Consider the following 57671-nt stretch of genomic DNA (forward strand, 5'->3'; position numbering starts at 1 on the left):
GTGCTCGGCCGCGAGTTCGCCGCTCTCGATGCGCGCGAGCAGGCCGATGGCGCGGATCGTGTGCTCGTCCACCGTGTAGTGGTGGTACATGTCGTATTGCATCCGCGCGACGACGCGGCCGAAATCGGGAACGAAGCGGCCGAACACGCCCGCCTCGTTCATCCAGCGCAGCACCGTGTCGGGCGCGCGGCGGCTGGTGAGCACGTCCATGAACAGCGCGTTGGCGCGCGGGTCGCGCCGCACGGCGGCGTCGATCAGCTTCGCGTCGCGCCCGGCCTGCCGCATCGCCTGCGGATGGATTTCAAGCTCGTGCTTCTCGGCGAGCGCGAACATCTCGATGAGCCGCACCGGGTCCTTCGCGAAGAAATCGTCGCCCGGCACGCCGAGGCGACCGCGCTGCACGGTGAAGCCGTTCAGCTTCCGGGGCGCGCGGCGCACGCTCGGCAGGCGGATGCGGCTTTCCGCGTAGGTCTCCTCGAGGTGCGAGAGGAACAGGCCGGTGAGGTCGCCGACCTGCCGCGCGATCAGGAAATAGTGGCGCATGAAGCGCTCGACCGCCGACATGCCCGCGCGGTCGTGGTAGTTGAGCCGCGCCGCGAGCTCGCGCTGCATGTCGAAGGTCAGCCGCTCCTCGGCGCGCTTCGCGATGTCGTGCAGGTTGATGCGCACCGCCCACAGGAAGTTCTCGGCCTTGTTGAACTGGCGGTACTCGCGGGGCGTCAGCAGCCCCTTGTCGACGAGTTCGGCCGCGCGCTCCACGCGGAACACGTACTTGCCGATCCAGAACAGGGTGTGCAGGTCGCGAAGCCCGCCCTTGCCCTCCTTGATGTTGGGCTCGACGACGTAGCGGCTGTCCCCCATGCGCGTGTGCCGCGCCTCGCGCTCGGCGAGCTTGGCCTGCGTGAAGTCGCGCTCGGTGCCGGAGACGACCTCCTTCAGGAACCGCGCGTTCGCCTCGTCGTAGAGCGCCTCGTCGCCCCACACGTAGCGCGCCTCCAGCATGGCGGTGCGGATCGTCACGTCCTCGCGCGACAGGCGCACGACATCGGCGATGGAGCGCGTTGCGTGGCCGACCTTCAGCCCGAGGTCCCACAGCGTGTAGAGCATCGTCTCGACGACCTGCTCGATCCAGCCGGTGGATTTCTGCGCGGTGAGGAACAGGATGTCGACGTCCGAGAACGGCGCCATCTCGGCGCGGCCGTAGCCGCCCACGGCGCACACGGCGATGCGCTCGGCGGCGCTCGGGTTGCTCGCCGGGTAGAGGCGCTGCGTCGCGAAATCGAAGACCAGCCGCACCAGTTGATCGGTGAGGAAGGCGTGGCCGTTCGCGAGTTCGAGTCCCTTGTAGGGCGCGGCTTCAAGCCGACGCTTCAGCTCGGCGCGCGCGCCCGCGAGCGCGACGCGCAGCACGCCGACGGCGGCGGCGCGGTCGGCGGGAATCGAGGCCAGCACCTCGGCGACCTCGCGGCGGTCGATGATCGCGCGGCGGTCGGTGACGCGGTGGAAACGGTCGGTCATGCTCACGATATCGCCCCTCAGCCGCCGTCTGCCAAGCGCTTGAGGTCGTAGAGCGCATCGAGCGCGGCGCGCGGGCTCATCTCGTCCGGCCGCAGCGCCGCGAGCGCATCGCGCAGCGCGTCGCGCGCCGGTGTCGCCGGCGCGGCGGCGCTGAACAGCGGCAGGTCGCCGAGCCCCGCGGCGATGCCGCCGGTCTTCGCCTTGCCCTGCTCCAGCCGGGCGAGCACCTCGGACGCGCGGTGCGTGACGAGTTCCGGCAGCCCGGCAAGGCGCGCGACGGCGAGGCCGTAGCTGCGGTCGGCCGCGCCTGCGATCACCTCGTGCAGGAACACGAGCTCGCCCTTCCATTCGCGCACCTTCACCGTGGCGAGATGCACGGCGGCGAGCCGGTCGGCGAGCACGGTCAGCTCGTGGTAGTGCGTCGCGAACAGGCAGCGGCTGGCGAGGCTGTCGTGCACCGACTCCACCACCGCCCACGCGATGGCGAGGCCGTCGTAGGTGGAGGTGCCGCGCCCGACCTCGTCGAGGATGACGAGCGAGCGCGCCGTCGCCTGCCGCAGGATCGCCGCGGTCTCGACCATCTCGACCATGAAGGTCGAACGCCCCTCGGCGAGATTGTCCGACGCGCCGACGCGGCTGAACAGCCGGTCGACGACGCCGATATGCGCCGACTGCGCGGGCACGAAACTGCCCGTCTGCGCGAGCACGGCGAGCAGCGCGTTCTGGCGCAGGAAGGTCGATTTGCCCGCCATGTTGGGGCCGGTGAGCAGCCACAGCCGCCGGTCCGGCCCGAGGTCGCAGTCGTTGGCGACGAACGCCTCGCGCTTCGCCCCGAGTGCCGCCTCGACGACCGGATGCCGCCCGCCGCGAATCTCGAAGGCGGTGCTCGCGTCCACCTCGGGCCGCACCCAGCCGCCGCGCGCGGCAAGCTCGGCGAGCGCCGCCGCGACGTCGATGCGCGCGAGCGCCGCGGCGGTTTCCCCGGCGGCCTCCGCTTCCCCGAGCACCGTTTCGCGCAGCGCCACGAAATGCGCGGCCTCTGCGGCGAGCGCCTTCGTCGACGCCTCGGCGATGCGCGCGGCGAGATCGGCTAGGTCGACGCTGTTGAAGCGCACAACGCCCGCGAGCGTCTGCCGGTGCGTGAAGCCGCTGTCCGCCGCCATCAGCGGGTCGGCATGGCGCGCCGAGACCTCGACGTGATAGCCGAGCACGTTGTTGTGGCGGATCTTGAGCGCGGCGATCCCGGTCGCCTCGCGGTAGCGCGCCTCCAGCGCCGCGATGTGGCGGCGGCCGTCCTGCGCGAGCCCGCGCAGCTCGTCGAGCGCGGGGTCGAAGCCCTCCGCGATGAAGCCGCCGTCGGACACGGAGAAGCCCGGCTCGGGCACGAGCGCGGCGGCAAGGCCCTCGACGAGCGCGCCGTGCGGCCCGATGCGTTCAAGACAGTCCGCCAGCATCGCCGGCACGCCGAGTTCGTTTTCCGAAAGCAGCCGCTTGAGGTCGAGCGCGCCCGACAGCGCATCGCGCAGCAGGCCGAGGTCGCGCGGGCTGCCGCGCCCGGCAGCGAGGCGGCCGAGCGCGCGCTCGATGTCGGCGATGCGCTTCAAGGCGGCGCGGACGCGCTCGCGCAGCGTGGGCGCGCCGACGAACCAGCCGACGAGATCGAGACGGCTCGCGATGGTTTCGGGATCGGTGAGCGGCGCGGCGAGGTCGGCGGCAAGGCGGCGCGCACCCGCGCCGGTGACGGTGAGGTCGATGCAATCAAGCAGCGAGCCCTTGCGGCTGCCCGCCATGGTCTCGGCGAGTTCGAGGCTGGCGCGCGTCGCCGCGTCGATCAGCATGGCGCTTTCGGGGAGGTGCCGCGCCGGCGGGCGCAGGCGCACGGCGGCATCTTTCTGCGTCGCCTCGACGAACGCGAGCAGCGCCCCCGCCGCCGCAAGCTCAGCGCGCGTGAAGGCGCCGAAGCCGCCCAGCGTGCCGACGTCGAAGCGGCGGCAGAGCTTGCGCTCGCCCGCCGTGCTGTCGAAGTCGCCGCGCGGGCGCACGGCAACGAGATGCCCGGAGGGCGCCTCCCTGCCGTCCGCGATCAGAAGCTCTGCCGGGCGCAGCCGCGCCAGCTCCGCGCCGACGAGCGCGGCATCGACCGGCGCGGTCATGAACTCGCCCGAGGAGAGATCGCACCACGCGAGGCCCATGCGTCCCTCCGCCTCGCCGACCGCGGCGAGCCGGTTGGCGCTGCGCGCGTCGAGCAGGCTTTCCTCGGTGAGCGTGCCGGGCGTGACGACGCGGATCACGGCGCGGCGCACCACCGATTTCGCGCCGCGCTTCTTCGCCTCCGCCGGGTCCTCGACCTGCTCGGCGATGGCGACGCGGAAGCCCTTCGAAATCAGCCGCGCGAGGTACGTCTCGTGGCTGTGCGCGGGGACGCCGCACATCGGGATGTCCTCGCCCATGTGCTGGCCGCGCTTGGTGAGCGCGATGTCGAGCGCGCCGGCCGCCGCGACAGCGTCCTGAAAGAACATCTCGTAGAAATCGCCCATGCGGAAGAACAGCAGGCTGTCCCCGGCCTCTGCCTTCAGCGCGAGATATTGCTCCATCATGGGCGAGGGGGAATCCGCTTTTACAGATTTCACGGATTGAGGACTGGCGTCGGCGCACATGCGGACGCTAATAGCGATCTCAGGCGCCTTGGTGGAGAAAACATTTGTCAAAAGGCAGTTCGGTCAAGTTCAGCGATCAGGAAGCCCTGCAATTCCATTCGCAGGGCCGCCCGGGCAAGATCGAGATCATCGCATCGAAGCCGATGGCGACGCAGCGCGACCTCAGCCTCGCCTACTCCCCGGGCGTCGCCGTGCCGGTGGAGGCGATCGCCGCCGATCCCGTGCTCGCCTACGACTACACCGCCAAGGGCAACCTCGTCGCCGTCATCTCCAACGGCACCGCCATCCTCGGCCTCGGCAACCTCGGCGCGCTCGCCGCGAAGCCGGTGATGGAGGGCAAGGCCGTGCTGTTCAAGCGCTTCGCCGACGTCGACGCCATCGACATCGAGCTGGCGAGCGAGGACGTCGACCAGCTCGTGAACGCCATCTCGCTGATGGAGCCGAGCTTCGGCGGCATCAACCTCGAGGACATCGCCTCGCCCGACTGCTTCATCATCGAGAGCCGCCTGCGCGAGATGATGAACATCCCGGTGTTCCACGACGACCAGCACGGCACCGCGATCATCTCGTCGGCGGGCCTCATCAACGCGCTCAGGATCACCGGCAAGTCGATCAAGGACGTGAAGATGGTGGTGAACGGCGCGGGCGCCGCCGCCATCGCCTGCGCCGAGCTCATCATCGCGATGGGGATGCCCCGCACCAACGTGCGCATGTGCGACCGCGAGGGCGTGATCCACAAGGACCGCACCAACCTCAACCAGTGGAAGTCCGCCTACGCCATCGAAACCGAGGAGCGCACGCTGCTCGACGCCATGCAGGGCGCCGACGTATTCCTCGGCCTCTCCGCCGCGGGCGCGGTGACGCCGGAGATGGTGAAGGCGATGGCGCCCAACCCGATCATCTTCGCGATGGCGAACCCGACCCCGGAGATCCTGCCGGAGGACGCGCACGCCGTCCGCTCCGACGCGATCATCGCGACGGGCCGCTCGGACTATCCGAACCAGGTCAACAACGTCCTCGGCTTCCCCTACATCTTCCGCGGCGCGCTCGACGTGCGCGCGACGACGATCAACGAGGAGATGAAGATCGCCGCCGCCGAGGCGCTCGCCGACCTCGCGCGCGAGACCGTGCCCGACGAGGTCGCCATCGCCTACGGCAAGCAGCCGGTGTTCGGCCCCGAGTACATCATCCCGGCGCCGTTCGACCCGCGCCTCATCGAGGCGATCCCGCTCGCCGTCGCGCGCGCCGCGATGAAGACCGGCGTCGCGCAGCGCCCGATCATCGACGAGGAGGCCTACCGCACCGAGCTGCGCGCGCGGCTCAACCCGACGACCGCCGTGCTTTCGAACAGCTACGACGCCGCGAAAGCCAACCCCAAGCGCATCGTCTTCGCCGAGGGCGAGGAGGAGATCGTGCTGCGCGCGGCGATGACGATCAAGAGCGCCGGCTACGGCATCCCCGTGCTCGTCGGCCGCGACGACCGCGTGACGGAGGGGCTGAGGCGGCTCGGCGTCGAGGACGCCGCCAGCTTCGAGATCCACAACAGCCGCATCAGCCCGCTGGTGCCCGGCATGGCCGAGCATCTCTACCGGCGCCTCCAGCGCAAGGGCGTGCTCTACCGCGACGCGCAGCGCATGGTGAACCAGGACCGCAACGTCTTCGGCGCGCTGCTCGTCGCGCTCGGCCACGGCGACGTGCTCGTCACCGGCGTCACCCGCCATTTCAGCCAGACGCTGAGCCAGGTGCAGCAGGTGATCGACCCGGCGCCGCGCCACATCCCCTTCGGCATCCATCTCGTCGTCGGCCGCTCCGACAGCTTCCTCATCGCCGACACGACGGTGAACGAGCGCCCGACCGCCGAGCAGCTCGCCGACATCGCCGAGCAGACCGCGAGCGTCGCCCGCCGCATGGGAAAGACGCCGCGCGTCGCCTTCCTCTCCTATTCGAACTTCGGCAACCCGCCGGGCGAGATCACCGGCGTGCTGCGCGACGCCGTCGCCGTGCTCGACGACCGCCGCGTCGGCTTCGAGTACGAGGGCGAGATGTCCGCCGACGTCGCGCTCAACCGCGACATGGCGAAGCTCTATCCGTTCAGCCGCCTCACCGGCCCCGCCAACGTGCTGATCATGCCCGGCCTCCATTCGGCGAACATCTCCGCCAAGCTGCTGAAGGAGCTTGGCGGCGGCCGCGTGTTCGGGCCGCTGCTGATGGGCATGTCGAAGCCGGTGCAGATCGTGCCGATGACCTCGACGACGAGCGACCTCGTGACGATGTCGGTGCTCGCCGCCAGCGGCGTCGTCGACTAGACCGCGATCGGTTCAGGCCTCTACGGCCTGAACCGTGAATCGCTGTCTAAGCTGTAAAATTGGGATTGAATGCTTTTGACACGGCCGGGGGAGGGTCTAGTCTGAAACGATGTTGAGGCCGCCGCTTCTGTTCATCCACGGCATGTGGTCGACGCCGCACGTGTGGGACTGGTTCGCCGATCGCTACCGCGCCGCCGGTCACGCCGTCCATGTGCCCGCGCTGCCCTACCACGACGTCGATCCCGCCGAGCCGCCGTCGCCGATTCTCGCCAGCATCGGCGTGCAGGACTATGCGGACGCCGTCGCCGCGGTGGTGCGCACGCTGCCCGAAAGCCCGGTGATCGTCGGCCACTCGATGGGCGGCATGCTCGCCCAGAAGGTGGCGGAGGCGACCGGCGCGCGCGGGCTCATGCTGCTCTCCCCGGCGCCGACCGCGGAAACCCAGAGCATTTCGCTCGCGCCGCTGCGCACCGTGTTCGGAATCGCGGTGAAGCGCCAGTGGTGGAAGCAGCCGACGAAGATCGACGCCGAGCACGCCCGCTGGGGCATCTTCAACGAGGTGCCCTACGACATCGCCAATGCGGAGATCGCGAAGCTGGTGTGGGACTCGGGCCGCGTGCTGTTCCAGATCTCCATGCCCTGGGCCGACAAGACGCGTGCGGCGCGGGTGGACTACGGCAAGCTTTCGATGCCCGCGCTGGTCGTCGTCGGCGACCGCGACCGCATCACCCCCATCTCCGTCGCCCGCGCGACGGCCCGCGCGCTCACCGGCCACACCGACTACCGCGAGATCGTGGGCGCCGGGCACTGGCTGTTCCACGATCCCATCCGCGAAAGGGTCGCGGCGGAGATGGACGCCTTCCTGAAGACGCTCGGGTAGAAACGGCGCACGCTTTCGGTACGTACACTGCGCGCGCCATACCTCCTTCGTCATACCGGCGCAGGCCGGTATCCATACGACCGTGGTTATGGATACCGGCCTGCGCCGGTATGACGGGAGAGAAGACGGCAGGATTTCACGGCATCGCCGCGATCAATACGGCGTGCCGTCCTTGCGCGTGAACGACCCGCCGTTGCGCGGCAGGTGCATGTCGATGTCGGGATAGGTGCACGTGTCGTCGGCGAAGTCGCTGCCGACGACGAGCAGCACGGCGTCCGCGTCCGACCGGTTCACGAAGTGGTGCGCGTCGCCGTCGCCCTTGGGGAAGGCCGCGCAGTCGCCGGGGCGCATCACGGTCTCGCCCGCGTTCGTCACCAGCACCGCCTCGCCCGAGAGCACGATGGCGAACTCGTCCTCCCGGCTGTGCCAGTGGCGCTGGCTCGACCACGCGCCGGGTTCGAGGCGGCAGAGATTGACGCCGAAATCGGTGAGCCCGCCCGGCCCCGCAAGGCGCCGGTAATGACGGCCCGCGACGGCAGCGTCGTAGGGCGCGGGATAACCGGTGCGGCACACTTCGGGGACGGCATCGAGATCGAGTTTCGGCATGGCGCTTCCTTAAGCCGGCGGCGGCATTATAAGCACCTCTCATGTCCGCCGCCATCGACCCGCTCGCGCTCGCCCGCGCGCTCATCCACTGCCCCAGCATCACCCCGCGCGACGAGGGCGCGCAGGCCGTGCTCGCCGAGGCGCTGGAGGCGATCGGCTTCAAGGTCTGGCGGCACGTGTGGGGCGAGGCGCCCGACGGCCCGGTGCACAACCTCTTCGCGCGCATCGGCGGCGGTGGCCCGCATTTCGCCTTCGCCGGGCACACCGACGTGGTGCCGGTCGGCAATCGCGACGGCTGGTCCGTGGAGCCATTCGCCGCCGAGGTGCGCGACGGCCAGCTCGTCGGGCGCGGCGCGGCGGACATGAAGGGCGCCATCGCCGCGTTCGTCGCGGCGGCCGCCGAAAACCGCCCCGCGACGGGCTCGATCAGCCTCGTCATCACCGGCGACGAGGAGGGCCCGGCCGTGTTCGGCACCAAGCCCCTGCTCGACTGGATGGAGGCGACCGGCAACGTCCCCGACCATTGCCTCGTCGGCGAGCCGACCAGCCGCCACCGCCTCGGCGACATGGTGAAGATCGGGCGGCGCGGTTCGGTGAACGTGTGGATTCGCGTGACCGGCGCGCAGGGCCACGTCGCCTATCCGCACATGGCGGACAACCCGGTCCGCCACCTCGTCAACATCCTCCACGCGCTGCAGGCGCGCGAACTCGATACCGGCAACGCGTGGTTCGACCCGTCGAACCTCGAGATCACCGACATCGCCGTCGGCAACCCGGCGGTGAACATGATCCCCGCGCAGGCGGAAGCGCGGCTCAACATCCGCTTCAACGACGCGCACACGGGCGCGGGCCTCGTGCAGTGGATCGAGAAGGTCGCCGCGCGCGAAACCGCGGGCGCGGGCGTCGAGGCGAAGATCTCGGGCGAGGCGTTCCTCACCGAGCCCGGCGATTTCAGCGCCCTCCTCGCCGACGCGATCCGCGCCGAGACGGGCGTCGAGACGGAATTCTCGACGAGCGGCGGCACGTCGGACGCCCGCTTCATCCGCCGCCTGTGCCCGGTCGTCGAGTTCGGCCTGCCCGGCCAGTCGATGCACAAGACCGACGAGCACGTCGCGGTGGACGACCTCCACGCGCTCACCCGCATCTACGGGCGCATTTTGCGGGATTACTTCGCGTAAAGACTAAAGCCCCTCCCTGAAGAGGGAGGGGAGGATGGCTCCCTACCCGCTGTTCCTCAGCCCCGCCGCGATCCCGTTGATCGTCAGGTGAATACCCTCGCGCACGCGCGCGTCCGTCTCGCCCCGGCGGTAGCGGCGGATCAGTTCCACCTGCAGCGCGTTCAGCGGCTCGATATAGGGCAGCCGCATCCGGATGCGGCGCGCGAGCACGGGATCGTCGCCGAGCACGTCGGCCGCGCCGGTGATCTCCAGCAGCGAGTCGCGCGTGCGGTGCCAGCCCGCGCTGATCGCGCCGAACACGTTCGCACGCAGCGCCTCGTCCTCCACGAGATCGCTGTAGAGCGCGGCGATGGCGATGTCGGACTTCGCGAGCACCATCGCCATGTTCGAAAGCGTCGCCGCGAAGAACGGCCACTCGGCGTTCATCGCGCGCAGCAGGCCCTTGTCCTCGAACCCGGCAAGCGCCGAGCCCACGCCGTACCAGCCGGGCAGCATGACGCGCGCCTGCGACCAGCTGAACACCCACGGGATCGCGCGCAGGTCCTCGATGCGGTCGGACTTGGTGCGCGAGGACGGCCGCGAGCCGATCTTGAGTTCGGCGATCTCGCCGACCGGCGTCGCGGCGCGGAAATAGCTGTTGAAGCCCGGCGTCTCGTAGACGAGGCCGCGATACGCCGCGCGCGCCGCCGCGCTCAGCGTCTCCATCGCGGTGCGGAAACGCGTGAGGTCGGCGGGATCGGTCTCCGGCGGGGCCAGCGTCGCCAGCAACGTCGCCGACGTCATGGTCTCGAGGCTGAGCGCGGCGAGCGCGGGCGTGCCGTACTTGGAGGCGATCACCTCGCCCTGTTCGGTGATGCGGATGCGCGCGCCGACCGTGCCCGGCGGCTGCGCGCGGATGCCCGCGAACGCCGATCCGCCGCCGCGCCCCACCGTGCCGCCGCGCCCGTGGAACAGTTGCAGCCGCACGACCGCCTCGGCGAACACGTCGGCGAGCGCCTGCGACGCCTCGAACAGCGCCCAGCTCGACGTCAGGTAGCCGCCGTCCTTGTTGCTGTCCGAATAGCCGATCATCACTTCCTGCACGCCGCCGCGCGCATCGACGAGCGCGCGCGCTTCCGGCATCGAGAGAAACGCGCGCATCACGGCGGGCGCGGCTTCGAGGTCCTCGATCGTCTCGAACAGCGGCGACACCATGACGTCACACGCCGGAACCGCGCCGGGGCGGTAGAGGCCGACCTCCTTCAGCAGCAGGTACACCTCGAACAGGTCGGCGACGCATGTGGAATGCGAGATCACGTAGTTGCGGACCGATGCCGGGCCGTAGCGCGCGTGCGCCTCGGCGGCGGCGCGCAGGATGGCGAGTTCGCTCCGCGCGGTTTCCGAATAATCGGCGAACGGGCTCGCGAGCAGGCGCCGGTGCCCGAGTTCGCGGCGCAGCAGCGCGGTGCGCGCGTCGGCATCGAGCGCTTCATAGTCGGCGCATACGCCCGCCTCGCGCAGCAGCTCCGAAACGACCGCGCGGTGCACGCCGCTGTTCTGCCGCATGTCGAGCGACGCGAGGTGGAAGCCGAACAGGCACACCGCGCGGATCAGGTCGTCGAGACGGCTGCCGACGAGCCGCGCGCCGCCGTGTGCGACGAGGCTGGCGCGCACCACCTCCAGATCGGCGATCAGCGCCTCCGGCGCCGCATAGCTCTCCGCGATCAGCGTCGAGGCGCGCGGCGGGCGGGCGCCGGTGAGGTCCGCGTGGGTTTCCGCGAGCCGCGCGTAGACGCCCGAAAGCGCGCGGCGGTAGGGCTCGTCCTGCCGGTGCGGGGACTCGTCGCCGCTTTCGTCGGCGAGCGCCGCGAGTTCCGGCGTGATGCCCGCGATCGAGGCGCTGATCGAAAGCTCGGCGCCGAGCCGGTGCACCTCGTCGAGATAGTATTGCAGCGCCGCGCGCGCCTGCCCGGCGAGCGCGATGCGCAGCGTCTCCGCGGTCACGAACGGGTTGCCGTCGCGGTCGCCGCCGATCCAGCTTCCCGGCTTCAGGAAGCTGCCGACCTCGGCGCCGAGCAGCGCCTCCGCGCGGCGGTGCAGCGCGGGCAGCACCGGCAGCAGGCTTTCGCGCATGACGCTCAGCGCGTTCGCGATCTCGTCGACGACGAGCAGGCGGACGGCACGCAGGGGCCGCGTCTGCCAGAGCAGCGCGATCTGGCGGTAAAGCTCCGCGTCCACCGCCGCAGGATCGGCCGCGGAGGGCCGGTTCGCGACGAGTTCGGCGATGGCGCTTTCCCGGTCGATCACGCTCTTGCGCCGCACCTCGGTCGGGTGCGCGGTGAGCACGGGCGAGATCAGCGCGCCCATCAAGGTCGCCGCGACCTCTCCGGGCGCGATGCCGCGCTGCGCGAGTTCGGCGAGCGCGCCTTCGAGGCGTTCGGGGCGGGTTTCCGATCCCTCCGGTATGATCGCCGTCTGCCGGTCCTCGGCGATGTTCGCGAGCAGCGAGAAGTTGAGGAAGCCGCGGATGAAGCGCACCGCGTCGTCGAGGCTGAGGCCCGCGAGCAGCCGCGCCAGCTCCGCGCGCCGCTCCGGCGCGTCGTCGCGGGGCACCGCGACGGAGGCCTGCCTGAGCGCCTCGATCGTGTCGAACGCCGCCTTGCCGTCGAAGTCGCGGATAACGTCGCCGAGCAGGCGGCCGAGGTGGCGCACCTCGTCCCGGTCGGAAAGCACGGCGGTGGGGTGGCGGAGAGGAACGGCGCTCATGCCGCAACGCTATTCCCGTCGATGCTGCACCGCAACAGGAGATCGCGTGCAAAGCCTTGGGGACCGGCCGTCATTTCGCTCAGGGCGAGGCGAAAACGGTGGATTTCGAGAACTGTATGGCGCTTTCGTTATAACTTTGCGTGAGGGCGTCCCATTGGGGCCATCGTCCCCGACGAAGTCGAGGATGCCCATGAGTTCGCCGTGGAGAGTGGCATGAACCTCTCCGCGCTTGTCGCCCGGCATGAGGACGATTTTGCCAACGAGCGCACGGATGTCGGCAGCGGCTTCGGTGCGCGTCTCTGGATCTTCGAGCGTTTCAACCAGGCCTGCGACCTTGCGCCGATAGGCATCGGCGATGCCGGGGTGGATATCGGGGATGCTCGCCGGGGCTTCTGACAGCCGCGCCGTGATCTCGGCCTTCTGCCTTTCAAGCTCCACCATGCGCGCCTTCATGGCGGGCTGGTACATGCCGTCCTCGATCGCCGCCATGATCCCGGCGATGGCCCGCTCGACCTTGCCGAGCGCCTGCCGGTCGGCCTCGGCCTGTGCACGGTGTTCGCGATTCGCGTCGTTGATCTGCGCGGCATAGGCGCGGACCGCCGCCCCGACCTTCTCGGGCGAGACAAGCCTGTCCCGGATACCGGCCAGCGCCCGCGCTTCCAGAGCTGCCCGGCGGATCGTACGGGGATTGCCGCAGGTGCCGTGGCGGTGACGGTTGATGCAGCCGTAGCGGCCCTTGACCACGATCCCGTAGACGCCGCCGCACACCCCGCACTCCAGCAGCCCCGAGAGCAGATAGACCGGACGGCGCAGTTCACCCAGCTTGCGGGCTCGCGCTGCACGCATGCCCGCCGTAACCGCCTCGAACCGTTTCGCCAGAACCGCTTTCTGCGCCTGCACCGCCTGCCAGAGCGCGTCGTCGACGATGCGAAGGTGCGGCACCTCGACCTGCACCCACTCCGATTCGGGATTGGGACGTGAGACCTTCCGACCCGTGACCGGGTCCTTGAGGTAGCGCTTGTGGTTCCACGAGAGCACGCCCGCATACAGCGCGTTGTTGAGGATGCCGGTGCCGCACGCGGCATGGCCGCGGATCGTCGTGTCCCGCCACGTCCGGCCACCCGGACCGGGGATGCCCTCCGCATTAAGGTCGCGAGCAATCGCGCGCGGGCTGGTGCCGCAGGCAAATGCCCGGAAGATGCGGCGTACGACCTCGGCCTCGACCGGATCAACAGTCCGCTCGCCGCGCACGAGCTCGCCGTCCGCCGTCAGACGCCGTAAGATCTTGTAGCCATAGGCGGCGCGGCTTGCCGCTAGCCCCTTCTCGATGCGCCCGCGCAGGCCGCGATGCGTCTTCTTCGCGAGGTCTTTCAGGAACAGCGCGTTCATCGTGCCCTTGAGCCCGACATGAAGCTCGCTGATCTCGCCCTCAGAGAGGGTAACCAGCGTCACGCCTGCGAACTGGAGGTGCTTGTAGAGCGTTGCGACATCGGCCTGGTCGCGCGACACACGGTCGAGTGCTTCTGCGAGCACGACATCGAACGCCCCACGCTCGGCATCCCGCAGCAGCGCGCGGATGCCCGGGCGCAGCGTGATGCTGGCGCCCGAGATCGCGGCATCCTCATAGGTCTGCACCGCGGCCCAACCTTCGCGCTCTGCGCGCTCGCGGCAGATGCGAAGCTGGTCCTCGATGGAAGCGGCGCTCTGCTGGTCCGACGAGTAGCGGGCATAGAGGGCGACACGAATCACGATAACGATCTCCCCACGCCGTCCCGGGCACCGGCCGGCAATGCTGTGGGCGCAGAACCTGTCCAGGCGACACGGACGCGACGATGACCGGCGTTTGTGCTATTCCTGCGCGCGTCGTGCACGGATATGCTCGCGGGCGATCTGGCGTCCGACCGCCTCGGCGATACGGATAAGAGCAGCGTCGACCTCATGGGCTTCGATGACAAGCCGGGCGTCATCATTCGTAGGGCACGCCTCATGAATGCGGCACACACCATCCCGCCGCAGCGCCATGCTGCCGTGGGGGCTGGTGCGGGATGTGCGCCTGGCGTCCATCCCCAAGTGTCTATGCGCGCTGGAAATCCGCAACCAGAGGGGTCGTGTGAACCCGGTACGTCCGATAGACCGGGCCGGAACGAACCTATCGGGCTGCGAGCCCTGTCTTGTGCAATTAATTGCAAATCATGCATCCTCATCCCGAAACCTCCGGACGTCCCGGTAACGGGAGAGAGCGGTCAGCCGTCGAGCCTCGAAGGCCGACTGCACCGCCGCATGGGCGCGAACGCCGTTCGCCAGGATATAGTATTTATGCGCGGTCTGATGGTCGGCATGGCCGAGCAGGTCGGACACCAGCGCCACCATATCGGGATCATGGTCGACGAAACTGGTCGCAGCGATGCTGCGGCCAAGGTGCGGCCAGATGGGACGACCGAAGGCATCCTGAGTGCGTTTCTCGATCTGGGCGCGGATCGGCCCGTCGTCCATCGGTTTGCCCCATCGGTCGATCCACAGCCGATCAGTCCTCGCGTCATTGCCGCGTGCCAACAGCCTGCGCCGGTGGTCGCGCAGCCAGATGTCGATATAGGGGCTGAGCGCCGGCGACAGTTCCGCCTGATAGGGATGAGCGGTCTTGGTCTCTTCCTCGGTGAAGAAGAGCCAATAACGGTCGCCATCGAACAGCAGATGTCTGCCGATCTCGATGGCTGTCAGGTTGGCAAGCCGCAGGATCGGGCAACTGGCAAGGACTGTCAAACGGCGTTCAAAAGGGACCCCCGATCGGCGTCGAAGAGGGACCCCCTTTTCGGATAATATGATGCTGGTTTGTTGAAGATGGCCTTGCGCTGCGTGCGGCGGAGGGCGGGCGTAGCCCGACCGGAGGCGCGCGCAGCGCAAGATAGATTTTTGAAGGCGCCGAAGGTGGCTGTCAGCTGCGGTTTTTGAAGCGCCAGCTGTCGTTGCCCGTCTCGACGATATCGCAGTGGTGGGTGACGCGGTCGAGCAGCGCCGTGGTCATCTTGGGATCGCCGAACACGGTCGGCCATTCGCCGAAGGCGAGGTTCGTGGTGATGATGACGCTGGTCCGCTCATAAAGCTTGCTGATGAGGTGGAACAGCAACTGCCCTCCCGAGCGGGCGAACGGCAGATAACCGAGCTCGTCGAGCACGATCAGGTCGAGCCGCGACAGCTGCGCCGCCAGGGTCCCGCCTTTGCCGATCCGGGTCTCCTCTTCGAGGCGTGTCACCAGATCGACGGTGTTGAAGTAGCGGGCGCGAGCGCCCCTTCGCACGACATTGGCGGTGATCGCGATGGCGAGGTGGGTCTTGCCTGTCCCCGTGCCGCCGACCAGCACGATATTGCGGCGAGGCGGGAGGAAGGAGCCATCGTGAAGGGAGCGGATCATCTCCTCATTGATCGGTGTGCCCTCGAAGCTGAACCGCTCCAGGTCCTTCACCACGGGCAGCCTCGCAGCCGTCATCCGATAGCGGATGGAGGCTGCATCCCGGTGGGTCGCCTCAGCACGGAGCAGGTCGGTCAGTATCTCCATGGTGGTGCGCTTGCGCTGGAGGCCGGTGGTGACCGCCTCGTCGAACGCCGCCGCCATGCCCTTGAGTCCGAGGCCGCGCATCGTGTCGATCATATCATGCCGCTGCATCATAGCCTCGCAGCAGATCATAGCGGGCACAGTCGGCGAGCGGAGGATGCTGCAGCATCCGGTCTTCCGAAGTGACGATGCTGTGGGGTGTCGCCGGCTCGCGGCGCCGGGAGAGGATGTTGAGGATCAGCTCGTCGCTGGCCGTTCCGTTCGCCAACGCTTCGCGCACGGCAGCCTCTACCGGCTCCAGGCCATCGGTGAGCACCGCCGAGAGGACCCGCACGAACCTGCGATCGGCCTCGTCCCCGGTGCCGAGCCTTCGCCGTAATCGGTGCAGGGCGGGCGGCAGATCCCAGTCCTGGAACGGTGCGCCGTTACGCAGCGCGCCGGGCTTGTGCGCGAGGACCGGCAGATAATGCCAGGGATCGTATATCGTGCGGTTCCGACCGAAGTGGCGCTCATGCTCCCCGACGATCGCATCGCCGCAGCGTATGACGATGCGATCGGCATAGGAGCGCACCTGAACGGTCCGGCGTGCGGCCGTCGACATGACCGAGTAGCGGTTGCGATCGAAGCTGATGAGGCAGGTGCCGGTGACGGCATGCTCGCTCTCATGGAAGCCGTCGAACGGTGCCAGGATCGGCTGCAGGGCCGGTCGCTCCATATCCAGCGCCTCGGCGACGGTAATATCCCCGCGTTCGGGATGGGCATGATGCTCGGCCCAGCGCCGGCACTCGGCCTCCAGCCACCCGTTGAGCTCGGCCAGGCTGGCGAACCGGAGTCGCGGCTGGAAGAAGCGGCCTCGGATCGTCTGGACCTGCTGCTCGACCTGGCCCTTCTCCCATCCCGCCGCCGGCGAGCAGGCGGTCGGCTCGACCATGTAATGATCGGTCATGATCAGGAAGCGGCGGTTGAACACACGCTCCTTGCCGGTGAACACGGCCGTCACCGCCGTCTTCATATTATCGTAGATACCGCGTCGCGGCACACCGCCGAAGAACGCGAACGCCCGGGCATGGGCATCGAACAGCATCTCCTGGCCCTCGCGCGGATAGGCCCGGACATAGGGTGCGCGCGAGTCGCAGAGACGCATATGCGCCACCTTCACCCGCATCGGCTTGCCGGCGATCTCCACATCCTCGTGGCTCCAGTCGAACTGGTAGGCCTCACCCGGCTGGAAGGTCATCGGGATGAACGCCGGTGCGCCTTCGCCAGCATCCTTCCGCCGCGCAGCACGCCAGCGCGCCGCATAGCGGCGCACCGCATCATAGGATCCATCGAACCCCTCGCGCACCAGCAGGTCATGGATACGCGTCATCCGTAGCCGATCGCGGCGGCCGCGACCTTCGTTCTCCTCAAGCAGCGCATCGAGACGATCCTGATAAGGACCGATCCGCGGCAGCGGCTGGACTTTGCGCTGATAGTTGAACGCCGCCTCCGGCGACCGGATCGCTTTGCGGACGACCTTCCGCGACAAACGAAGGTCACGAGCGATCGCCTTGATCGCCTTACCCGCTGCATGCTCACGCCGAATCCGAACCACTGTCTCCACGATCAACATCCCGTTCTCGCCAACTGATCAAAACCAGTCGGCCGACTAAATCCCCGGGATGAAGGGGTCCTTTTTGCACGCCGATCACCCCACGAAGGGGGTGCCTATTGCACGCTGATCCTCAATTATGACCGTAACAGCAACGGACGAGGATCGCGCTCGCTGGGCCGAAGAAGAAAAGAAGCGCAAGGCTGAACGGGAAGCACAACAGGCTAGGGAGGCTGCCGAAAAAGCCGCTGCCGAAGCCGCCCGCAGGCAGGAAGAAGAGAAGCAGGCCCAAAAGGAAGCCCAGTTCAAGTGTGCTTCTTCATGGGACGGGTCAATCCAAGGCATAGAGTATGCCATCGCGGCAAAGCTACGCGATCCCGACAGCTTTCAGCACATTGAAACCAGCATCGGTCCCGTTCAGGAAAACGGCACCCAGTTGTTTGTCATGAAATACCGTGCCCGCAACGGGTTTGGAGGCCTCAATATCGGAACGGCGATCGGTGCGCTGCGGAATTCAGACTGCGAGATTCTCGAACTCGCCGTCTAAGGGTGACCGCCGGACATGCTGCTGCTTGTATAGTTCACAGACCAAACCTGCAGCAGAGCCTCTGACCGCGATACCACCGCGCTCGCGGACGAGCGGCAGGAGCGCGCTATGGTCAACGAGGCGCAGCGCTACCGCACCAATCCCGCCTGTCGCGCCGATCGGTTTTTCGAAGACTGAACCAGGCTCAGAAAGCAGCAGGAGAATGCGAAGTTCTGGGCGAGGAGCACAAGCACAGATCAACGTAGGCATGGCCGGGCTCGCGCGCAGCCTCGAACGCGATACACAGATAGAATCGTTCCTCCACCCGCGTGCACGTGAGCTCGGACTCTTCCTGCCATTCGAAGCAAACTGTCCCGTGAGCTATCACACTGGTTCGGGCTCGGCCGGTGGTGAGAGCTCGGGCGACAGCTTTACCGACAAGCCAGATTCCACGGTGGTGCTAAGGCGATGAGACGGTATGGGCGACGCTTGGGTCTGCCTTCAGACGAGCACATTCTTCCCGCTCATGTAGACATATACTTCCTGGAACTTGCCGTCGCGTACACGCCAGAAGTTCGTGTTGAAAAGCTGCGTCACCTCACCATCATGCCCAGTCAAGAGAGCTTCAAAACTGGCACTGATACGACCGTTCGCAGAATCCACAGTGCACACGAAATCCTTATGCACGATTTCCTTATAGGATCGGAAAAAGTCCTCGAACATTCTCTTGATATCGGCTTTGCCCGCATGGCGGGTAAAGCTGGTCTGGACGGTGAATAATGCTTCGTCGTGAAAACAGGCAAGCGTGCCGTCGAGGTTCTTCGCATCGACACTGGCGAAATACTTTTGCGTCGCGAGCTGGATCAATCCATCACGGTCGAGCGTGGGCTGATACTGCATCAGATATCTCCCTTCTTCAGAAGATTGTCACCGCTCATATAGACATAGACGCGATGGAAGAGCCGGTCCTTGAGATAGAAGCGGTTGGCGTTCTCGTACCGCAACTCGCTTCCTCCATTGGGCGTGATGAGCACGGTGAACTGCGCGTTCACGGCATTGGCCTGTGGATCGGCGGTAATCACGAAATTGCCATGCCAGATATCGGAGAAATCGGCGAAGAGCTTGCGAAACATCGCCGCCACACCCTCATCACGGCCGCGATGCACGGTGTTGCTCGTCACCTCGGTCAGCACCGCGTCTTCGGTGAAGCAATTCAGGATCTGGGCGAGATTCTTGTTGTCGACACCATCGAAATAGCGCTTCGTGACAATGTCGACATAAAAGGGATAGGGTAAGGGCTTGGCACATGGGCCCGCTTCAGTCCAGTTTCCAGACATCAGAACCAACCTTTCCGGATTTCGGCATCCTTTGGGACTTCGGGACAGGGATAAGCACGCTTGGAATGGCTCAGCCCTAACTCGATCAGGGTTTCGAGTTGTTTGTATGCAACGAGACCGGGATTGATCACCGGCACCGGCAATTCGCTGGCAAGATAGTTGGCGGACTGGTGCATCGTGGTGCTGCCCAGCACGATCACGTCGGCGCCATCTTCCTCGATCGCACGCATCGCTTCCTCCTTGAGCCTGGCAAAGATCACCTCTTCCTTGCCAGCCAGCAGTTCGCTCAGATCCGGTCGCGTGTTGATCGACCGCACCGAAGCGAGGCGATCGTCGATGCCATATTCCCTGATCGTCTTTTCATAGAGCGGGAACCATTGAGGCCACATGGTGAGCACGGTGAACTGCTTGCCCAGCATCATCGCAGCGCAGAAAGCCGCCTCGCCCGGCCCCACGACGGGAATCGACAGGCGGGAGCGCAACGCTCGAAGACCAGAATCGCTCACTGTATCGATCAACACGCCCGCATAGCCCTCGCCCTCGGCGCTGACACCAGTCTGGAACACCGTCCAGTCCATGAGAAGCATGTCGTGGTAGCTGTCGCCAAGCGCCGCCCCCCAGGGCACCGCCACAAATTCGGGTACGAAACCTGAGCGTATCACAGATGGGGGCAATTGCGACGCACGGTTGGCGACGCCGGCGGCATCCATCGGAATCGGCACGATGACTTTTATACGTTTCATGCTACTGCCCTTCGCTGACCAAATGCAGAATTATTGTATACAAAATATCTGGTCAAGTGCGAAAATAGGCTTATAAAGGAAATAAGAGCCGACAAAAATGAGTACAAAGGAGCTCAACCATGTCCAAAGCTGCCGAACATGCCTATCTTGAAATAAAGTCCCGTATTCTTTCAGGACTGTTGCAGCCGGGCGTCCAACTCCGGGAAGAAGAACTGGCAGCGCTGTGCGGGGTCAGCCGCACCCCTGTCCGCGACGCACTCAAACGGCTTGAGGCGGAGTTTTTCATACGCAGGACTGATGCCGCGCGGACCTTCGTCTGCGACTGGTCGCTAGATGACATCGACGAGATGTTCGCACTGCGCGGGATGTTGGAGGGACATGCAGCAGCGCGTTGTGCGGCGCGGATGGACCGCACCGACCTATGCGAGCTTCAGGCCATCAACGACCGGCTGGCCGAGGCGCTTAGGACACCCGGAGAGGTGTTCCAGGATTTTCTGCAACTCAATGCCCAGTTTCACAACAAGATACTCGACTCCGCAGGGTCCCATCGTCTTTCGGGTATGCTGGGCCGCCTGATCGAACAGCCCGTCGTTCAGCAGACCGCGCGGCAATATGATCGCGCACAGCTTATCCAGAGCCAAACCGAACACGCCGAGCTTCTTGCCGCCTTTTCGCGGCGCGACGCCGAATGGGCGCGTTCGATCATGATGAGTCACATTCGGCGCGCGTTCCACGCATTCGCCGATAAATTTCAGCAAACCCGCGTTGCTGTGGCCAACCAAACCCGTCCCTGAGGCATTGATGGTCGACTCATCTCTTTTGAACGCCAGAGCAATCATCGAGTCCGGCCGGGCGGCGCCCGCACTTGTCCGCACCTTTTTCGACAAGGATACGTTCACCGCCACTCATCTCCTCTGGGACCCGGCCACATACCGGGCGGCAGTGATCGACAGCGTACTCGATTTCGACCCCGCCTCCGGCCGCACCGCAACACGCTCTGCCGACGCGGTTATCGCCTGTGTCGCCGAAGAAGACCTCACCGTCGACTGGCACCTGGAAACCCATGTCCATGCCGATCATCTTTCGGCTGCGCCCTACCTCAAGGAACGGCTGGGCGGCACGATCGCTATCGGCAAGGATATCGTCACTGTCCAGCGCACGTTCGGCAAGGTGTTCAACGAGGACACCCGTTTCGCTTACGACGGATCACAGTTCGACCACTTATTCGGCAATGGCGACCGCTTCCGGATTGGGTCGATCGAGGCAATCGCGCTTCACGTTCCCGGCCACACGCCGGCAGACATGGCGTATGTGATCGGCGATGCAACTTTCGTGGGTGATACGCTGTTCATGCCCGATTATGGGACCGCGCGCACCGATTTCCCCGGCGGCAGTGCGCGCCAGCTCTACCGCTCAATTCGGCGCCTGCTCTCGCTGCCCGATGAGACGCGGCTTTTCCTCTGCCATGACTATAAGGCGGCGGGTCGCGACAACTTCGCCTGGGAGACCACGGTCGCCGCCGAGCGGACGGGAAATATCCATGTCCGCGACGGAACGACCGAGGACACCTTCGTCACGATGCGCGAAGCACGGGATGCGGCGCTCGGGATGCCCCGCCTGATACTTCCCTCCATCCAAGTCAACATGCGAGCCGGGCGGTTGCCCGAGCCCGAGGGCAATGGCGTGCACTATCTCAAGCTGCCGATCAACATGTTCTAGGCAATGATGCTCGAACCTCTCCAGTATGCGCTTGGCGCCGTCTCGGGCTCGTTGGTAGGCTTCATCCTAGGGCTGATCGGGGGTGGGGGCTCGATCCTCGCAGTACCGCTGATGGTCTATCTGGTGGGTGTTCCCAATCCGCATATCGCGATCGGTACAAGTGCGCTCGCGGTCGCGGTCAACGCCGGTATCAACCTTATCGCTCACGCGCGCACGCGCGCCGTCAAATGGCAGTGCGCGAGCATCTACGCCGCGGCAGGCATGATTGGCGCCTATTTCGGGTCGAGTGCAGGCAAGGTTTTCGACGGGCATCGCCTGCTCTTCCTGTTCGCGCTGCTGATGATCGCGGTGGGCGTGTTGATGCTGCGAAAGCGTAGCGACTCCGGCAATCCCGATGTGGAATGCCAACGCCATAATGCTCCCAAGGTAATCGTTTATGGTAGTATGACCGGCTTGTTTTCTGGCTTTTTCGGTATTGGCGGCGGCTTCTTGATCGTACCCGGGCTGATAGCCGCGACAGGGATGCCGATGATCAACGCGATCGGATCTTCGTTGGTCGCGGTGACCGTGTTCGGGTTCACCACCGCGATCAATTATGCCGCGTCCGGCCTCGTCGACTGGCCGCTCGCCGTTGTCTTCATCGCTGGCGGCATCGCCGGCGGCATTGCAGGCATCTTCGCGTCACGCAGGCTTTACACTCGAAAAGGCGCGCTCAATCTCGTATTCAGCGGCATGATCTTCATGGTGGCAGCCTATATCATCTTCGACTTCATCACAAAGCCCTGATCGCCGCGATCTTGTCCAGCAGCAGCGCCGAGGAGACGACATCGGCATATTTCTGGTCGAGATCGAAAAGATTCTGGCGATGGACGACCGGATCGCGATCGGCCGAGGCATCGTCTGCCACCAGTGCGCGAAAACCGTAACACAGCGCATCGAGTGCGGACGCGCGCACGCAGCCCGACGTGGAAAAGCCAGTGACGACGCAAGTATCGCACCTCAGCGCGTGCAGCGTCGAGGCGAGGCTCGTGCCGAAAAACGCACTGGGATATTGCTTGGTAATCACCAGATCGCCGCGAAACGGTGTCAGCCGAGGATCGAAGTCGCCGAGCGGGTTTCCCTCGTCAAAACAGGCGAGCGCGCGCACGCGGCGATAGAACAGTCCCCCGTTGGTACCGCCGGGCTGGTAGAGGACGCGGGTAAAGACCACCGGCAGTTCCGCCGCACGAAAAGCATCGGCAAGCGTGATATTGACCGCGAGTGCGGCTTCTCCTGTTGTGAGGTAGAGGGGGGATTCCGGCACCAGATAGGCCCGCGCTACATCGACAATGATAAGCGCCGGGTGCTGGCCAAGGCCAAGCGTACCGCCAAAGCCCGCCCGGGCATAGTCGGCGGACAACGCTTTACCTTCCTCTACACTCATCTAGATCACGCCCTCCTCGCGCAACGCCTCCATCTCGGTGTTGCTCATACCGAGCAGGCCGCCATAGATTTCTTCATTATGTGCGCCGATCATGGGGCCCGGCCAAGCGATTTCGCCCGGCGTCTCGGACAGCTTGGGAAACACCGACTGCATCACCAGATTACTGAATTCGGGATGTGCCACCTTCACCAGCGCCTCGCGCGCTGTGAACTGCGGATCAGCCAGCATGTCGTCGGCACGATATATCTTGCCAGCGGGCACGCCCCCGGCATCGAGCAGCACGAGAAGATCGGCTGTCTTGAATCCACGCGTCCATTCGGAGATCAGCGCATCGAGTTCCTCCTGATGTTCGCCCCGCGCGGCATGGTCCGCGTAGCGTGGATCGACCGCAAGCTCCGGCCTACCCATCGTGTCAGCCAACCGCGACCAGACCGAGTCCTGATTGGCGCCGATCAATATCTCGCCATCGGTGCAAGGATAGACATTGGACGGCGCGATCTTGGGCAGGATAGAGCCGGTGCGCTCGCGGATGAGCCCGGCCTCTGTATATTCGGGCACAGTCGATTCCATCACCGCCAGCACCGATTCATAAATGGCGGCGTCGACCACCTGTCCCTCTGCGGTGACATGACGCCGATGAAGGGCCATCAGTGCGCCAAGGCAGGCGAAGGTCGCGGCGAGCGAGTCCCCGATCGAAAGCCCGATCCGTGATGGAGGGGTGGAGGGATCGCCGGCAAGATAGCGCATCCCGCCCATCGCCTCGCCAATCGAGCCATAGCCCGCGCGGCCGGCATAGGGGCCCGTCTGACCAAAGCCCGACACACGCACCATGATCAGGCCCTTGTTGATCGCGCGGAGCTCCTCGTAGCTGAGATTCCATTTCTCAAGGGTGCCAGGCCGGAAATTCTCAAGCAGGAAATCGGCATTCTTCAGGAGGCGACGGACGATATCCTGACCTTTGGCAGAGCGCAGGTTGAGCGTGATGCATTTCTTGTTGCGACCCACAACCGGAAACCAGACAGGCTTGCCCTGTCCCCACTGACGCATCGGATCGCCCTGACCCGGCAATTCGATCTTGATCACCTCGGCGCCATGATCGGCCATGAGCTGGCCACAGAAAGGACCAGCGATAAGCTGTCCCATTTCGATCATCCGAAGTCCAACAAGGGCTCCGTGCCTATTTTCAGCCATTGTCTCTCCTCTGTTTGGAAGACAGCTGAGCGCCCGCCCGATTCGTCCTGTGCATAATCGGGGTGAAGGAAGAGCCGCTCATGTGAAGCCCCCGCGTCTCTAAACGAACCCCAAGCCGCTCATCTTGCTCAGATCGATCTTCGCCCGGCTCACCGCCTCGATCGCATCGGCGCGATCTTCGGGTTCGGCAGCGAGCACCCACATCGCCGCAGCGCGCATTCCCGAACGGCAGAAAGCAAGCACCTTGCCCCCACCCGCTCGGCCCAGCGCCTCGCGAAAGGCGTCAACCGACGGTTCGGTCCATTTCCCCGCAACAACCGGGATATGGATATAGTCTATCCCGTGTACGGCCAGCGCCTGGCCGACCGAAGCGCTTCCAGGCTGACCTTCCTCCTCTCCGTCCGGGCGGTTGTTGATAACGAGTGTAAAGCCCTGTGCGGCGATCCCGGGGAGGTGATCGGGCAGGAGCTGGCCACACACCGTAAAGCTGGGCGCGATCTCGACGAGCTGGGGCGACATGTTCTCTCTGTTCCCGGAGCTCAACCGATCGGGTGACGCGCCATCCAGTCGGTGAGCACGTCGACTGTCTCCTGCGGCTTCTCGATCATGTAGAATGTACCGCCGCAGCCTGCGATAAGCGCTGTTTCAACATCGCCCGCGATCCCCTGCTCGACCTGTCGGATCGCATGTTGGTTGGCCTCGTTACCGGCCACGCCGACATCGCCCATCAGAAGTAGCGTCGGACAACTGATCTTGGGAAGATCGGAGCTGCGGTCGCTGACCTTCATCCCAGCCCACAGGGCGCGAAACGCCTCCGGATCGAGATTGGCGCACAGCGTAGAGGATTCCCACTCTCCCATTTCCTTGGTCATGTGAGGTGAACTGAAGCGCTCGACGATGATCTTTGACCAGAATTCCAGGGAATCGAACGCATAGGAGAGTTCGACGCCAGCATCAAAAACGTGCTTGATCGTGCGTTTCGGGCTGTACCAAGGGAAAAGGATGAGGCTCGCTGTGCGGTCCGGATAGTCCGCCGCGAACTTGACGGCGATATGGCTGCACGCGCAACCCCAGATATGTGCCTTTTCAACCCCGGCATCATCCATGATCGCCAGCAGGTCGGCCGCCTGGTCGGCATAGTCGGCATAGTGCACTTCGGGCAAGGGGCGCGACTTGCCTACCCCCCGGAAATCCCAGTTCAGCACTGATGCCTTTTCCTTGAGGAGCGGGGTCACATAATCGAACTGGTTGGACACAAGCCCGATCCCACCGATGCAGGCGATGGTGTCACCGCTGCCTTCAACTTCGTACCAGAGCTTCGCCCCATTTGCCTCTACGATCGGCATATTCTATCTCCTGAAACCAGATTAGAAACGTACCTTGCCCTCGACACCCACCAATCGGTGCGCGCCCTGGAAAATGAAGGCGCCGCCGAACTCTGGCGCCGGAATGACTTCGCGTAGATATTTCTTGTTGAAAAGATTTTGGGCGAATAGCGTGATTCCCCAGTTTTCCATCTCGAAGCCTGCACGCAAATTTGTGGTATGATAGGCGTCCCGGCGCGTCTTGCCCATGTCGGAAGGCACGCCATTGAGCGTCGGCGAGAGACCGTGGACAACATGGAACCACGTCGGCCCGGTCATCTGCCAATCCAACCGCGCGCGGAAGTCAATGTCCGACGTGACGGGCAACACGAGGTCGCCGCCCGCATTCAGCGTATACTTGGGCGCGTAAGGAATGGGCACACCTTCCGTGCCGACGCGAGTCGTGTTCTTGACGACCTTGGTGTCCATGAGGTTAGCCCCCGCATAGAGGGAGAACGCCTGCGACACCTTGTAGTTCGCATTGAGTTCGACACCCGCTGCGCGCGCCTTGTCGATGTTGGTTACCTGGCGGAGCAGGCCGAAGGCGCCGACGAAGAACTCGAAGAACTGCATGTTCTTGATCTCGGTCCAGTATACCGAACCGTCAGCGGTAAGGCGGCCGCCGAGCGTATTGGCCTTGAAGCCCGCCTCGAACGCGCTGCTGGTCTCTTTCTTGAAACTGTCCTGCACATTGATCGTGGCGCCCAACGGTTCGTTGAGAAACAGATCAATCGTTGCCTTGCTTCCCTGGCTGTTGAAGCCGCCGCTGCGGAAACCCACACCCCAGCTTCCGAACAGCGTCAGCTCGCGGGAGGCATCCCACGTCACACTGATCTTCGGCTGGAGCTGCTCGAAGGTTCTCTTCTGGTCGGGCAATACGCCCGCAGGATTAATTGCAGGATTGAGGCCCGGATTGAGCGGCGCGCCGCCGATAAATGGACCGCCATCGAAGACGATGTAGCGCGTGCGAGCATCGGTCGGCACCAGGTTATGGACCTTGCGTTTCTCACGGTCGTAGCGCAGCGCTGCGGAAAATTCGAGTTCAGGCGTAAGGTCATAGGAAGCCTGACCGAACACGGCATAAACTTTGCTGTCGTATTTGTCCCAGGACAGCGCTTCCGTCGGGCTGCTAGACGACGGTGCGTTGTAGAGGGAGCGAATGATCGGCCCGCCAGTGTCGATGCCTTGGGCTACCCCCACCTCACGATTGATATCGAGGAAATAGAGGCCTGCGACCCAGTCAAACGCATTGTTGCCGCTTGATCCCAGACGAATCTCGAAACTCAGATCCTTCTGGTTGCGGACCTGATATTGATAGCCATCGCAGGTTGTGGGTGTGGTCGGGCCAAAAATCGACGTTTCAGGCGTCGGCCCCAGCGCCTGCGGGCCGGGCAGAACAAAGCCCGCATCGTAGAGCGCAGCCGTCGAAGCGCGGCAAGACGGCTCCTGAAAGAAGAATCCGAAGCCGCCGCTGGTGCCGTCCGCCAGCCATTCGTTCCGGATGTTGCTATAGAGCACCCAGGCGTTCAGCAGAACCGTGTCGAATTCATGCGTCAGCTTGATCGACGCATCAAATGAGTCCTGGATGTTGGACGGATCGACATTGGCGACAAACTCATATTTCTTGTGATCGTTGACGTCTTCGAAGAAAAGCGGATTGTCGAGGAAGTCGGCGAAAGCGGGAAGCGCGAAGGCAGCGTTGAAGCTCGCTGGCCCCGCCGAGACATGACCGACATGGATCTTGGCGTCTATTTCGGTTCCGCCACCCGTCCAGACGAGACGACCGTCGAAGTTATAGCCCTCGTAGTCGTCGACTACTCTGGCGTTCAGATAGCGATTCCTGAAGAAGCCATCGGTTGTGCGGTAGTCCGCGTGGAGGCTCGCGGCTAGGCTTCCCGGGACAATCGGCAGGTTCAAGGTTGCCGAGGCGAAGTAGCTGTTGTGCTCGCCTCCCGAAGCCTTGGCCTCGAAGCCCAATTCGTCGCCGGGCTTGTTGGTCGTGATGATGAATGCGCCCGCCGAGGCATTGCGGCCATAGAGCGCGCTTTGCGGACCTTTCAGAACCTCGATCTGACGCAGATTGGCATATTCGCGGTTGAGCGCGGCCGGATTGGTCATAACGATACCATCGACGATCAGCGCGTAGCTGTTCTCTGTATCTTTGGCACCGTTTATGCCGCGAATGCTGACCTGAGTATCACCGACTTCGGCCGTCTGGACCAGAGACACGCCGGGCGTCAATCGAATGAAATCCTCCGCCCGCACGACGCCTGCCGTCTCAAGCATGTCCTGCGTCAGCGCAGTAACAGTCGCGGGAACATCCTGAAGGCGCTCGCTCATTTTTCGCGCCGTGACAATGATCGCCCCACTGTCATCGAGCGGTTCCTGCTCTTGTGCGCGGGCCGTTCCCGTGAGCGCAAGAGCCGCCACACCGGTAAGAAAAAATTGAGAGCTTCTCTTCATGAGACGTACCTTCCCCCCTGATTTTCGTTTGGTCACACCGTCTGAATTATCGAGCAGCCAACGCTCAGCGCGCCGGATGACGCGTCATCCAGTCCGCCAGAGCAGCGACGGTTTCCTCGGGCCGCTCGATCATGAAATAAGTACCGCCGCTGTCGGCGACGAGCCTCGACTCGAAATCGCCCTTGACAGCGTTGCGTACCTTCTCGATTTCACGCCGATTTGCCTCTGAACCGGCAACGCCGGCATCACCCATCAGCAACAACACGGGCGCCTGCACCTTCGGCAGGTCACAGCTCCGGTCGCTGTCCTTCATCGAACTCCAGTGGATCCGGAACATTTCCGGAGACAGGTTACCGAGGAGTTTCGGTACCTCCCAATCGACCATCTTGGCCTTGTAGTTCTCCGTCGTGAATTTCGTTGCAATGACCTTCGCCCAATACTCAAGCGAATTGAAAGCGAGTGACAACTCGACGCCCGCATCGAAGATATGGCTGATCGTCTTCTTGGGACTATACCACGGGAAAAAGATCAGGCTCGCCGTCCGCTCCGGATATTTTGCTGCAAAGCGTACCCCGATGTGACTGCAGGCGGCTGCCCATATGTGCGCCTTTTCGATCCCCGCAGCATCCATCACCGCCAAAAGATCCTCGGCCTGATCGGCATAGTCGTCGTAATTGACCTGCGGCACAGGCATCGACTTGCCAACTCCCCGCAGATCCCAGTTGATCACCTTGGCCTGGCGCGCGAGCAGCGGCGTGACGAAATCAAACTGATTGGATACCAGCCCCATTCCGCCAATGCAGACGATAGGTTCGCCCGCACCTTGAACATCATACCAGATTTGCGCGCTATTCGATTCCACTGTGGGCATTCGAGACTCCCTCCAAGGCGACTCCATTGAGTCAATTTGTATACATTTCTACAGATGGCGTCAATAGATCACCTGAGAAAAATCCCTTTCAACTCTCAAGACGCGATTTTCTTGAAGAGGCTTCCAGCAACGTTCATGATTGCAGGAGCTACCTTTGCATATCGCATATAATTCTGCAGAATCTGGCGCGCCCGTTCCACGGGACCACAACCTGTCCGTCCGCCTTTGAGCGTGCCGCTGCGCCTTTGGCAGGAGACCCGCATTCAGATCCTCGCCCTACCTTTACGCAGGTATATAATGTATACACTCCAGCCTATTATTACCAGACAGGTTGGCGCGGCGCGGTCAGGCCGGTTTCAGCGAAACACGCAGCACGCAGTGTCTCGATGTCAGCGCCGAAATTGAACACACCCAGGCTCGCCGGGCGCTCGGCACGCATTCTGGTGCGCAGCACCTCGGTCGCACTGGCATCGACATTGCCATCAGCCGCTATCACAACCCCAAATCGGCGCGCGCCTTCGACGGTAACAAGACCCTGCCTGATTTCCTTCGCTATCAGTTCCGGATCACGGTCGAGCGGATCTCCCCAGCCACCGCCACCCCAAGTGATGAAATGGAGTTGATCTCCCGCCTCAACCTCAAGTCGGTCGATCTTGTTGGGAACAATAGTCTGCGTCCCGTCCGGCCTTTCGTGAATCTTGCGCGCCCGCGCACCCGGATCACCCCCGTTTACGCCCCAGGGATAGGTGAACCAGCGATCGTCATGAATCGAGACGACGCCTGAGGCGAGGAAGCGGTAGCTCATCAGAATGCCGTTGCCACCACGGTGGAGCCCGGCTCCGCCAGTGTCGGCGAGCGCCTCGTAGCGCTCGATCCGCAGCGGGAAATAGCGTTCGAGAAATTCATTGGGAACATTGGTGAAACCTGGCCACAACGAGTGGCCATCGGGCCCGTCACCGAGCGGACGGCCGGGAATGCCGCCGAAACCGATCTGGAAGAGCTGGAACCAGTTCCCTTCCGCCTCGCGGCCGGAATACATGAGGTGGGGGCTCGAAGAGAAGCCCGCGGCGTTCAGGAATTCGGGGGTACGCTGACCGAGCAGCCCACCAAGAATATCGAAGATACGCCCGAGAGCGTGCGTGCGCCCGGACAACGCTGCGGGAAACTTTGGCTTGAGCAGTGAACCTTCAGGAATCCGCACCTCAATCAAGTCGTAGAAACCATCATTGAACAATATCTGCGGATCAAAGACCATGATCATGTAAATTCCAAAGAACATTTTGAACATGTTCTCGTTAAGATAAAAGTTGATCGATGCGTTCGATTGTGGGTCGGTTCCCGCGAAATCGAGCACGACACGTTCGCCCTCGCGCCACATGGAACAGCGGATTCGATAGGGACCATAGCCAATCCCGTCGTCACAGATATAATCTTCGAATGAGACCGGCTCCTCACCTATCGAACTCTGGATCAGCGCTTTCATCGCGCGATGGTTGCGATCGAGCAATGCCTGGGTTGCAGACACATACACATCATCGCCGAAGCGATCGCATAGCTCGTTGACACGCCGTGCAGCGACGCGGCACGAGGCGATCAGCGCATTGAGATCGGCAGCGCACCAGTCGGGCTTGCGCGTCTGGTGCATGACAAGACGGACGAGATCGTCGTTGCGCTCGCCACGACGGAAAATCTTCACTGGCGGAATCCGAACGCCTTCTTCGAAGATGCTGTGCGCGTCGATCGGCATACTACCCGCGACCTTGCCGCCTATGTCGGACTGATGGCCGAACATGGCCGTCCAAGCCACCAGACGTCCGACATGAAAGACAGGCAGAAGAACCAGCCAGTCGTTGCTGTGCGAGATCGCACCCTCGCAACTATACGGATCGGACAGGAAGATCATATCTCCCTCCTCGATCGTTCCATCATAGCCCTTGAGGAAACCATCGATGAAACTGCCAAACTGGCCGACGATCATTTTACCTTGGCGATCGGCGATCAGTGGGAACGCATCCCCCTGTTCGCGGATGCCGGGAGAGATCGCGGTGCGCACCAGCGTCGCGTCCATCTCGACACGCGCATTTCGAAGCGCATTTTCAATCAGGTCGAGCGTTACCGGATCAATTGCCGTCGGAACGAAAGGAACGGAGTTTTCCTCGATGATATGGGTGGGCATGGTGCGTTCCTCAAGCGGGCGTGATCAGGAGATTGCCGAAATCATCGACCTCGGCGACATGACGGGCGTGAATGAGCGTGGTGGAATCCATCTCGACCAGGATCGCCGGCCCTTTGATGCTGTCGCCCGCCAGCAGCTTGCCGCGGTCGTAAATAATTGCAGGCTGAGCACAGCCGTCCATCCACAACATATGGTCGCGCAACTTGGCCCGTGCCGGATTACCGTCGCCGCGTTCGAGCGGACGTGCCACAAGGTCAAGCACGGGCCCCAAGGCTGCCACGCGCAGGTTTACGAGTTCGTGCTCGCTTGCCATGTTGAATGTGAACAGCCGATGATGCTCTTCATCGAAGCGCCGCGTGATCCCTGCGATGCTATCGCGCGCAAGCGTTTCGCGATCGATGGTCAGGGGTACCTCAAACGCCTGCCCCGCATAGCGCACATCTATCTCGAACTCGGTGGTGACGTCGCCCACGGCGACGCCCTCGGCGATCAGCGTCGCACGTGTCTGCTCCTGCATTTCGTCGAGCAGCGACAGGATTTCCGCTTCGCCGGTTTGACTTGCACGCTTGGAGAACGAGCGCGCGGTCTCCGTTCGCATCCGTGTCGTCGCATCTCCCAGCGCACACAACACGCCCGGGGAAATCGGTGAGACGGCGGGCCACGACTGCATCAGCGCTGCCACGGCGTTAACGTGAAGCGGCCCGGCGCCACCGAAGCCCATCAGTGCGAAATCGCGCGGATCATAGCCCTGCTGGACAGAGACCAGCCGCAGCGCGCCGAACATATTTTCGTTAACGATCGCAATGATCCCGGCGGCAGCCTCCATTAAGGGCAGATCGAGCGTATCGGCGATCTTCTGCACCGATCGCGCTGCGGCTTGGCGGTCGAGTTGAAAACTTCCACCCAACAGATTTTCGGGCAGATAGCCGAGAACGACGTTGGCATCTGTCACCGTAGGCTCGATGCCACCCTTGCCGTAGGCAACCGGGCCGGGCGCAGCACCCGCCGACTGCGGCCCGACACGCAGTGCTCCGGTCAGTTCGGGGACATAGGCGATTGATCCACCGCCTGCACCGACCGTCTTGACGTCAAGCGATGAAGCGCGGACTGACAGGTGGCCGACGTCTGTCGTGCGTACACGCCGCGGCTCCAGATTTTCGATCAATGCGACATCAGTCGAGGTCCCGCCGACATCAAGGGTCAATATGTTGCGCAGGCCGGCATTTCGCGCGACCCACAGCGCTCCTGCAACGCCGCCGGCAGGGCCCGACATTAACAGCGAGACTGGCTGTTCCTCGGCCTTTTCCGAACTCATCAAACCGCCATCCGAGCGCAGCAGCGCGGTGCGTCCCTGCATCCCCACACCGCGCAGGTTGTCGCGCAGGTTGCGGACATAGCGGCCGACCACAGGGCGCACGGAAGCGTTGGCCACAGTGGTGAGCGTGCGCTCGTATTCCTGCATCTCAGGCAAGATCTCATGGCTGAGCGACACCGGCACATCCGGCATGATTTCGCGGGCAAGCGCCCCCACCATCTGCTCGTGCCGCCCATCGACGTAGCTATTGATGAGCGCAACCGTTACGGCCTCGACACCCGAGGCCTTGAGACTTTCGAGGGTACGCCGAATCTCGGCCTCGTCGAGTGGACGGACTTCCTCGCCGTAAGCGCTGAGTCGCCCCTCAATCTCATAGGTATCCTCCAGTGCAGCAAGCGGTTCAGGCTTCGGCCAAACAATCCAACCGGCGAGACCACCCGGCACAAGGCTACGCGCAATCTGGAGAACATGGCGATATCCGCGCGTGACGACGAGCCCTACGCGCGCGCCTTTGCCTTCTAGAACAGCATTGGTAGCGACGGTGGTGCCGTGGAGCAGCACCTCGACCTGCTCCGGACTTATCCCCGCCTGACAACAGATGGCGTGAACGCCGTCTAGGATACCATGGCTGCTGTCATCAGGCGTCGAGGGGGTCTTGTGACGCCAGAAAGAGCCTGAGTCTTCGTCGAACAGAAGCAGATCGGTGAAGGTCCCCCCCACATCCACGCCCAACCGGTACCCCATCAACTCACCCCTTTTCCTGGAATATCAACCACTCTCGATCCGAGACCTCTTGCATTGTCCGAGTTCGTCAGCATCTTGTTATCGTAACGATTCCGACATCGGCCGTTTCGAAACAGGCGCCGAGTTGGCCGAGGCCTGTCACGATGCACCGGGCCCGGCGCCCAAGTTCCGCAAATTATGGACGGCATCTATTTCGTCCTCAGAAAATTCGTAGACTCTCCAGGGGGCCACCGCAGACCGACCCACAGAATCCTTCATGAGATTTGTATACAAATTTTAATGCCGCACAAGAGGAGGAAACGAATCTCCTCTCAATTTTCGGCTTCGGGGTTGGTCGAAAACTTTACGCATATAGGGACAGGCCGTTAGGAAATCCGGGCAATTTGAGCTAGTTTAAAGCCTAATCGAACTGCCCCGCCCTTTGCGTCCCTCTCTTTATAAATTCAATTTTGTATACTCTGGCAGTGCAAATACCATTTCCGCCTTGTCAGGAAGGACGAAGCTGCCACTCGAAACAAACCGCTTGATTGAAGAAGACTTTTCCTCCGAACGGCTGCTTTAGAGCGCCTGCCGAATAGGGAACTGAACCGTCCCTTGAGAGGGAATTCCGATCAACGTGTCGATTTGCCCACTCGACCAAGTGCCAATCTAAAGTTCGATTCGCAAATTATAATGATGGTGCTTTATGGAACCGGAGCGCAGCGTACTTACAGTACGTGAGCACCGGAAGCGCAGAAAGCCGCCGTTTGCAGCCCGCCATGGGCGGAATGGCGGCCGGTCCTACGCTTCGAGTTCCGTGTCCCAATAGAGGTAATCGCGCCACGTCTCATGGAGGTGGTGCGGCGGGAACGCCCGGCCGTTCACCTGCAGCTCGTGCGCGGTCGGCTGGCGCGGCGCCGAGCGCAGCGCCATGTGCGCCTCCGCCGGCGTGCGCCCGCCCTTGCGCAGGTTGCAGGGCGCGCAGGCCGTGGTGACGTTCGCCCACGTCGTGCGCCCGCCGTAGGCGCGCGGCACCACGTGATCGAAGGTGAGCTCGCCGCGCCCGCCGCAATACTGGCAGGAGAAGCGGTCGCGCAGGAACAGGTTGAAGCGCGTGAACGCCGGGTGCGCCGACGGCTTCACATAGTCCCTGAGCGCGATGACCGAGGGCAGCCGCATCGCGAAGCGCGGGCTGTGCACGACGCGGTCGTATTCGGCGACGACCGAGACCCGGTCGAGGAACGCCGCCTTGATCGCGGTCTGCCACGACCACAGGCTCAGCGGATAATAGGACAGCGGCGTGTAGTCGGCGTTCAGCACCAGCGCCGGGCAGCTCTCCGGCGAAACCGCGCGCGCATCGAGAAGTTCTGTCGTGTACATGCACCCTTTGCCCGCCTGTCCGCGGACCACCGGGGCGCTACCCGTACCCTGTCGCACGCAAGGCGGCCGCACCGGCCGTCCGCAACCTTACCGCACGCACCATACAGTGTATTGTGTGTCGCCGCTATGACACCACTTGATCTGGGGTCAGGTCAATGCACTTTGCGCGAGGCCGCACAGAATTTCAGGGGAGGGCCCGCCATAACGGTCGTCACGCGCTTCGCGCCGAGCCCCACGGGGCGGCTGCATCTCGGCCACGCCTTCTCGGCGCTCTCGGCGTTCCGCTTCGCGGAGATGCACGGCGGCCGCTTTCTGCTGCGCATCGAGGACATCGACACCGGGCGTTGCCGTCCCGAGTTCACGGACGGCATCCTCGAGGACCTCGCCTGGCTCGGCCTCGCGTGGGAAACGCCGGTGCGCCGCCAGTCCGAGCACATGGAGGACTATGCCGCGGCGCTCGCGCGGCTGAAGGCGATGGAGGTCGTCTACCCCTGCTTCTGCACGCGCGCCGACATCGCTGCGGCGGCCGCGGCCCCGCACGGCGCGCAGCCGCTCTATCCGGGCACGTGCCGGGCGCTCGACGCGGAAACGCGGGCGCGGCGCATGGCCGGGCCGCACGCCTGGCGCCTCGACGTCGGCCGCGCCGCCGCCCTCGCCGGGCCGCTTTCGTGGCACGACGCGGCGCGCGGCGAGATCGCGGCGACGCCCGGGGCCGAGGGCGATGTCGTGCTCGCGCGCAAGGACGCGGGCACCAGCTACCATCTCTCCGTCACCGTCGACGACGCCCTGCAAGGCGTCACCGACGTGGTGCGCGGCGAGGACCTGTTCCCGGCGACGCACATCCACCGGCTGCTGCAGGCGCTGCTCGGGCTACGGACGCCGCGCTACCATCATCACGCGCTGCTGACCGGCCCGGAGGGCAAGCGCCTCGCCAAGCGCGACCGCGCCGAGACATTGGCCGCGCTTCGGGCTTGGGGCATCACGCCGGAGGCCATAAAGCATCAACTCGGCTTTGCCTGACGCGGCGACTTTTGTTAGGCGGTCCCCGCCGGGGGGCGAGAAACGAGGAGATCGACACGTGTGGCGTATCGCGCTCGCCGCTCCCCTTTGCATTGCCGCCGCCGCTGCGGCTGCCCAGACGCCGCCCGCGGAGGCGCCCGAGGAAAAGCCCGCCGAGGGCGTGCTGCCCGCGCCCGTCGCCGAGATGATCCGCGCCGCGGAGCCCGGCCAACTCGACACCATCGCCGCGCTCGCCCGGCGCACGCAGCCGCAGGCGATCGCGGAGATCGACGCGCTGGTCTCGGAAATCCGCGCCGCGCACGAGGCCGAGAAGCAGCGCAGGCAGGCGCTCGCCACGCAGGGCTTCACCAACGGCTGGGAGGGCGAGGCCGCGCTCGGCGCGACCTTCACCAGCGGCAACACCGACCAGCAGGGCGCCTCCGGCAAGATCGACCTCGTGAAGCAGGGCCTGACGTGGCGGCACCGGCTGTTCGCCGAGGCCGACTTCCAGGAATCGGACGGCGCGCGCACGCGCGAGCGCTACGGCGCCTCCTATCAGGCCGACCACCGCTTCAGCCCGCGCTTCTACACCTTCGGCTTCGTCGGCTGGGAAAGCGACCGTTTCGCGGGCTTCACCCGCCGCTTCACCGAATCCGCCGGTTTCGGCTGGATCGCGGCGCAGCGCCCCCGGCTCCGGCTGGCGTTCGAAGGCGGCCCGGCGCACCGGCAGACGCGCCTCGCCTTCGACGAGCTGGAGCCGGACGCGGACCGGAGCCGCAGCGAGCTCAGCGTGCGCGGCAAGACGAACCTGCGCTGGACGGTGATCGGCGACCTCATCTTCACGGAGGACGCGGGCTTCATCGTCGGCAGCGGCAACGACACGCTGTTCGCGAACAGCGCGCTCACCACCAAGCTCGTCGGCAATCTCTCGACGCGCCTGTCGTTCGACGTGAAGCACGAAACCGATCCGCCCGACGAGCGGGTGAAGACCGACACGGTGACGCGCGCGAGCCTCGTCTACAAGTTCTGATCGCCGTTCGCACGCGGGCGCGTGACATGCGCGCCGAAACCCGTATGAGTCTCGGGCATGACCGGATTCGTCATCGTCCTCATCGTTCTCGGCGCGCTTGCGACCGCCGCGGTCCTCGTGCGCGGCGTCATCGTGATGGCGCGCGGCAAGGACATCACCGGCCGGCAGTCGAACCGGCTGATGAGCTACCGCGTGATGCTGCAGGGGCTGACCGTCGCCCTCGTCATCATCCTCATCCTGATGACCCGGAACGGCGGCTGAACATGGTGAAGCTCAACAAGATCTACACGCGCACCGGCGACGACGGCACCACCGGCCTCGTCGACGGCAGCCGCCGCGCCAAGCACGACGCGCGCGTCGCCGCCTACGGCACCGCCGACGAGGCGAACAGCGCGGTCGGCATCGCCCGGCTCCATACCGAAGGCGAGACGGACGCGATGCTGGCGCGCATCCAGAACGACCTGTTCGATCTCGGCGCGGACCTCGCGACGCCGGGCGGGATCGAGGGGGCGCTGCGCGTCACGCAGGCGCAGGTCGACCGGCTCGAGCGCGAGATCGACGCGATGAACGCCGGGCTCCAGCCGCTCAGGAGCTTCATCCTGCCCGGCGGGTCGGCGCTCGCCGCGCAGCTTCACATGGCGCGCACCATCGTCCGCCGCGCCGAGCGCATCGCCGTGGAGGCGAACGAGACGGACCCGCTCGGCGACCTGCCGATCAAATATCTGAACCGTTTGTCCGATCATTTGTTTGTGATGGCACGTCACTGCAACGACAAGGGCAGGGCCGACGTGCTCTGGGTCCCCGGCGCGAACCGGGAAGCCTGAACGCGGCCCTTCCCGAACGGGGAGGACGCATGGCTTCACGAACGGTTTCCGCGCACGGCGCGCTCCGCCGGTTCCTGCAGGACACGCGGCGGCGCAGCCTCGATCTCGCCGCCCCGCTTTCGGACGCCGATGCGAGCGCGCAGTCCATGCCGGACGCGAGTCCCGCGAAATGGCACCTCGCGCACACGACATGGTTCTTCGAGACCTTCGTGCTGACGCCGCACGCGCCGGGCTACCGCGCGTTCGATCCGGCCTTCGGCTTCCTGTTCAACAGCTACTACGAGGCGGCCGGGCCGCGCCTCCGCCGCGACCGGCGCGGAATGCTGACGCGCCCGGCGCTGGCCGAGGTCCTCGCGTGGCGCGCGCACGTCGATGCCGCGCTGGAGGACGCGCTCGATTCGCTCGCCGACGCCGCGCGGGCGCGCGTCATGCTCGGCTGCCACCACGAGCAGCAGCACCAGGAGCTGCTGCTGACGGACATATTGCACCTGTTCGCTGAAAACCCGCTCGCTCCCGTCTATGCGGCCGACGCGCCTTTCCCGGCAGCAGCGCACGATGCGGCCCACGACTGGGCGGCGCATCCGGGCGGCGTCGTGTCCATCGGCCACGCCGGAGACGGCTTCGCCTTCGATTGCGAAACCCCGCGCCACCGGGTGCTGCTCGAACCCTTCGCGCTCGGTTCGCGGCTGGTGACGAACGCCGAATGGACCGCGTTCATCGACGACGGCGGCTACCGCACGCCGACGCTCTGGCTTTCGGACGGCTGGGCGTGGGCGGAGCGCGAAGACATTCGCGCACCGCTCTACTGGCGGCGGGAAGACGGCGGCTGGTCCGCGATGACGCTCCGCGGCCGGATGCCCGTCGATCCCGCCGCGCCTGCGACCCATGTCGGCTATTTCGAGGCCGATGCCTTCGCGCGCTGGGCCGGCGCGCGCCTGCCGCGCGAGGCGGAATGGGAGGCGATGGCGGCAATGGCGGCAGTGGCAACAGGGGCGGCGGCGGAAACGCCCGCGCTCTCGCAGATGGACGGCGCCTGCTGGCAATGGACGCAAAGTGCCTACGCCGCCTACCCCCGCTTCCGCCCGGCGGCGGGCGCCGTCGGCGAGTACAACGGCAAGTTCATGTGCGGGCAGTTCGTGCTGAAAGGATCGTCGTGCGTGACGCCCGCCGGCCACAGCCGCCCCGGCTACCGCAACTTCTTCTATCCCCGCCAGCGCTGGCAGTTCACCAGCGTGCGGCTGGCGAAGGACATCTAGGAACGGACCCGTCATGACGTCAGATGCCGAAACCCTGCCCCCGGAAACTTCGCCCGCATCGCCTTCTCCCGCAGCCGATTTCGCCGACGCCGTGGTGCGGGGCCTGTCGCAGCCCCGCAAGGTGATCCCCGCGCGCTACCTCTACGACCGGCGCGGCTCCGAGCTCTTCGAGGCAATCACCGCGCTTCCCGAATATTATCCGACCCGCACCGAGACCGGCCTTCTGGACGCGCACGCGTCGGAGATCGGCCGGATCGCGGGGACCGGCAAGGTGGTCGTCGAATTCGGCTCGGGCTCCTCGACGAAAACCCCCGTCTTCGTGAAAGCCGCCCGCGCCGCCGCCTACGTGCCGATCGACATTTCCGAAGGTTTCCTGCGCGACGCCGCGACCCGGCTGTCGCGCCTGCTGCCGGGTCTCGACATCCTGCCGGTCGCGGCGGACTTCGCGAAGCCGATCGCGCTCCCGGGTGCGGTCGAGGGCCGCCCGATGATCGGCTTCTTTCCCGGCTCCACCATCGGCAACTTCGCGCACGCCGCCGCCGTCGACCTGCTGCGCGCCTTCCGCGCCACGCTCGGCGCGGACCCGTGGCTCGCCATCGGCATCGACCTGCGCAAGAACCCGCGCCTGATCGAGGCGGCATACGACGATTCCGCGGGCGTGACCGCCGCGTTCAACCTGAACCTGCTCGCGCGCATCAACCGCGAGCTCGGCGGCGACATACCGCTCGGCGCCTTCGAGCACCGCGCGGTGTGGAACGACGATGCGGGGCGCATCGAGATGCACCTCGCCGCGGCGCGCGACGTGCGCTTTCACGCCGCGGGCGGCAGCTTCAGCCTCCGCGAGGGCGAGACGATCCACACCGAGAACAGCCACAAGTACACGATCGAGGAGGCGCGCCTGCTCGCCCGCGCCGCCGGGTGGCGGCCCGTCCGCTGGTGGATCGACGCGCGCGGCCTGTTCAGCCTGCACCTGTGGCGCGGCGGTGCGGACGCGATGGAGCCGTGACGCGCGATTTCGCGCGATTTGACGATGATCTGACGGAGCGTTCGCGGGGCGGCTGACGCTGGCGGCCTAGAAGGGCGTGTGTCGGCGGTGGTGGTCGCAGCCGCTGCCGGCACGGAATTCTTCTTTAAAAGCCCTCGTCTTCGAAAGCCCCGTTCCATGCCGTCCGATCTCAAGCGCATCCTCCTCGCCGCCGCGCTCGCCGCCGCCGCGTTCAACGCCACCGCGCCCGCGAAGCGCGCGCCCGACATGCCCGGCGCGCCGCCGGTCGCCGCCGCCGCGGACTCGGCCCGGCCGATCGTCGTCGCCGAACACCGGCCGAGCCGGATTCGCATCGGGCGGTGCGGCGAGGACGGGCTGCCGTTTGCCAATCTTCTGGAAATATGACGTTCACCGTCTTTGTCTCTGGCGCTTTTCCCGTGCCGGACGTAGGCAAGGCGCACTGAATCCATCAGGCAGGAGGCAGACACATGGCGACTCCCCCAACGATTACACGCGTTCAGCTCGGCGGTTCCAGCGACCCGACCTTCGTCATCAAGGACGGCGAGACCTATTACGTCACCCAGTCGGTCGCCACCTACGATCTCAAGCAGGCGAAGTCCGATCAGGAGAAGGCGGACGTCGAGGCGCTGATCCGCATCTTCGAAGCCGCGAAGAAGGCGGGCGATTCGGTCGAGGCCGTGAAGCTGCCGAAATCCAACAACGTGATGTCCTTCCAGCAGACCTGGTTCGGCAACCGCTAGACCGGAACGCCGGCTTGTGACGCAGGGTGACGCTGCCGAAGCCCGGCGGCGGACGGCTCTTCATGGCTGCACCGCACCGGCGCCCGCGTGGCTGCCGCTGGTGCCGCCGTCCGACCGCTGGCGCGCGGTCGACGCCGCCGCGTTGCTGTCGCGTCTCGGCCCGGCGCTCGACTGGGCGGGCGTCACCCGGATCGGCGAGGTGACGCATCTCGACCGCATCGGCCTTCCTGTGTTTCAGGCGGTGCGCCCGATGAGCCGGTCGCTCGCCGTGCATCAGGGCAAGGGGCGGTGCGAGGCCGACGCGCGTATATCCGCCGCGATGGAGGCGATCGAGGGGGCCTGCGCGGAATCCGTGCAGGCGGACGGGCCGCTGTGCCGCTACGACGCCCTTGCCGAAGACGCCCGCCTGCCCCGCTTCCTCGATTACGGCGAAGTGCGGCCGAGCCAGTCGGGCTGGGCGGACGCCCCCGTCCGCTGGCACGCGGCGGAGCGCTTCCCGGAGGGCGGTCGCGTGTTCGTGCCCTTCGACACGGTCTCGGTGGATTTCACCTTCGAGGGCGACAGCCCGTTCGCGCGGTCCAGCCTCGGCCTCGGCGCGGGGGCGAGCCTCGAGGACGCCACCGTCGCCGCGCTTCTGGAGCGGATCGAGCGCGACGCGCAGGCGTACTGGCTGAAAAGCGGCATGGCCGGGCAGGCGCGGGCGCGCGTCGATCTGCTGACGATCGAGGCGCCGTGGTTCCGCGCGCTCGCGGAGCATCTCGCCCGTCTCGGCATCGCCGTCGCCGTCTACGTGGTGGAGGGCGCCGGGCGGCTGCCCGTCGTCATGTGCCGTCTCGACGATCCGGGCTATGCGCCCTCGTTCCTCGGCGCCGCCTGCCGCCCCGATCCCGACGACGCGCTGTTCCGCGCCTTCGCCGAGGCGGCGCAGTCGCGCCTCACCATCATCAGCGGCGCGCGCGACGACATCGCGCCGGAGGAGCCGACCGAGGCCGGGCACCGCGCGCTCGGCGCGCCGACCGGCACGAGCACGGACTGGCGCCGCGTCCGCGACGCCTATTCCGAACGCCCGTCGCTCGACACGCTATGCGCGCGCCTCGCGCAGGACGGCGTGCGCGACATGGTGCGCTGCGACCTCTCCCCGCCCCGCAGCGACGTCCATGTCGTCCGGCTATGGATGCCGGACATGCTGGGCTCCGAACAATGCCTCTAAGTGTATACATCGGCCCGACCCTCCCCCCCGCAAATCGCCCCGCCGCCGACAACATCGTCTACTTCCCCCCGGCAAGCGCCGGAGACATGCTGGCACTGGCAAAGCAGCCGCCACACCGCGTCCTCCTCATCGACGGCATCTTCGAGGCCGCAAGAGCACCGTGGCACAAGGAGATTCTCGTCCTCCTCGCCGAAGGCTTCGACGTCTGGGGCGCCGCCAGTCTCGGCGCGCTCCGCGCCGCCGAGCTGCACCGCTTCGGGATGCGCCCCGAAGGCGCCATCGCGCGGAGCTATGCTGCCGGCCGCATCGTCGGCGACGACGAGGTCGCCGTGGCCCACGCCCCGGCGGCGCTCGGCCACCGGGCGCTTTCGCTGGCGCAGGTCGATGTCCGTGCGACCCTCGCCGCCGCGCTCCGCGCCCGCGTGCTGACCGGAGACGAAGCCCGCCGCCTGCGCGCCGCATCGCACGCGATCTTCTTCAAGGACCGCACGATGCCCGCGCTGCAGTCCGCCGCCGCGGGCTTGCTGCCGCCGGACCGCGCGGCGCGTTTCACCGCGTGGCTGCCCACCGGCTTCGTCTCGCAGAAGGCCCGCGACGCGCAGGCCGCCATCGCCGCCGCGCTCGCCGCGCCGTTCGTGCCCTGCCGCCGCCCGCTGCCGCCCGAGACGCTGTTCCTCAAGCGGCTTCGGGATGAGCGTTCCTGAGCACGGGCCCCAGATACGAGAAGAACAGCGACCAGTGCTCGGCCTTCCGGAACGGCAGGTGCGCGCGCAGCCACGAGACCATGTCGCCGTCCGTCATCGGCGCGTCGGGCGACCAGATCGCCGCGATGCGCCGCCGCCACGCCGCCGCCATCGCCGGGCCCGCCGGGTGCCCGACCGCGCAGCTCGCCAGCACGCCGTAGAGGTCGGCGAACAGCGTCGGCTCCACGATCAGGTCGAAATAGGCGACCGCCTCGTCGGGCTTCCGCTGCATCAGCCTCAGGAAGCCGAGGTCCTCGAAGAAATTATCGTTGGGCAGCGGATCGAGATCGAGGCAGCGTTGCAGATAGTCGCCGCCCTTCGCGTGCTCGCCGAGGAAGATGAGGCCGAACGCCGCTTCCTTGATCCGTTCCGAATGATAGGGGTTCAGCTCCACCGCCTTTTCGAAATGCGCGTATGCGGCATCCCACCCGCCGCGCCAGAGCTGGCACCAGCCCATCACCGTGTAGCCGTGGATATGGCCGCGATCGAGCGACAGCGAGGTCTTGGCGAGTTCGAAGGCGCGCACGCGGTTCGGCGCGGGGTCCACGCCGGCGACCTTGTAGAAATAGTTGGTGTTGTAGAGCCGGATGAGATGCGGATAGGCGACGGCGAGTTCAGGCGCGTCGGCGATCACGCCTTCCAGCAGCCGTGCGGCCTCCTTCGCCTCCGCGAGCGTCGATGCCGTGCGGGCGCGGTGGCGGGCGACGAGGTAGCGGTCGTAGACGGCGCTCGGCTGCGCGCGCGGCACGGCGTCGCGCTCGACGCGCGGCGTCACCGCGCCGATGATCCGGTCCACCATCGCGTCGATGGCTTCCTGGAGATCATGAATCTCGATCGACACGGGATTCGACCAGACGACCGAACGATCCGACAGGCGCGTCAGCACCGGCGTCACCCGCATGTGCGAGCCTGACTGCCGGAGCGTCGCGGTGAGAGCGTAGGCGATCGTTCCCGCGCCGAACATCGGCACCTCGTCCGACGAGGGCATACGGTCCTCCACCAGCACGCGCAGGTCCTTGAAGCGGGAGAGACCGGACAGCACCTCCTCGCGCACGCCGTCCGCGAGATGCAGCAGGCTGCCCGCGAAGCCGGTTTCGACGAACGGGCACACCAGCAGCAGCGGCGGCCCGTCATGCGCGGGGAGCGCCGGAAGCACGGGCGCGGCCGGGGCCACCGGCTCGATCGCCGCCGTCACCGGCATGCCAGCGACCGCGGCGAGCGCCTCGAGCGCGGCGGCGCCGGGCACGGTGCCCAGCTCGGCGGCGAGATAGTCGCGCAGCTTCTGGAAGCGGCGATGGGCGATCGGCGCCGCGCCGCGCATCGCATCGGCGCGCATGGCGAGAACAGTGACCTCCTCGTCGCCCGGATCGCGCAGCAGATAATGGTCGGCGATGCGCCGTGCCGATTCGGCGTCGCCGGTTTCGATGGCGCCCGCGAGACCGCGCCGTGCAGCATCGGCGAGCCGCGCGTCGAAATCGGCGCGCGCCAGCATGAGCCATTCGTCATACTCGTCGCTGACGAACAGCCCGCCGAGCAGCTGTTCCCGCCCCGCCGCCTCGATCGCGTCGGCGATGCTTGCGGGCGGCCCCGCGATCGCGGCCTCGATGTCGGCGACATCGCTCACCCACCCGCCATTCAGCGAGACGCTTTCCCGGTCCGAGGACAGGATGTCGACGCCGCTCGCCGCGCCGGCGCTGCGCACTTCGAGCAGGCATTGCCGCAGGCTGCCGCGCGCCTGCGCCTCGCCGCGATCCCCCCAGAAGAGGTCGGCGAGCCGGGCGCGCGGCGCTATGTACCCGCGCGAGAGGGCGAGATAGGCGACAAGCGCGCGGGCGCGTTTGGAGCGCGGCGTGACATCCGTGCCGCCGACGCTGAACCGCACCTCTCCCAAGAGCTGCAAACGCAAATGCGCGCCACCGCCGCCTGGCGATGTCTCCCTGTTCACGACCGACCCCGACTGCTTCTTTTTTAGAGTTGCACCATTCTGGCACGCGAATTCTTCACGTCAAACGGTGAGTTGCGCGCCTTGGGCGTTGACACGCCCGCCCTGTTGACGCAGGTCGTCGCGCGATCCGGTTCCATGAGGCCGGGCCAGCTTTCCGGAGGATGCGCATGAAGGTCCTGGTGCCCGTGAAGCGGGTGATTGATTACAACGTGAAGGCTCGGGTGAAGTCCGACCAGTCGGGCGTCGAGCTTGCCAACGTCAAGATGAGCATGAACCCCTTTGACGAGATCGCCGTCGAGGAGGCGATCCGCCTGAAGGAGAAGGGCGCGGCGACCGAGATCGTCGTGGTTTCCATCGGCGTCCAGCAATGCCAGGAGACGCTCCGCACGGCGCTCGCGATGGGCGCCGACCGCGGCATCCTCGTCACCACCGACGTCGCCACCGAGCCGCTCGCGGTCGCCAAGATCCTCGCGAAGATCGCCGAGGCGGAAGGCCCCGGCCTCATCATCCTCGGCAAGCAGGCGATCGACGACGACGCCAACCAGACCGGCCAGATGCTCGCCGCGCTGCTCGGCTGGGCGCAGGGCACCTTCGCCTCCAAGGTCGAGATCGCGGGCGACAAGGTGAACGTGACGCGCGAGGTCGACGGCGGCCTCGAGACGCTGAGCCTGAAGGCCCCGGCGATCATCACCACCGACCTTCGCCTCAATGAGCCGCGCTACGCGTCGCTGCCGAACATCATGAAGGCGAAGTCCAAGCCCATCGACAGCAAGACGCCCGCCGACTACGGCGTCGACGTCACCCCACGCCTGAAGACGCTGAAAGTCACCGAGCCGCCCAAGCGGCAGGCGGGCATCAAGGTCGATTCGGTCGACGCCCTTGTCGGCAAACTCAAGGAAATGGGAGCGATCGCATGAGCGTCCTCGTCCTCGCTGAACACGACAACGCCTCGATCAAGGACGCGACGCGTGTCGCCGTGACCGCCGCGACGAAGCTCGGCGGCGACGTGCACGTGCTCGTCGCCGGACAGGGCGCGCAGGGCGCCGCCGATGCCGCCGCGAAGATCGCGGGCGTCGCCAAGGTGCTGCTCGCCGACGACGCGGCCTATGCCAACGGCCTTGCCGAGAACGTCGCGCCGCTCATCGAAGGCCTGATGGCGAACTACGACGCGCTCGTCGCCCCCGCCACGACATCGGCCAAGAACATCGCGCCGCGCGTCGCCGCGAAGCTCGACAGCCAGCAGATCTCCGAGATCACCGGCATCGTCGACGCAAACACGTTCGAGCGGCCGATCTATGCCGGCAACGCCATCGCCACCGTGCAGTCGGGCGATGCGAAGAAGGTGATCACCGTGCGCGGCACCGCCTTCGAGAAGGCCGGCGACGGCGGCTCGGCGAGCATCGAGACGGTCGCGGGCGCGGGCGATGCGGGGCTTTCGAGCTTCGTCGGCGCCGAGATCGCCAAGCTGGAGCGCCCGGAGCTGACCGCCGCGAAGATCATCGTGTCGGGCGGCCGTGCGCTGAAGGACAGCGAGACGTTCCAGCAGGTCATCTTCCCGCTCGCCGACAAGCTCGGCGCGGCGGTCGGCGCCAGCCGCGCCGCCGTCGACGCGGGCTACGTGCCGAACGACTATCAGGTCGGCCAGACCGGCAAGATCGTCGCGCCGGAAGTCTACTTCGCCATCGGCATCTCGGGCGCCATCCAGCACCTCGCCGGCATGAAGGACTCAAAGATCATCGTCGCCATCAACAAGGACGAGGACGCCCCGATCTTCCAGGTCGCGGACCTCGGCCTCGTCGGCGACCTCTTCAACATCGTGCCCGAACTCACGCAGAAGGTCTGAGCTCATGAAATCGGTCGGCGTCATCGGCTCTGGCCTGATGGGCAACGGCATCGCGCATGTCTCCGCGCTCGCCGGCTTCGACGTCATCCTTTCGGATGTCGAGCTGGCACGCGCCGAGGCCGGCAAGGCGGTGATCGAGAAGAACCTCGGCCGCGCCGTCGCCAAGGGCACGATGCAAGTCGATGAAGTGGAGGCCACGCTCGCGCGCATCCGCCTGACCACCGACCCCGCCGATTTCGGGACTTGCGACCTCGTGATCGAGGCTGCGACGGAGAACGAGAGCGTCAAGAAGGCGATCTTCAAGGGCCTCGCCCTGAAGGACACCGCGCTCCTCGCCTCCAACACCTCGTCGATCTCGATCACGCGGCTGGCGGCGGCGACGGACCGGCCGGACCGCTTCGTCGGCCTGCATTTCTTCAACCCCGTGCCGGTGATGAAGCTCGTGGAGATCATCCGCGGCCTCGCCACCTCGGACGCCACCACGGCGGCGATGCACGATTTCTGCAAGGCGATCGGTAAGACCACGGTCGAGGCGCTCGACAGCCCGGCGTTCATCGTCAACCGCGTGCTGTGCCCGATGCTGAACGAGGCGATCTTCGCGCTCGGCGAGGGCGTCGGCTCGGTGGTGGACATCGACCAGGGGATGCGGCTCGGCGCCAATCACCCGATGGGCCCGCTGACGCTCGCCGATTTCGTCGGCCTCGACACGCTGCTCAGCGTCATGCACGTGATGCAGGAGGCGACCGGCGATCCCAAGTATCGCCCTGCGCCGCTGCTGGTGAAGTACGTCGAGGCCGGCTGGTACGGCCGGAAGTCCGGCAAGGGCTTCTACGACTATTCGGGCGAGGCGCCGGTTCCCACCCGCTAAACGGAAAGCAGCAGGCCCGCGAGGGCCGCGCTCATCAGGTTCGCAAGGCTGCCCGCGACGAGCGCCTTGATGCCGAGCTTCGCGATCATCGGACGCTGGCTCGGCGCGAGGCTGCCCGTCACCGCCATCTGGATCGCGATCGAGCTGAAGTTGGCGAAACCGCAGAGCGCGAAGGTGACGATCGCCACGGTCGCGGGTGACAATGCTGCCTGCTGCGCGCTGAGATCGATGTAGGCGACGAATTCGTTGAGGACGACCTTGGTGCCGAAGAGGCCGCCCGCGATCCCGGCTTCGTCCCACGGCACGCCGAGCAGGTACATCACCGGCGCGAACACGTGGCCGATGAGCTGCTGGAAGGTGAGCCCCTCCAGCCCGAACCAGTTGCCGACGCCCGAAAGCAGCCCGTTCGCGAGCGCGACCAGCGCCACGAACGCCAGCACCATCGCGCCCACCGCGACCGCGAGCTTCACGCCGGTCTGCGCGCCCTGCGCCGCCGCCATGATGATGTTCGCGGGCTTTTCCTCATCATGATCCGAAATCTCCACCACCTCGCCGTGCGTGCGCGCGAGATCGGCGGGATCGTCGGGCATGATGAGCTTCGCCATCAATATGCCGCCCGGCGCCGCCATGAAGCTCGCCGCGAGCAGGTAGTCGATGCTGATGCCCATCGACGCATAGGCGGCAAGGATCGTGCCCGCGACGCCCGCCATGCCGGACGACATCACGGCGAAGAGCTGCGCGGGGCTGAGTCCGGCGAGATAGGGGCGGATGACGAGCGGCGATTCGCTCTGGCCGACGAAGATGTTCGACGCCGCGCACAGCGATTCGACCTTACTGATGCCGGTGATCCTTTCGAGCGCACCGCCGATCCAGCGGATGACGAGCTGCATCACGCCGAGGTGATAGAGGATGGCGATGAGCGCGGCGAAGAAGATGATCGTCGGCAGCGCCTGAAAGGCGAAGCTCTGCCCGAGCGGATCGCCGAGCAGCCTGCCGAACAGGAATTCCGAGCCCGCCCGCGCATAGCCGAGAAGCTCGCCGACGCCCGAGGACAGCCATGCCAGCGCGCGCCGCCCGGCGGGCACATAGAGCACGAGAACGGCGATTCCGGCCTGAAGCGCGAACGCCGCGCCGACGACGCGCAGGCGGATGGCACCCCGGTTCGAGGACAGCAGAACGGCGATGGCGAGGATGAGCGCAATGCCGCCGAGGCCGATCAGTATCCGCATTGTCCCCCCGGCGAAGATTGGCTCCAGACGGCCAAGCTATATATCTTTCTCGGGCCGCGAAAAGCCGTTAGCAACGGGCGATGACGACCGCCGCCATGCCGCTTTCCCGCTCGCTCTTCGTCCTCTCGATCCTCTACGGCGGCATGACCTGCATCGCCGGCATCCTCGGCAACAAGCAGGTGGCGCTGGGGCCGCTCGCGGTCGAGGCGGGCATCTTCGCCTTCCTGCTGCTCGTGGTGCTGTCGAGCGCGGTCGCCGAGCTTCACGGCCGCGAGACGGCGAACCGGCTGGTGCTGCTCGGTTTCCTGCCGCTTCTGGTGTCGATGCTGCTGATCCTCGCCGTGCTCGCGCTTCCCGCCGCGCCCGCGATGGACCCGGAGCGGCTGGCCGGATTCCAGCTCGTGCTGGCGCAGAGCCCACGCCTGATGGGCGCGGGGATCGTCGCCTACGGCATCTCGCAGCTTCTGAACGTCGGCGTGTTCAGCCTGCTGCGGCGCGAGGGCGGGCTCCTCTGGCTGCGCGGCGCGCTCGCCAGCGTGCTCTCGCAGATCGTCGACACGCTGATCTTCATCACGCTCGCCTTCTACGGCGTCTTCCCGATCCTCGATCTGATGATCGGCCAGATGCTGACGAAGGTGGTGCTGTCGGTCGTGCTGGTGCCGCCGCTGATCCAAGGCTTCGTGGCGCTCGGCCGGAAGCTCGACGCGCGCGCTTAATGGCAGACGGGCGCGTGATCGCCGTCCTCGATCTCCACGGTGGCGTGATCGACGTGGAAGCGCGTCTTGAGGCGCTCCCGGATCGCGGTCTTGACCAGAGCGGGTGAGGCGTCGGCGCGGATACGGGCGTGGAGCGTCGCCATCGGCCGCTCCTCGCTGATCGACCAGACATGGATGTGGTGGACGCTTTCGACGCCGTCGACATTGGCGGCGAGATCGGCGGCAACCGTGTCCGCCTCCATGCCGCTCGGCGCGCCTTCGAGAAGGATATGCGCGGAATCGCGCGTGACGGCCCACGCGCTCCTGAGGATGATGAGCGCGACGAACACCGACAGCAGCGGGTCGGCCGCCGTCCAGCCGGTCCGCATGATGATGAGCGCGGCGGCGATGGTGCCCACCGAGCCGAGCAGATCGCCCGCGACATGCGCGAGCGCGCCGCGGATGTTGAGATTGCTGCGGTCCGCACCCAGCAGCATCCAGAAGGCGAGAATATTGACGAAAAGGCCGAGCACCGCGACCGAGAGCATCGTCGGCGCCGCGATCGGCGGCGGGGCTTGCAGCCGCTCCGCCGCTTCCCAGAGGATGACCGCCGCGATCACGAACAGGCTGAGCCCGTTCACGAACGCCACCAGCACCGAGAAGCGGTCGAAACCGTAGGTCCGCCGCCAGTCGGCGGGGCGGCCCGCGAGGTGGAAGCCGAACCATGCCAGCGCGAGCGCGGCGAAATCGGTGAGCATGTGGCCCGCGTCGGCGAGCAGCGCCAGCGAGCCCGACACGACGCCGCCGACCACCTCGGCGAACATGAAGCTGCCCGTGAGCAGAGCGGCGAGGCCGACGCGCCGCTGGTTGCCCGCGCCGACCTTCGGCGCATGAGAATGGCCGGGACCGTGATCGTGGCCGTGATCATGCCCGCGATGGTCGTGGTGATCGTGATCGCCGCCCATAGGCCGCCTATGCCCCCGTATACGCTCTTATGTCAATAAAAACAGAATGTTATGAGATAACACGCTCCGCGCTCTTTCCCTTTCGCGCCGAGCCTTTATAGCGGCGCACGATGACGCCTGAGGAGTCCTGCCGAATGTCCGCCGACCACACGCCCGATCCGGCCATGCTCGCCAAGGCCGAAACGCTGACCGAGGCGCTGCCGTTCATCCAGAAATACGTGGGGCGCACCTTCGTGGTGAAATACGGCGGCCACGCGATGGGGGACCCCGAACGCGCGATCGACTTCGCCGAGGACGTGGTGCTGCTGAAGGCGATCGGCATCAACCCGATCGTCGTGCACGGCGGCGGGCCGCAGATCGGCACCATGCTCGGGCGGCTCGGCATCAAGTCGGAGTTCGTCGACGGCCTTCGCGTCACCGACGCCGCCACCGCCGAGGTCGCCGAAATGGTGCTGGCGGGGGCCATCAACAAGGACCTCGTGAGCTGGATCGGCCGCGCAGGCGGCACCGCCGTCGGCATTTCCGGCAAGGACGCCCGGCTCGTGACGGCGCGCAAGCTGACACGGACGGCGCGCGACCCGGACAGCGCCATCGAGCGCATCGTCGATCTCGGCTTCGTCGGCGAGCCGGTCGCGGTGAACGCCAAGATCCTCGACCTGATGACGCGCTCCGACGTCATCCCCGTCGTCGCGCCGATCGCCGAGGACGCCGAAGGCCACACGTACAACATCAACGCCGACACGATGGCGGGCGCGATCGCGAGCGCCGTGGGCGCGGCGCGGCTGATGCTGCTGACCGACGTTCCGGGCGTGCTCGCCAAGGACAGGTCGCTGCTCTCCGACCTCTCCCCGGGCCGTATCGAGGAACTGATCGCCGACGGCACGATTTCGGGCGGCATGATCCCGAAGCTCGAGACCTGCCTCGCCGCGGTGACGGGCGGCGTCGAGGCCGCGGTCATTCTTGACGGCCGCGTGCCGCACGCGCTGCTGCTGGAGATCTTCACGCGCAAGGGCGCGGGCACGCTCGTTCGCGCCTAAAGTTGCGCGGCGCAACTTTTCAGGCGGTGCCGAGGGCCTGCCGGATGCGGTGAATCCGAAGGCAGGGGATCACGATCAGCAGGTTGGCGAGCCCGACCGCGAGCAGGATCTGCGGCACGTCGAGCCCGGCCTTCAGCAGCACGCTGGACCCCAGCGCCGCAGCGACCATGAAGCCCGAGTTGACGATGTTGTTCGCCGCGATCGTGCGCGCCCGCGCCGAAGGATCGCTCGCCGTTTGCAGCAGCGCGTAAAGCGGCACGATGAACGCGCCCGCCGCCACCGACAGCCCGAAGAGGTCGAGCACGATCCGCCAGCTTTCCGGATCGGCGAGGAACGCGCCGACGCCGATCAGTTCGGCGTGCGGCGCGTCGAACGCGCGGATCGCGAAGTAGAGATCGGCGATGAACGCCGTCATCAGCACTGCCGACGCGGGCGCGTAACGGACGGAGACGGCGCCTTTCAGGAGACGCGCGACGACGAGCGATCCCGTCGCGACACCGACCGAGAAGATGGTGAGGAACAGCGTCGCCACGGTTTCCGCTCCGCCGAGGTCGCCCTTCACCAGCGGCACGAACAGGCTGGTGAAGACCGCGCCCACCGACCAGAACCACGAGACGGCGAGCACCGCGCGGCCGAGCTGCGGATCGCGCGTCACCTCCCGCGTGATGCGGAGCGCGCTTGCAAGGATGTTCCATTCGATGCGCGCGCGGCCGGGGGGCGGCGCCGCGGGCACCTGCCGACCGCTGAGATAGCCGAACACCGCGACCGCAACGATCGCCCACGCCGAGACCTCCGTAGCGAGCAGGCCGCCCGCGACCTGCCCGGTGAGGATGGCGACGAATGTTCCCGCCTCGACGAGCCCCGTGCCCGTGAGCACCTCCTTCGGTGCGAGATGCTGCGGCAGGATCGCATACTTGATCGGCCCGAAGAAGGTGGAGTGCAGGCCCATCGAAAACAGCACCAGCATCATCAGCGGCACCGAGCCCAGCGTCAGCGCCGCAGCGCCGACCAGCATGATGCCGATTTCCGCCGCCTTGATGATGCGGACGAGCCGCGCCTTGTCGACGCTGTCGGCGATCTGCCCGGCCAATGCTGAGAACAGCACGAACGGCAGGATGAACACGCCCGCCGCCAAGGTGACGATCTGCGCCGAGGCCGCCGTGTCCCCCGCGAGCAGCGTGTAGGTGATGAGGAACAGCATCGCCGTCTTGTAGAAATTGTCGTTGAACGCCCCGAGGAACTGGGTGGCGAACAGCGGCCCGAACCGGCGCGCGGCGAGAAGAGGGATGCCCACGGCGGCGGACGCTAGCGCGGCGCACGAACGCGCGAAAGCCCGTCCTTGCGGAAAACGGCGGCACGGGCCAGAATTGCCGCCTGAAATCAGGGAGTCTGGACCATGGCGAGCAGACCGGAAGCACAGGGTTTCGATCTCAACCGGCCGACCATCGTGGCGCTGCTGATCCTCGTGGGCGCGGTTTCGGGCCTGCCGACGCTCGTCGGCGCGATCCTCGCCTACATCTGGCGCGGCGCGGCCGAGAACGCGCCGTGGGAGGAAAGCCATTTCGCCTATCATATCCGCGGCTTCTGGATCACGGTCGTCGCGGTGATCGCGCTCGCCGTGCTGAGCATCCTCACGCTCGGCCTGCTCGCGCCGCTGTTCGGCCTCGTTTCGATCTGGCTCGTCGTGCGCGCCATCGTCTCGATCGCGAAGGCGCAGCGCCGCGAGCCCATGCCCGATCCCAACACCTATTTGTGGTAATCCTTGCGGCCGAAGCGCCGCGACAGTTCCTGGGGAGAGATTGACCGATGAGCGACGCCGCGACCGCGACGTATCCCGTTCCCGCGCATACCGCCGCGCGCACGATCTGCGACGCGGACACCTATGAAACGATGTACCGGCGTTCGGTCGCCGACCCGGACGGCTTCTGGCGCGAGCAGATCGGGCTTCTCGACTGGACGAAGCCGCCGACGGTGATGGGCAACTGGTCGTTCGATCCAGTCGACATCAAGTGGTTCGAGGACGGCGTGCTCAACGCCTGCGTCAACTGCGTCGACCGGCACCTGCCGGCACGCGCGGCACAGCCTGCCATCGTCTGGGAGGCGGACGATCCCGACACGCCTTCCGTGACGCTGACTTACGCCGAACTCCACGCCGAGGTGTGCCGCTTCGCGAACGCGCTGAAGGCGATGGGCGTCGCTAAGGGCGACCGCGTGACCGTCTACCTGCCGATGATCCCGGAGGCCGCCGTCGCCATGTTGGCGTGCGCCCGCATCGGCGCAGTGCACAGCGTCGTCTTCGCGGGCTTTTCGGCGGATGCCGTCGCCGGGCGTATCGACGATGCGAAGAGCGATTTCGTCATCACCGCCGACGAGGGGCGGCGCGGCGGCAAGACGATCCCGCTGAAGCTCACCATCGACGACGCCATCGCCAAGGCATGGCACGAGGTGAAGGGCGTGCTCGTCGTGCGCAACACGGGCGCTGCGGTGCCGATGACGTGCGACCGCGACCTGTGGTGGCACGAGGCGCGCGAGGCGGCCTCCGCCGATTGCCCGGCCGAGCCGATGAACGCCGAGGACCCGCTGTTCATCCTCTACACATCGGGTTCCACCGGGAAGCCGAAGGGCGTGCTGCACACCACGGGCGGCTATCTGGTCTGGACCGCGCTCACCTTCAAGTACGCGTTCGACTGGCGCGACGAGGGCGCGCTCCACTGGTGCACCGCCGACGTGGGCTGGGTCACCGGGCACAGCTACATCGTCTACGGCCCGCTCGCGAACGGCGCCTCGACGCTGATGTTCGAGGGCGTGCCCAACTATCCGGCGGTCGACCGCTTCTGGGCGGTGATCGAGAAGCACGGGCCCGCCACCTTCTATACCGCGCCGACCGCGCTCCGCGCGCTGATGCGCGAAGGCGACGCGCCCGTGCTGAAGCACGACCTGTCCTCGCTCCGGCTGCTCGGCACCGTGGGCGAGCCGATCAACCCGGAGGCGTGGCTCTGGTATCACCGCGTCGCGGGCAAGGGGCGCCTGCCGATCATCGACACGTGGTGGCAGACGGAAACCGGCGGCATCCTGATCTCGCCGCTTCCCGGCGCGATCCCGACCAAGCCGGGTAGCGCGACGCAGCCGTTCTTCGGCATCGAGCCCGCGCTCGTGGACGCGGACGGCAAGTTCGTCGACGGTCCGGCCTCGGGCAATCTCGTCCTCAGGCGCTCGTGGCCGGGGCAGGCGCGCAGCCTCTACGGCGATCACCAGCGCTTCGCCGAGACCTATTTCTCCGCCTACAAGGGCCTCTACTTCACCGGCGACGGATCGCGCCGCGACGCGGACGGCTACTGGTGGATCACCGGCCGCGTCGACGACGTGCTCAACGTCTCCGGCCACCGGCTGGGCACGGCCGAGGTGGAATCGGCGCTCGTCGGCCACCCGAAGGTCGCCGAGGCCGCGGTCGTCGGCTATCCGCACGACATCAAGGGCCAGGGCATCTACTGCTACGTGACGCCGATCGCGGGCGTGGAGGGCGACGCGGCGCTGGAAGCCGAGCTGAAGGCGGAGGTGCGCCGCGAGATCGGCCCCATCGCGACGCCCGACCACATCCATTTCACCCCGGCGCTCCCCAAGACGCGCTCCGGCAAGATCATGCGGCGCATCCTCCGCAAGATCGCCGAGAACGACTTCGGGTCGCTCGGCGACACGACGACGCTTGCCGACCCGTCCGTCGTCGACAGCCTGATCGCGGGGCGCAAGAACAGGTAAGCAGCAACCGAATCATAACGTGTGCGGGCTACGCGGGAACGATTGCCGGGACCGCCCAACTCCGGCAATATGCGTCCCGGCTGCGGGCGGCGCCGGAAACGGCGACAGGGGTTTCGCCAACCAGCATATTTGAACATGGGGAAGACTATGAAAATCCTGAAGACACTTGGCCTCGGCGTTGCCGTGGCCGCCATGGCCGCCGCATCGGGCACGGCATCCGCGCAATCCCAGTCCTCCGCGCGCAAGGCGCAGACGAAGAGCATGCAGGAGATCCCGGTCTGCCAGAAGCGGCTGGGCACCGTCTCCATCGTCGAGCCGGACACCAACTGGTGGCAGCAGCTCGGCCTCGGCAGCCCGGAGGCGATCATCAAGCTGTTCGTGATGAAGTCCGGCTGCTTCGGCCTCGTCGATCGCGGCAAGGGCCTCGCCAGCCGCAACATCGAACGTGCGCTCGCCGATTCGGGCGAACTGCAGAAGAACTCCAACATCGGCCGCGCGCAGGTGAAGGCCGCCGACTACTTCATCGTTCCCGATCTCGTTTCCAAGAACGAGAACTCGGGCGGCGGCGGCATCGGCGCGATCGCGGGCGGCCTGCTCGGCAGCCGCACGCTCGGCGTGCTCGCGGGCGGGCTTTCGACGAAGAGCAAGGAAGCCAACGTCATGCTGACGCTGGTCAATTCGCGCACGACCGAGCAGGAGCGCATGACCGAAGGCTATTTCCGCAAGAAGGACCTGGCGTGGGCAGCCGGCGGCGGCGGCGGCTGGTGGGGCGGCTTCGGCGGCGTCGGCGGCGGCAGCTATGCCAACACAGAGATCGGCCAGGTCATCACGCTCGCCTATCTCGACGCCTACAAGCAGCTGGTGACGCAGCTCGGCGGCCTGCCGGAAGACCCGAGCGCCGCGGCGCCGGTCGCGCAGTAAGCCTGCCAACACCGGAAAAGGGCGGCCCTGCGAACGGGGCCGCCCTTTTTCTTTGCGTGGGAAAAGCCGTTGACCGGGAAAACCGTCTGGAAAGGCCGCTTCCTCGAAACCGTCGTCGACGGACGCTGGGAATATGTGCGCCGCACGCGCGGCATCGGCGCCGCGGTGATCCTCGCCCAGACGGAAGCGGACGAGATCGTGCTCGTCGAGCAATACCGCGTTCCGCTCGGCGCGCGCTGCCTCGAGCTTCCCGCCGGCCTCGTCGGCGACGACGGCCCCGAAGAGGTGCTGACGGCCGCGCGCCGCGAGCTTGAGGAGGAGACCGGCTTCCACGCCGAAACTGTGGAGAACATGGGAGTCTTCACCTCCTCTCCCGGCCTGACGAGCGAACATTTCACGCTGGTGCGGGCGAAGGGGCTTGTCCGTGTCGGCTCCGGCGGAGGCGTCGGCAGCGAGGACATCGCCGTCCACTGCGTTCCGCTTCGAACGCTGCCGGATTTCATCGCCGAAAAGCGCCGCGCGGGCGTGATGATCGACGTCCGCCTGCTCGCCGCGATGACCCTGCTGTGAGGGCGCGGGACTTGCGGCGAGCGGCGGTCGGCGTCTAGGGGGATAGGCATGACCGCATCCAACGACCGCGACAACGGCATCCCGGAAGACGTGCTCGCGTCCGTCCGCCGTCTCATCGAATGGGCGGGCGACGATCCCGCGCGCGAGGGACTTGCCGACACGCCCGGCCGCGTCGCGCGCGCCTACCGCGAGTATTTCCGCGGCTATGACGAAGATCCTGCGCTCCATCTTTCGCGCACCTTCGAGGAGGTCGGCGGCTACGACGAGATCGTGCTGCTGCGCGACATCGCCTTCCAGTCGCACTGCGAGCACCACATGGCGCCGATCATCGGCAAGGCCCACATCGCCTATCTGCCGGGCGACCGCGTCGTCGGCATCTCGAAGCTCGCGCGCGTGCTGAAGGGCTTCGCCTCCCGCCTCCAGGTGCAGGAGCGGCTGACCGCCGAGGTCGCCGACTGCATCTGGGAGCACCTGCAGCCGCGCGGCGTCGCCGTCGTCATCGAGGCGGCGCACGCCTGCATGTCCGCACGCGGCGTCAACACGCCCGGCGTCACCATGACGACGAGCCGCATGATGGGCGTGTTCCGCGAGGACGAACGCAGCCGCGAGGAAGTGCTGAGCCTGATGGGGCTGTAGCCCCTCACCGCATCGCGGCGATCCAGTCGCGCACCAGCGCGAGGGCCGCTTCGTCAGGCTGCGTGCGGCCGAGTTCCGGCATCATGACGCCGGGTTCCGTGGACTCCATCCGGTAATAGAGGATCGAGCGCTCGGGGTGGCCGGGGTCGATGGAGACCATGCTCCCGCCCGAGCCGCGTCCCGCCGCGACCGGCCCCTTGCCGATGCCGATGTGCGGGCCGGAGGGCGTTTCCCACGTGAGGAACAGGCCGGAGTTCGAAGCGGGGCCGTCGGGCTTGTGGCAATGGCCGCAATTGACGTCGAGATACGCGCGGGCACGGCGTTCGAGGCTTTCGCCTGCGTCCTTCCAGTCGGGAAGGCGCGGCGCATCCTTGGGCACGCCCGTGAGCAGGCCGAGGCGGGTGAGACGAACGAGGTTGTTCTCGCCCTGAAAGTCGTGGTTGAGGTTCCGCGCCTTCGGGCCGATCGGCACCAGCGCATTGCCCGTGGCGTGGCAGCCCTTGCACTGGTTGACGTTCGGCACCTGCCAGTCGAGCGCAAGCCGTTTCCCCGCCCCGTCATGCCCGGTGACAGCGACCCGCACGCCTGCGCGCTTCAGCGTGGCGACGCTGTCGTCGGCGTTCCACACGTAGGGCCATGCCTTCCAGCCGTCCGCCTGATGCACGAGCAGCCGCGTCTCGATGAGATCGAGGCTGCCGTCGGCGCGCGCGAAGCCGAAATGCTTGATGAGCACGCTGCCCAACGGGATGTCGAGCAGCCCTTCCCCGTCGTAGCGCGCGGTCTTGCCCTCCGGCACGTAGAGGAAGCGCGCCTTGTCGGCGTGGTCCGAGAACAGCGGCGTCGCGAGGCCGTAGGGCACGACGCGCGCGTTCGGCTGCGCCGCGCCGCTGTCAAGGAACAGGCCGGTTTCGGCGAGCGTTGCGGGCGCCGCCGCACCTGCAAGAACCGCGTCGTTCACCGCGGGCGGCGCGGCGGAGGCGACCGGCAGCGCGGCCGCGAGCATAGCAGCGGCGCGAAGCATCAGGGCATCGGCTGATCGGCCGGAAGCACCACGGCGGCGAGCGTGCCCGATGCGCCTGCGGGCGCGACCGACGTGGGCTGCGCTTTCGTGGGCGGCGTCCCGGCGACGCCGAGCC

General features: G+C 66.1%; 54 protein-coding genes (2 of these 54 only partly in view). 27 read left to right on the plus strand and 27 right to left on the minus strand.

Going from position 1 to position 57671, the window contains the following annotated elements; genetic code table 11:
- Both PE061_RS05645 and mutS read right to left on the minus strand, forming a co-directional pair.
- Nucleotides 1–1518, minus strand: the 5' portion of a protein-coding gene (locus PE061_RS05645; protein WP_271259130.1) for a [protein-PII] uridylyltransferase. It extends 1212 nt beyond the left edge of the window; the window shows 1518 of its 2730 coding nt (coding positions 1–1518); it begins with the start codon at nt 1516–1518; its stop codon lies off the left edge, out of view.
- 17 nt (nt 1519–1535) lie between these two features.
- Nucleotides 1536–4115 carry a DNA mismatch repair protein MutS gene (gene mutS, locus PE061_RS05650; RefSeq protein WP_271258181.1) on the minus strand — a complete coding sequence of 860 codons (2580 nt, stop codon included), beginning with the start codon at nt 4113–4115 and terminating at the stop codon, nt 1536–1538.
- Between the two features lie 104 nt (nt 4116–4219).
- On the opposite strand from mutS, the gene PE061_RS05655 reads away from it, so the two are divergent.
- Complete coding sequence (locus PE061_RS05655) at nt 4220–6481, plus strand: NADP-dependent malic enzyme (RefSeq protein WP_271258182.1); 2262 nt, start codon at nt 4220–4222, stop codon at nt 6479–6481.
- A gap of 109 nt (nt 6482–6590) precedes the next feature.
- Entirely contained in the window at nt 6591–7361 is a 771-nt protein-coding gene (locus tag PE061_RS05660; RefSeq protein ID WP_271258183.1) for an alpha/beta hydrolase, read from the plus strand.
- A gap of 153 nt (nt 7362–7514) precedes the next feature.
- Here the strand turns inward: PE061_RS05660 and PE061_RS05665 are convergent, their stop codons facing one another.
- Entirely contained in the window at nt 7515–7967 is a 453-nt protein-coding gene (locus PE061_RS05665) for a cupin domain-containing protein (protein WP_271258184.1), read from the minus strand.
- A 41-nt stretch (nt 7968–8008) separates the two neighbouring features.
- Between PE061_RS05665 and dapE the strand changes: the two genes are divergently transcribed.
- Complete coding sequence (gene dapE / locus PE061_RS05670) at nt 8009–9145, plus strand: succinyl-diaminopimelate desuccinylase (RefSeq protein WP_271258185.1); 1137 nt, start codon at nt 8009–8011, stop codon at nt 9143–9145.
- A gap of 42 nt (nt 9146–9187) precedes the next feature.
- Here the strand turns inward: dapE and ppc are convergent, their stop codons facing one another.
- The 6 genes from ppc to istA form a co-directional block, all read right to left on the minus strand.
- Nucleotides 9188–11890, minus strand: coding sequence for a phosphoenolpyruvate carboxylase (ppc, locus tag PE061_RS05675; protein ID WP_271258186.1), 2703 nt, complete (start codon nt 11888–11890; stop codon nt 9188–9190).
- Nucleotides 11891–11899: 9 nt separating this feature from the next.
- The gene (locus PE061_RS05680) at nt 11900–13639 is read right to left on the minus strand and encodes a recombinase family protein (RefSeq protein WP_271258187.1); all 1740 of its coding nucleotides are present in this window, start codon (nt 13637–13639) and stop codon (nt 11900–11902) included.
- Nucleotides 13640–13738: 99 nt separating this feature from the next.
- The gene (locus PE061_RS05685) at nt 13739–13954 is read right to left on the minus strand and encodes a hypothetical protein (protein WP_271258188.1); all 216 of its coding nucleotides are present in this window, start codon (nt 13952–13954) and stop codon (nt 13739–13741) included.
- Between the two features lie 126 nt (nt 13955–14080).
- Nucleotides 14081–14650, minus strand: a complete 570-nt coding sequence (locus tag PE061_RS05690; RefSeq protein ID WP_271258189.1) for a tyrosine-type recombinase/integrase — start codon at nt 14648–14650, stop codon at nt 14081–14083.
- Nucleotides 14651–14822: 172 nt separating this feature from the next.
- Complete coding sequence (gene istB, locus PE061_RS05695) at nt 14823–15551, minus strand: IS21-like element helper ATPase IstB (protein ID WP_031304487.1); 729 nt, start codon at nt 15549–15551, stop codon at nt 14823–14825.
- Nucleotides 15538–17052, minus strand: coding sequence for an IS21 family transposase (gene istA, locus PE061_RS05700; protein WP_021238707.1), 1515 nt, complete (start codon nt 17050–17052; stop codon nt 15538–15540). The genes istB and istA overlap by 14 nt, the downstream gene beginning before the upstream one ends.
- Nucleotides 17053–17170: 118 nt before the next feature.
- Here istA and PE061_RS05705 point away from each other — a divergent pair, with 118 nt between their 5' ends.
- Nucleotides 17171–17578, plus strand: a complete 408-nt coding sequence (locus PE061_RS05705; protein WP_271258190.1) for a hypothetical protein — start codon at nt 17171–17173, stop codon at nt 17576–17578.
- A 480-nt stretch (nt 17579–18058) separates the two neighbouring features.
- On the opposite strand, the gene PE061_RS05710 is transcribed toward PE061_RS05705, so the two are convergent.
- Genes PE061_RS05710 through PE061_RS05720 form a run of 3 tightly spaced genes read right to left on the minus strand, consistent with a single transcriptional unit; the run spans nt 18059 to nt 19637 of the window.
- Entirely contained in the window at nt 18059–18457 is a 399-nt protein-coding gene (locus PE061_RS05710) for a nuclear transport factor 2 family protein (protein ID WP_271258191.1), read from the minus strand.
- On the minus strand, nt 18457–18894 hold the full coding sequence (locus PE061_RS05715; RefSeq protein WP_271258192.1) for a nuclear transport factor 2 family protein: 438 nt from the start codon (nt 18892–18894) through the stop codon (nt 18457–18459). Before PE061_RS05715 ends, PE061_RS05710 begins: the two co-directional genes overlap by 1 nt.
- A complete protein-coding gene (locus PE061_RS05720) occupies nt 18894–19637 on the minus strand; it encodes an aspartate/glutamate racemase family protein (RefSeq protein ID WP_271258193.1) in 744 nt (247 codons plus the stop codon). The genes PE061_RS05715 and PE061_RS05720 overlap by 1 nt, the downstream gene beginning before the upstream one ends.
- Nucleotides 19638–19756: 119 nt before the next feature.
- On the opposite strand from PE061_RS05720, the gene PE061_RS05725 reads away from it, so the two are divergent.
- From PE061_RS05725 to PE061_RS05735, 3 genes are read left to right on the plus strand one after another with little or no spacing between them, the layout of a single operon-like run.
- Nucleotides 19757–20431, plus strand: coding sequence for a GntR family transcriptional regulator (locus PE061_RS05725; RefSeq protein ID WP_271258194.1), 675 nt, complete (start codon nt 19757–19759; stop codon nt 20429–20431).
- A gap of 7 nt (nt 20432–20438) precedes the next feature.
- Nucleotides 20439–21356 carry an MBL fold metallo-hydrolase gene (locus PE061_RS05730; protein WP_271258195.1) on the plus strand — a complete coding sequence of 306 codons (918 nt, stop codon included), beginning with the start codon at nt 20439–20441 and terminating at the stop codon, nt 21354–21356.
- Between the two features lie 3 nt (nt 21357–21359).
- Nucleotides 21360–22142, plus strand: coding sequence for a sulfite exporter TauE/SafE family protein (locus PE061_RS05735; protein WP_271258196.1), 783 nt, complete (start codon nt 21360–21362; stop codon nt 22140–22142).
- On the opposite strand, the gene PE061_RS05740 is transcribed toward PE061_RS05735, so the two are convergent.
- From PE061_RS05740 to PE061_RS05780, 9 genes are all read right to left on the minus strand, one after another.
- Nucleotides 22129–22779 carry an isochorismatase family protein gene (locus PE061_RS05740; RefSeq protein ID WP_271258197.1) on the minus strand — a complete coding sequence of 217 codons (651 nt, stop codon included), beginning with the start codon at nt 22777–22779 and terminating at the stop codon, nt 22129–22131. The two genes, PE061_RS05735 and PE061_RS05740, sit on opposite strands and share 14 nt — an antisense overlap.
- Nucleotides 22780–23970 (minus strand): CaiB/BaiF CoA transferase family protein, encoded by a 1191-nt coding sequence (locus PE061_RS05745; RefSeq protein ID WP_271258198.1) that lies wholly within the window; start codon nt 23968–23970, stop codon nt 22780–22782.
- 99 nt (nt 23971–24069) lie between these two features.
- Nucleotides 24070–24489: a TIGR01244 family sulfur transferase gene (locus tag PE061_RS05750; RefSeq protein WP_271258199.1), complete on the minus strand. Its 420-nt coding sequence runs from the start codon at nt 24487–24489 to the stop codon at nt 24070–24072.
- A gap of 20 nt (nt 24490–24509) precedes the next feature.
- Nucleotides 24510–25316, minus strand: a complete 807-nt coding sequence (locus tag PE061_RS05755) for an alpha/beta fold hydrolase (protein WP_271258200.1) — start codon at nt 25314–25316, stop codon at nt 24510–24512.
- 21 nt (nt 25317–25337) lie between these two features.
- The gene (locus tag PE061_RS05760; protein ID WP_271258201.1) at nt 25338–27797 is read right to left on the minus strand and encodes a TonB-dependent receptor; all 2460 of its coding nucleotides are present in this window, start codon (nt 27795–27797) and stop codon (nt 25338–25340) included.
- Between the two features lie 64 nt (nt 27798–27861).
- Complete coding sequence (locus tag PE061_RS05765; protein ID WP_271258202.1) at nt 27862–28668, minus strand: alpha/beta fold hydrolase; 807 nt, start codon at nt 28666–28668, stop codon at nt 27862–27864.
- Nucleotides 28669–28987: 319 nt separating this feature from the next.
- Nucleotides 28988–30844 carry a hydantoinase B/oxoprolinase family protein gene (locus PE061_RS05770; protein ID WP_271258203.1) on the minus strand — a complete coding sequence of 619 codons (1857 nt, stop codon included), beginning with the start codon at nt 30842–30844 and terminating at the stop codon, nt 28988–28990.
- Between the two features lie 10 nt (nt 30845–30854).
- Complete coding sequence (locus PE061_RS05775) at nt 30855–32903, minus strand: hydantoinase/oxoprolinase family protein (protein ID WP_271258204.1); 2049 nt, start codon at nt 32901–32903, stop codon at nt 30855–30857.
- Between the two features lie 780 nt (nt 32904–33683).
- On the minus strand, nt 33684–34262 hold the full coding sequence (locus PE061_RS05780) for an HNH endonuclease (protein WP_271258205.1): 579 nt from the start codon (nt 34260–34262) through the stop codon (nt 33684–33686).
- A gap of 162 nt (nt 34263–34424) precedes the next feature.
- Here PE061_RS05780 and gluQRS point away from each other — a divergent pair, with 162 nt between their 5' ends.
- The 10 genes from gluQRS (at nt 34425) to PE061_RS05830 (ending at nt 42031) form a co-directional block, all read left to right on the plus strand.
- Entirely contained in the window at nt 34425–35282 is an 858-nt protein-coding gene (gene gluQRS, locus PE061_RS05785) for a tRNA glutamyl-Q(34) synthetase GluQRS (RefSeq protein ID WP_271258206.1), read from the plus strand.
- Between the two features lie 58 nt (nt 35283–35340).
- Complete coding sequence (locus tag PE061_RS05790) at nt 35341–36291, plus strand: DUF481 domain-containing protein (protein ID WP_271258207.1); 951 nt, start codon at nt 35341–35343, stop codon at nt 36289–36291.
- A gap of 57 nt (nt 36292–36348) precedes the next feature.
- Complete coding sequence (locus PE061_RS05795) at nt 36349–36552, plus strand: HIG1 domain-containing protein (RefSeq protein ID WP_271258208.1); 204 nt, start codon at nt 36349–36351, stop codon at nt 36550–36552.
- 2 nt (nt 36553–36554) lie between these two features.
- Complete coding sequence (locus PE061_RS05800; protein WP_271258209.1) at nt 36555–37115, plus strand: cob(I)yrinic acid a,c-diamide adenosyltransferase; 561 nt, start codon at nt 36555–36557, stop codon at nt 37113–37115.
- Between the two features lie 29 nt (nt 37116–37144).
- The gene (gene egtB, locus PE061_RS05805; protein WP_271258210.1) at nt 37145–38371 is read left to right on the plus strand and encodes an ergothioneine biosynthesis protein EgtB; all 1227 of its coding nucleotides are present in this window, start codon (nt 37145–37147) and stop codon (nt 38369–38371) included.
- A gap of 13 nt (nt 38372–38384) precedes the next feature.
- Complete coding sequence (gene egtD / locus PE061_RS05810; protein WP_271258211.1) at nt 38385–39377, plus strand: L-histidine N(alpha)-methyltransferase; 993 nt, start codon at nt 38385–38387, stop codon at nt 39375–39377.
- Nucleotides 39378–39533: 156 nt separating this feature from the next.
- The gene (locus PE061_RS05815; RefSeq protein WP_271258212.1) at nt 39534–39761 is read left to right on the plus strand and encodes a hypothetical protein; all 228 of its coding nucleotides are present in this window, start codon (nt 39534–39536) and stop codon (nt 39759–39761) included.
- Nucleotides 39762–39844: 83 nt separating this feature from the next.
- Nucleotides 39845–40117, plus strand: a complete 273-nt coding sequence (locus PE061_RS05820) for a hypothetical protein (protein ID WP_271258213.1) — start codon at nt 39845–39847, stop codon at nt 40115–40117.
- A 16-nt stretch (nt 40118–40133) separates the two neighbouring features.
- On the plus strand, nt 40134–41327 hold the full coding sequence (locus tag PE061_RS05825) for a YcaO-like family protein (protein ID WP_271258214.1): 1194 nt from the start codon (nt 40134–40136) through the stop codon (nt 41325–41327).
- Nucleotides 41328–41413: 86 nt separating this feature from the next.
- Nucleotides 41414–42031 carry a TfuA-like protein gene (locus tag PE061_RS05830; RefSeq protein WP_271258215.1) on the plus strand — a complete coding sequence of 206 codons (618 nt, stop codon included), beginning with the start codon at nt 41414–41416 and terminating at the stop codon, nt 42029–42031.
- Here the strand turns inward: PE061_RS05830 and PE061_RS05835 are convergent.
- Complete coding sequence (locus PE061_RS05835; protein ID WP_271258216.1) at nt 42003–43952, minus strand: BTAD domain-containing putative transcriptional regulator; 1950 nt, start codon at nt 43950–43952, stop codon at nt 42003–42005. The two genes, PE061_RS05830 and PE061_RS05835, sit on opposite strands and share 29 nt — an antisense overlap.
- 230 nt (nt 43953–44182) lie before the next feature.
- Here PE061_RS05835 and PE061_RS05840 point away from each other — a divergent pair, with 230 nt between their 5' ends.
- The 3 genes from PE061_RS05840 to PE061_RS05850 are packed head-to-tail and all read left to right on the plus strand — an operon-like array spanning nt 44183 to nt 46726.
- Entirely contained in the window at nt 44183–44932 is a 750-nt protein-coding gene (locus tag PE061_RS05840) for an electron transfer flavoprotein subunit beta/FixA family protein (RefSeq protein ID WP_271258217.1), read from the plus strand.
- On the plus strand, nt 44929–45858 hold the full coding sequence (locus tag PE061_RS05845) for an electron transfer flavoprotein subunit alpha/FixB family protein (RefSeq protein ID WP_271258218.1): 930 nt from the start codon (nt 44929–44931) through the stop codon (nt 45856–45858). Before PE061_RS05840 ends, PE061_RS05845 begins: the two co-directional genes overlap by 4 nt.
- A 4-nt stretch (nt 45859–45862) precedes the next feature.
- Nucleotides 45863–46726, plus strand: a complete 864-nt coding sequence (locus PE061_RS05850; RefSeq protein ID WP_271258219.1) for a 3-hydroxybutyryl-CoA dehydrogenase — start codon at nt 45863–45865, stop codon at nt 46724–46726.
- Here PE061_RS05850 and PE061_RS05855 read toward each other — a convergent pair.
- Nucleotides 46723–47955 (minus strand): NupC/NupG family nucleoside CNT transporter, encoded by a 1233-nt coding sequence (locus PE061_RS05855; RefSeq protein ID WP_271258220.1) that lies wholly within the window; start codon nt 47953–47955, stop codon nt 46723–46725. The two genes, PE061_RS05850 and PE061_RS05855, sit on opposite strands and share 4 nt — an antisense overlap.
- Before the next feature lie 80 nt (nt 47956–48035).
- Here PE061_RS05855 and PE061_RS05860 point away from each other — a divergent pair, with 80 nt between their 5' ends.
- Complete coding sequence (locus PE061_RS05860; RefSeq protein WP_271258221.1) at nt 48036–48671, plus strand: queuosine precursor transporter; 636 nt, start codon at nt 48036–48038, stop codon at nt 48669–48671.
- Here PE061_RS05860 and PE061_RS05865 read toward each other — a convergent pair.
- Complete coding sequence (locus tag PE061_RS05865; protein WP_271258222.1) at nt 48668–49615, minus strand: cation diffusion facilitator family transporter; 948 nt, start codon at nt 49613–49615, stop codon at nt 48668–48670. The two genes, PE061_RS05860 and PE061_RS05865, sit on opposite strands and share 4 nt — an antisense overlap.
- Nucleotides 49616–49749: 134 nt before the next feature.
- Here PE061_RS05865 and argB point away from each other — a divergent pair, with 134 nt between their 5' ends.
- Nucleotides 49750–50652 (plus strand): acetylglutamate kinase, encoded by a 903-nt coding sequence (gene argB, locus PE061_RS05870; protein ID WP_271258223.1) that lies wholly within the window; start codon nt 49750–49752, stop codon nt 50650–50652.
- Nucleotides 50653–50671: 19 nt separating this feature from the next.
- Here argB and PE061_RS05875 read toward each other — a convergent pair whose 3' ends face one another.
- Nucleotides 50672–51946: an MFS transporter gene (locus PE061_RS05875; RefSeq protein WP_271258224.1), complete on the minus strand. Its 1275-nt coding sequence runs from the start codon at nt 51944–51946 to the stop codon at nt 50672–50674.
- A gap of 102 nt (nt 51947–52048) precedes the next feature.
- Here PE061_RS05875 and PE061_RS05880 point away from each other — a divergent pair, with 102 nt between their 5' ends.
- From PE061_RS05880 to folE, 5 genes are all read left to right on the plus strand, one after another.
- A complete protein-coding gene (locus PE061_RS05880) occupies nt 52049–52411 on the plus strand; it encodes a DUF4870 family protein (RefSeq protein WP_271258225.1) in 363 nt (120 codons plus the stop codon).
- Between the two features lie 47 nt (nt 52412–52458).
- Nucleotides 52459–54408: an acetate--CoA ligase gene (gene acs / locus PE061_RS05885; protein WP_271258226.1), complete on the plus strand. Its 1950-nt coding sequence runs from the start codon at nt 52459–52461 to the stop codon at nt 54406–54408.
- A gap of 147 nt (nt 54409–54555) precedes the next feature.
- The gene (locus PE061_RS05890; protein WP_420794366.1) at nt 54556–55329 is read left to right on the plus strand and encodes a CsgG/HfaB family protein; all 774 of its coding nucleotides are present in this window, start codon (nt 54556–54558) and stop codon (nt 55327–55329) included.
- Nucleotides 55330–55398: 69 nt separating this feature from the next.
- A complete protein-coding gene (locus PE061_RS05895) occupies nt 55399–55899 on the plus strand; it encodes an NUDIX hydrolase (RefSeq protein WP_271258227.1) in 501 nt (166 codons plus the stop codon).
- Nucleotides 55900–55947: 48 nt separating this feature from the next.
- Complete coding sequence (folE, locus tag PE061_RS05900) at nt 55948–56535, plus strand: GTP cyclohydrolase I FolE (protein ID WP_271258228.1); 588 nt, start codon at nt 55948–55950, stop codon at nt 56533–56535.
- A gap of 4 nt (nt 56536–56539) precedes the next feature.
- Here the strand turns inward: folE and PE061_RS05905 are convergent, their stop codons facing one another.
- Nucleotides 56540–57556 (minus strand): SO2930 family diheme c-type cytochrome, encoded by a 1017-nt coding sequence (locus PE061_RS05905; protein ID WP_271258229.1) that lies wholly within the window; start codon nt 57554–57556, stop codon nt 56540–56542.
- A protein-coding gene (locus PE061_RS05910) for a parallel beta-helix domain-containing protein (protein WP_271258230.1) crosses the window boundary here: on the minus strand, nt 57556–57671 show its 3' portion. 1087 nt of this gene lie beyond the right edge of the window; only the last 116 of its 1203 coding nucleotides appear in the window; its start codon lies off the right edge, out of view; its stop codon occupies nt 57556–57558. The genes PE061_RS05905 and PE061_RS05910 overlap by 1 nt, the downstream gene beginning before the upstream one ends.

It is taken from the genome of Sphingosinicella microcystinivorans (assembly GCF_027941835.1).
In the GTDB taxonomy this organism is placed as follows: Bacteria; Pseudomonadota; Alphaproteobacteria; order Sphingomonadales; family Sphingomonadaceae; genus Sphingosinicella.

Bases quoted from the DNA above. Each gene is read 5' to 3' on its own strand.
- PE061_RS05780 (WP_271258205.1), bottom strand. From the start codon at position 34,262: ATGTACACGACAGAACTTCTCGATGCGCGCGCGGTTTCGCCGGAGAGC.
- ppc (WP_271258186.1), bottom strand. From the start codon at position 11,890: ATGAGCGCCGTTCCTCTCCGCCACCCCACCGCCGTGCTTTCCGACCGG.
- PE061_RS05755 (WP_271258200.1), bottom strand. From the start codon at position 25,316: ATGCCGATCGTAGAGGCAAATGGGGCGAAGCTCTGGTACGAAGTTGAA.
- PE061_RS05800 (WP_271258209.1), top strand. From the start codon at position 36,555: ATGGTGAAGCTCAACAAGATCTACACGCGCACCGGCGACGACGGCACC.
- PE061_RS05685 (WP_271258188.1), bottom strand. From the start codon at position 13,954: ATGGACGCCAGGCGCACATCCCGCACCAGCCCCCACGGCAGCATGGCG.
- egtB (WP_271258210.1), top strand. From the start codon at position 37,145: ATGGCTTCACGAACGGTTTCCGCGCACGGCGCGCTCCGCCGGTTCCTG.
- PE061_RS05765 (WP_271258202.1), bottom strand. From the start codon at position 28,668: ATGCCCACAGTGGAATCGAATAGCGCGCAAATCTGGTATGATGTTCAA.
- PE061_RS05845 (WP_271258218.1), top strand. From the start codon at position 44,929: ATGAGCGTCCTCGTCCTCGCTGAACACGACAACGCCTCGATCAAGGAC.
- PE061_RS05770 (WP_271258203.1), bottom strand. From the start codon at position 30,844: ATGCCCACCCATATCATCGAGGAAAACTCCGTTCCTTTCGTTCCGACG.
- istA (WP_021238707.1), bottom strand. From the start codon at position 17,052: ATGTTGATCGTGGAGACAGTGGTTCGGATTCGGCGTGAGCATGCAGCG.
- PE061_RS05740 (WP_271258197.1), bottom strand. From the start codon at position 22,779: ATGAGTGTAGAGGAAGGTAAAGCGTTGTCCGCCGACTATGCCCGGGCG.
- PE061_RS05855 (WP_271258220.1), bottom strand. From the start codon at position 47,955: ATGCGGATACTGATCGGCCTCGGCGGCATTGCGCTCATCCTCGCCATC.
- PE061_RS05725 (WP_271258194.1), top strand. From the start codon at position 19,757: ATGTCCAAAGCTGCCGAACATGCCTATCTTGAAATAAAGTCCCGTATT.
- PE061_RS05745 (WP_271258198.1), bottom strand. From the start codon at position 23,970: ATGGCTGAAAATAGGCACGGAGCCCTTGTTGGACTTCGGATGATCGAA.
- PE061_RS05815 (WP_271258212.1), top strand. From the start codon at position 39,534: ATGCCGTCCGATCTCAAGCGCATCCTCCTCGCCGCCGCGCTCGCCGCC.
- PE061_RS05720 (WP_271258193.1), bottom strand. From the start codon at position 19,637: ATGAAACGTATAAAAGTCATCGTGCCGATTCCGATGGATGCCGCCGGC.
- PE061_RS05750 (WP_271258199.1), bottom strand. From the start codon at position 24,489: ATGTCGCCCCAGCTCGTCGAGATCGCGCCCAGCTTTACGGTGTGTGGC.
- PE061_RS05775 (WP_271258204.1), bottom strand. From the start codon at position 32,903: ATGGGGTACCGGTTGGGCGTGGATGTGGGGGGGACCTTCACCGATCTG.
- acs (WP_271258226.1), top strand. From the start codon at position 52,459: ATGAGCGACGCCGCGACCGCGACGTATCCCGTTCCCGCGCATACCGCC.
- PE061_RS05905 (WP_271258229.1), bottom strand. From the start codon at position 57,556: ATGCTTCGCGCCGCTGCTATGCTCGCGGCCGCGCTGCCGGTCGCCTCC.
- PE061_RS05795 (WP_271258208.1), top strand. From the start codon at position 36,349: ATGACCGGATTCGTCATCGTCCTCATCGTTCTCGGCGCGCTTGCGACC.
- PE061_RS05710 (WP_271258191.1), bottom strand. From the start codon at position 18,457: ATGCAGTATCAGCCCACGCTCGACCGTGATGGATTGATCCAGCTCGCG.
- argB (WP_271258223.1), top strand. From the start codon at position 49,750: ATGTCCGCCGACCACACGCCCGATCCGGCCATGCTCGCCAAGGCCGAA.
- PE061_RS05665 (WP_271258184.1), bottom strand. From the start codon at position 7,967: ATGCCGAAACTCGATCTCGATGCCGTCCCCGAAGTGTGCCGCACCGGT.
- PE061_RS05705 (WP_271258190.1), top strand. From the start codon at position 17,171: ATGACCGTAACAGCAACGGACGAGGATCGCGCTCGCTGGGCCGAAGAA.
- PE061_RS05850 (WP_271258219.1), top strand. From the start codon at position 45,863: ATGAAATCGGTCGGCGTCATCGGCTCTGGCCTGATGGGCAACGGCATC.
- dapE (WP_271258185.1), top strand. From the start codon at position 8,009: ATGTCCGCCGCCATCGACCCGCTCGCGCTCGCCCGCGCGCTCATCCAC.
- PE061_RS05840 (WP_271258217.1), top strand. From the start codon at position 44,183: ATGAAGGTCCTGGTGCCCGTGAAGCGGGTGATTGATTACAACGTGAAG.
- egtD (WP_271258211.1), top strand. From the start codon at position 38,385: ATGACGTCAGATGCCGAAACCCTGCCCCCGGAAACTTCGCCCGCATCG.
- PE061_RS05865 (WP_271258222.1), bottom strand. From the start codon at position 49,615: ATGGGCGGCGATCACGATCACCACGACCATCGCGGGCATGATCACGGC.
- PE061_RS05730 (WP_271258195.1), top strand. From the start codon at position 20,439: ATGGTCGACTCATCTCTTTTGAACGCCAGAGCAATCATCGAGTCCGGC.
- PE061_RS05760 (WP_271258201.1), bottom strand. From the start codon at position 27,797: ATGAAGAGAAGCTCTCAATTTTTTCTTACCGGTGTGGCGGCTCTTGCG.
- mutS (WP_271258181.1), bottom strand. From the start codon at position 4,115: ATGATGGAGCAATATCTCGCGCTGAAGGCAGAGGCCGGGGACAGCCTG.
- PE061_RS05880 (WP_271258225.1), top strand. From the start codon at position 52,049: ATGGCGAGCAGACCGGAAGCACAGGGTTTCGATCTCAACCGGCCGACC.
- PE061_RS05860 (WP_271258221.1), top strand. From the start codon at position 48,036: ATGACGACCGCCGCCATGCCGCTTTCCCGCTCGCTCTTCGTCCTCTCG.
- PE061_RS05820 (WP_271258213.1), top strand. From the start codon at position 39,845: ATGGCGACTCCCCCAACGATTACACGCGTTCAGCTCGGCGGTTCCAGC.
- PE061_RS05735 (WP_271258196.1), top strand. From the start codon at position 21,360: ATGATGCTCGAACCTCTCCAGTATGCGCTTGGCGCCGTCTCGGGCTCG.
- istB (WP_031304487.1), bottom strand. From the start codon at position 15,551: ATGCAGCGGCATGATATGATCGACACGATGCGCGGCCTCGGACTCAAG.
- PE061_RS05660 (WP_271258183.1), top strand. From the start codon at position 6,591: ATGTTGAGGCCGCCGCTTCTGTTCATCCACGGCATGTGGTCGACGCCG.
- PE061_RS05715 (WP_271258192.1), bottom strand. From the start codon at position 18,894: ATGTCTGGAAACTGGACTGAAGCGGGCCCATGTGCCAAGCCCTTACCC.
- folE (WP_271258228.1), top strand. From the start codon at position 55,948: ATGACCGCATCCAACGACCGCGACAACGGCATCCCGGAAGACGTGCTC.
- PE061_RS05830 (WP_271258215.1), top strand. From the start codon at position 41,414: ATGCTGGCACTGGCAAAGCAGCCGCCACACCGCGTCCTCCTCATCGAC.
- PE061_RS05890 (WP_420794366.1), top strand. From the start codon at position 54,556: ATGAAAATCCTGAAGACACTTGGCCTCGGCGTTGCCGTGGCCGCCATG.